Source organism: Stutzerimonas frequens (assembly GCF_024448335.1).
In the GTDB taxonomy this organism is placed as follows: Bacteria; Pseudomonadota; Gammaproteobacteria; order Pseudomonadales; family Pseudomonadaceae; genus Stutzerimonas; species Stutzerimonas frequens.
Window position 1 is genome coordinate 1 of sequence record NZ_JAMOHM010000011.1, and the last position, 56,047, is coordinate 56,047.

General features: G+C 64.6%; 56 protein-coding genes and 1 pseudogene (1 of these 57 cut by a window edge). 36 read left to right on the top strand and 21 right to left on the bottom strand.

The genetic code is table 11. The annotated features are described in order from the left end of the window. Both NAO55_RS15085 and NAO55_RS15090 read right to left on the bottom strand, forming a co-directional pair. Positions 1-1,031: AI-2E family transporter (locus tag NAO55_RS15085; RefSeq protein ID WP_256070238.1), on the bottom strand; the 1,031-nt coding region annotated here is incomplete at its 3' end. A 47-nt stretch (positions 1,032-1,078) separates the two neighbouring features. Beyond that, positions 1,079-2,131, bottom strand: coding sequence for a DUF2066 domain-containing protein (locus NAO55_RS15090; RefSeq protein ID WP_102840041.1), 1,053 nt, complete (start codon positions 2,129-2,131; stop codon positions 1,079-1,081). A 329-nt stretch (positions 2,132-2,460) separates the two neighbouring features. On the opposite strand from NAO55_RS15090, the gene purM reads away from it, so the two are divergent. Genes purM through dapC form a run of 5 tightly spaced genes read left to right on the top strand, consistent with a single transcriptional unit; the run spans position 2,461 to position 6,852 of the window. Further along, entirely contained in the window at positions 2,461-3,519 is a 1,059-nt protein-coding gene (gene purM / locus NAO55_RS15095; protein WP_102840040.1) for a phosphoribosylformylglycinamidine cyclo-ligase, read from the top strand. Continuing rightward, the gene (purN, locus tag NAO55_RS15100; protein WP_102840039.1) at positions 3,519-4,166 is read left to right on the top strand and encodes a phosphoribosylglycinamide formyltransferase; all 648 of its coding nucleotides are present in this window, start codon (positions 3,519-3,521) and stop codon (positions 4,164-4,166) included. The genes purM and purN overlap by 1 nt, the downstream gene beginning before the upstream one ends. 8 nt (positions 4,167-4,174) lie before the next feature. After that, the gene (locus NAO55_RS15105; protein ID WP_063539742.1) at positions 4,175-4,885 is read left to right on the top strand and encodes a DUF3108 domain-containing protein; all 711 of its coding nucleotides are present in this window, start codon (positions 4,175-4,177) and stop codon (positions 4,883-4,885) included. Positions 4,886-4,939: 54 nt separating this feature from the next. Then, positions 4,940-5,605 carry a COG3650 family protein gene (locus NAO55_RS15110; protein ID WP_102840038.1) on the top strand — a complete coding sequence of 222 codons (666 nt, stop codon included), beginning with the start codon at positions 4,940-4,942 and terminating at the stop codon, positions 5,603-5,605. Between the two features lie 50 nt (positions 5,606-5,655). Next, on the top strand, positions 5,656-6,852 hold the full coding sequence (dapC, locus tag NAO55_RS15115; RefSeq protein ID WP_102840037.1) for a succinyldiaminopimelate transaminase: 1,197 nt from the start codon (positions 5,656-5,658) through the stop codon (positions 6,850-6,852). A gap of 39 nt (positions 6,853-6,891) precedes the next feature. On the opposite strand, the gene NAO55_RS15120 is transcribed toward dapC, so the two are convergent. Together NAO55_RS15120 and NAO55_RS15125 are read right to left on the bottom strand one after the other, a co-directional pair. After that, complete coding sequence (locus NAO55_RS15120; protein ID WP_180981633.1) at positions 6,892-7,053, bottom strand: hypothetical protein; 162 nt, start codon at positions 7,051-7,053, stop codon at positions 6,892-6,894. Positions 7,054-7,067: 14 nt separating this feature from the next. Further along, positions 7,068-7,313 carry a hypothetical protein gene (locus NAO55_RS15125; protein ID WP_102840036.1) on the bottom strand — a complete coding sequence of 82 codons (246 nt, stop codon included), beginning with the start codon at positions 7,311-7,313 and terminating at the stop codon, positions 7,068-7,070. Positions 7,314-7,443: 130 nt separating this feature from the next. Here NAO55_RS15125 and NAO55_RS15130 point away from each other — a divergent pair, with 130 nt between their 5' ends. From NAO55_RS15130 to NAO55_RS15150, 5 genes are all read left to right on the top strand, one after another. Then, positions 7,444-7,773, top strand: a complete 330-nt coding sequence (locus tag NAO55_RS15130; protein WP_026006464.1) for a thioredoxin family protein — start codon at positions 7,444-7,446, stop codon at positions 7,771-7,773. A gap of 126 nt (positions 7,774-7,899) precedes the next feature. Further along, positions 7,900-8,271 carry an ArsC family reductase gene (locus NAO55_RS15135; RefSeq protein ID WP_017244052.1) on the top strand — a complete coding sequence of 124 codons (372 nt, stop codon included), beginning with the start codon at positions 7,900-7,902 and terminating at the stop codon, positions 8,269-8,271. A gap of 45 nt (positions 8,272-8,316) precedes the next feature. Then, the gene (gene dapD / locus NAO55_RS15140; protein ID WP_102840035.1) at positions 8,317-9,351 is read left to right on the top strand and encodes a 2,3,4,5-tetrahydropyridine-2,6-dicarboxylate N-succinyltransferase; all 1,035 of its coding nucleotides are present in this window, start codon (positions 8,317-8,319) and stop codon (positions 9,349-9,351) included. A 75-nt stretch (positions 9,352-9,426) separates the two neighbouring features. After that, a complete protein-coding gene (locus NAO55_RS15145) occupies positions 9,427-10,632 on the top strand; it encodes an aminotransferase class V-fold PLP-dependent enzyme (RefSeq protein ID WP_102840034.1) in 1,206 nt (401 codons plus the stop codon). Further along, entirely contained in the window at positions 10,629-11,036 is a 408-nt protein-coding gene (locus NAO55_RS15150) for a SufE family protein (RefSeq protein WP_102840033.1), read from the top strand. Before NAO55_RS15145 ends, NAO55_RS15150 begins: the two co-directional genes overlap by 4 nt. Positions 11,037-11,085: 49 nt before the next feature. On the opposite strand, the gene NAO55_RS15155 is transcribed toward NAO55_RS15150, so the two are convergent. The 3 genes from NAO55_RS15155 to NAO55_RS15165 all read right to left on the bottom strand — a co-directional run bounded on the left by NAO55_RS15155 (position 11,086) and on the right by NAO55_RS15165 (position 14,033). Continuing rightward, positions 11,086-12,207, bottom strand: a complete 1,122-nt coding sequence (locus NAO55_RS15155) for a beta-ketoacyl-ACP synthase III (RefSeq protein ID WP_102840032.1) — start codon at positions 12,205-12,207, stop codon at positions 11,086-11,088. 255 nt (positions 12,208-12,462) lie between these two features. Continuing rightward, positions 12,463-13,386 (bottom strand): c-type cytochrome, encoded by a 924-nt coding sequence (locus tag NAO55_RS15160; RefSeq protein ID WP_102840031.1) that lies wholly within the window; start codon positions 13,384-13,386, stop codon positions 12,463-12,465. Then, entirely contained in the window at positions 13,383-14,033 is a 651-nt protein-coding gene (locus NAO55_RS15165; RefSeq protein WP_102840030.1) for a c-type cytochrome, read from the bottom strand. Before NAO55_RS15165 ends, NAO55_RS15160 begins: the two co-directional genes overlap by 4 nt. A gap of 254 nt (positions 14,034-14,287) precedes the next feature. On the opposite strand from NAO55_RS15165, the gene NAO55_RS15170 reads away from it, so the two are divergent. Further along, on the top strand, positions 14,288-14,830 hold the full coding sequence (locus NAO55_RS15170) for a hypothetical protein (protein ID WP_102840029.1): 543 nt from the start codon (positions 14,288-14,290) through the stop codon (positions 14,828-14,830). A 7-nt stretch (positions 14,831-14,837) separates the two neighbouring features. On the opposite strand, the gene NAO55_RS15175 is transcribed toward NAO55_RS15170, so the two are convergent. Continuing rightward, positions 14,838-15,065 carry a DUF3820 family protein gene (locus NAO55_RS15175; protein WP_102840028.1) on the bottom strand — a complete coding sequence of 76 codons (228 nt, stop codon included), beginning with the start codon at positions 15,063-15,065 and terminating at the stop codon, positions 14,838-14,840. 167 nt (positions 15,066-15,232) lie between these two features. Between NAO55_RS15175 and NAO55_RS15180 the strand changes: the two genes are divergently transcribed. Further along, a complete protein-coding gene (locus tag NAO55_RS15180) occupies positions 15,233-15,763 on the top strand; it encodes an ankyrin repeat domain-containing protein (RefSeq protein WP_102840027.1) in 531 nt (176 codons plus the stop codon). A 71-nt stretch (positions 15,764-15,834) separates the two neighbouring features. Next, entirely contained in the window at positions 15,835-16,245 is a 411-nt protein-coding gene (locus tag NAO55_RS15185) for a YgaP family membrane protein (RefSeq protein ID WP_102840026.1), read from the top strand. 5 nt (positions 16,246-16,250) lie between these two features. On the opposite strand, the gene NAO55_RS15190 is transcribed toward NAO55_RS15185, so the two are convergent. Both NAO55_RS15190 and ybaK read right to left on the bottom strand, forming a co-directional pair. Beyond that, positions 16,251-17,327, bottom strand: a complete 1,077-nt coding sequence (locus tag NAO55_RS15190) for a diguanylate cyclase (protein WP_256070239.1) — start codon at positions 17,325-17,327, stop codon at positions 16,251-16,253. A gap of 127 nt (positions 17,328-17,454) precedes the next feature. Next, entirely contained in the window at positions 17,455-17,925 is a 471-nt protein-coding gene (gene ybaK, locus NAO55_RS15195; RefSeq protein WP_102840024.1) for a Cys-tRNA(Pro) deacylase, read from the bottom strand. Positions 17,926-17,996: 71 nt separating this feature from the next. Between ybaK and glpD the strand changes: the two genes are divergently transcribed. Continuing rightward, positions 17,997-19,541 carry a glycerol-3-phosphate dehydrogenase gene (gene glpD / locus NAO55_RS15200; RefSeq protein ID WP_102840023.1) on the top strand — a complete coding sequence of 515 codons (1,545 nt, stop codon included), beginning with the start codon at positions 17,997-17,999 and terminating at the stop codon, positions 19,539-19,541. A 25-nt stretch (positions 19,542-19,566) separates the two neighbouring features. Here the strand turns inward: glpD and metE are convergent, their stop codons facing one another. Beyond that, positions 19,567-21,882, bottom strand: coding sequence for a 5-methyltetrahydropteroyltriglutamate--homocysteine S-methyltransferase (gene metE / locus NAO55_RS15205; protein WP_102840022.1), 2,316 nt, complete (start codon positions 21,880-21,882; stop codon positions 19,567-19,569). A gap of 161 nt (positions 21,883-22,043) precedes the next feature. Here metE and NAO55_RS15210 point away from each other — a divergent pair, with 161 nt between their 5' ends. Then, complete coding sequence (locus NAO55_RS15210; RefSeq protein WP_095460492.1) at positions 22,044-22,634, top strand: exopolysaccharide biosynthesis protein; 591 nt, start codon at positions 22,044-22,046, stop codon at positions 22,632-22,634. 152 nt (positions 22,635-22,786) lie between these two features. Further along, complete coding sequence (gene metR, locus NAO55_RS15215) at positions 22,787-23,713, top strand: transcriptional regulator MetR (RefSeq protein WP_102840021.1); 927 nt, start codon at positions 22,787-22,789, stop codon at positions 23,711-23,713. Between the two features lie 10 nt (positions 23,714-23,723). Here metR and NAO55_RS15220 read toward each other — a convergent pair whose 3' ends face one another. The 3 genes from NAO55_RS15220 to NAO55_RS15230 all read right to left on the bottom strand — a co-directional run bounded on the left by NAO55_RS15220 (position 23,724) and on the right by NAO55_RS15230 (position 25,946). Continuing rightward, positions 23,724-24,695: an SDR family oxidoreductase gene (locus NAO55_RS15220; protein WP_102840020.1), complete on the bottom strand. Its 972-nt coding sequence runs from the start codon at positions 24,693-24,695 to the stop codon at positions 23,724-23,726. An 84-nt stretch (positions 24,696-24,779) separates the two neighbouring features. Further along, on the bottom strand, positions 24,780-25,235 hold the full coding sequence (locus NAO55_RS15225; protein ID WP_102840019.1) for a VOC family protein: 456 nt from the start codon (positions 25,233-25,235) through the stop codon (positions 24,780-24,782). A 75-nt stretch (positions 25,236-25,310) separates the two neighbouring features. After that, positions 25,311-25,946, bottom strand: coding sequence for a LysE family translocator (locus NAO55_RS15230; RefSeq protein WP_102840018.1), 636 nt, complete (start codon positions 25,944-25,946; stop codon positions 25,311-25,313). A gap of 229 nt (positions 25,947-26,175) precedes the next feature. Here NAO55_RS15230 and NAO55_RS15235 point away from each other — a divergent pair, with 229 nt between their 5' ends. From NAO55_RS15235 to NAO55_RS15315, 17 genes and pseudogenes are all read left to right on the top strand, one after another. Then, the gene (locus tag NAO55_RS15235; protein WP_102840017.1) at positions 26,176-26,826 is read left to right on the top strand and encodes a helix-turn-helix transcriptional regulator; all 651 of its coding nucleotides are present in this window, start codon (positions 26,176-26,178) and stop codon (positions 26,824-26,826) included. Then, on the top strand, positions 26,823-27,206 hold the full coding sequence (csgE, locus tag NAO55_RS15240; protein ID WP_102840016.1) for a curli production assembly/transport protein CsgE: 384 nt from the start codon (positions 26,823-26,825) through the stop codon (positions 27,204-27,206). The genes NAO55_RS15235 and csgE overlap by 4 nt, the downstream gene beginning before the upstream one ends. Further along, positions 27,203-27,619: a curli assembly protein CsgF gene (locus NAO55_RS15245; protein ID WP_102840015.1), complete on the top strand. Its 417-nt coding sequence runs from the start codon at positions 27,203-27,205 to the stop codon at positions 27,617-27,619. Before csgE ends, NAO55_RS15245 begins: the two co-directional genes overlap by 4 nt. Positions 27,620-27,640: 21 nt before the next feature. Then, positions 27,641-28,471: a CsgG/HfaB family protein gene (locus tag NAO55_RS15250; protein WP_102840014.1), complete on the top strand. Its 831-nt coding sequence runs from the start codon at positions 27,641-27,643 to the stop codon at positions 28,469-28,471. 262 nt (positions 28,472-28,733) lie between these two features. Then, on the top strand, positions 28,734-29,231 hold the full coding sequence (locus tag NAO55_RS15255) for a curli production assembly protein CsgB (protein WP_102840013.1): 498 nt from the start codon (positions 28,734-28,736) through the stop codon (positions 29,229-29,231). Between the two features lie 46 nt (positions 29,232-29,277). Then, entirely contained in the window at positions 29,278-30,564 is a 1,287-nt protein-coding gene (locus NAO55_RS15260) for a hypothetical protein (RefSeq protein WP_102840012.1), read from the top strand. Between the two features lie 359 nt (positions 30,565-30,923). Further along, the gene (locus tag NAO55_RS15265) at positions 30,924-31,706 is read left to right on the top strand and encodes an outer membrane protein OmpK (RefSeq protein WP_102840011.1); all 783 of its coding nucleotides are present in this window, start codon (positions 30,924-30,926) and stop codon (positions 31,704-31,706) included. Positions 31,707-31,947: 241 nt separating this feature from the next. Beyond that, positions 31,948-32,619, top strand: coding sequence for a TetR/AcrR family transcriptional regulator (locus NAO55_RS15270; RefSeq protein WP_019405935.1), 672 nt, complete (start codon positions 31,948-31,950; stop codon positions 32,617-32,619). 4 nt (positions 32,620-32,623) lie between these two features. Further along, positions 32,624-33,583: a LysR family transcriptional regulator gene (locus NAO55_RS15275; RefSeq protein ID WP_102840010.1), complete on the top strand. Its 960-nt coding sequence runs from the start codon at positions 32,624-32,626 to the stop codon at positions 33,581-33,583. A 57-nt stretch (positions 33,584-33,640) separates the two neighbouring features. Beyond that, the gene (gene rloA3, locus NAO55_RS15280) at positions 33,641-34,159 is read left to right on the top strand and encodes a retropepsin-like aspartic peptidase RloA3 (protein ID WP_102840009.1); all 519 of its coding nucleotides are present in this window, start codon (positions 33,641-33,643) and stop codon (positions 34,157-34,159) included. A gap of 206 nt (positions 34,160-34,365) precedes the next feature. Further along, positions 34,366-34,817, top strand: a pseudogene (locus NAO55_RS15285) (DUF305 domain-containing protein). 315 nt (positions 34,818-35,132) lie between these two features. Then, positions 35,133-36,293: an MFS transporter gene (locus NAO55_RS15290; protein WP_308410939.1), complete on the top strand. Its 1,161-nt coding sequence runs from the start codon at positions 35,133-35,135 to the stop codon at positions 36,291-36,293. 64 nt (positions 36,294-36,357) lie between these two features. After that, entirely contained in the window at positions 36,358-38,346 is a 1,989-nt protein-coding gene (locus NAO55_RS15295) for a TonB-dependent receptor domain-containing protein (protein WP_102840008.1), read from the top strand. A 54-nt stretch (positions 38,347-38,400) separates the two neighbouring features. Then, positions 38,401-39,435 carry a FecCD family ABC transporter permease gene (locus NAO55_RS15300; RefSeq protein WP_102840007.1) on the top strand — a complete coding sequence of 345 codons (1,035 nt, stop codon included), beginning with the start codon at positions 38,401-38,403 and terminating at the stop codon, positions 39,433-39,435. A gap of 2 nt (positions 39,436-39,437) precedes the next feature. Next, a complete protein-coding gene (locus NAO55_RS15305; RefSeq protein WP_102840006.1) occupies positions 39,438-40,484 on the top strand; it encodes a FecCD family ABC transporter permease in 1,047 nt (348 codons plus the stop codon). Next, positions 40,484-41,317, top strand: coding sequence for an ABC transporter ATP-binding protein (locus NAO55_RS15310; protein ID WP_102840005.1), 834 nt, complete (start codon positions 40,484-40,486; stop codon positions 41,315-41,317). Before NAO55_RS15305 ends, NAO55_RS15310 begins: the two co-directional genes overlap by 1 nt. After that, positions 41,314-42,258: an ABC transporter substrate-binding protein gene (locus NAO55_RS15315; protein ID WP_102840004.1), complete on the top strand. Its 945-nt coding sequence runs from the start codon at positions 41,314-41,316 to the stop codon at positions 42,256-42,258. Before NAO55_RS15310 ends, NAO55_RS15315 begins: the two co-directional genes overlap by 4 nt. 12 nt (positions 42,259-42,270) lie before the next feature. Here the strand turns inward: NAO55_RS15315 and NAO55_RS15320 are convergent, their stop codons facing one another. Continuing rightward, a complete protein-coding gene (locus NAO55_RS15320) occupies positions 42,271-43,206 on the bottom strand; it encodes a class I SAM-dependent methyltransferase (RefSeq protein WP_102840003.1) in 936 nt (311 codons plus the stop codon). A 207-nt stretch (positions 43,207-43,413) separates the two neighbouring features. Between NAO55_RS15320 and NAO55_RS15325 the strand changes: the two genes are divergently transcribed. Both NAO55_RS15325 and NAO55_RS15330 read left to right on the top strand, forming a co-directional pair. Continuing rightward, entirely contained in the window at positions 43,414-44,862 is a 1,449-nt protein-coding gene (locus NAO55_RS15325; protein WP_180981632.1) for an MBL fold metallo-hydrolase, read from the top strand. 117 nt (positions 44,863-44,979) lie between these two features. After that, positions 44,980-45,372: a VOC family protein gene (locus tag NAO55_RS15330; protein ID WP_020306905.1), complete on the top strand. Its 393-nt coding sequence runs from the start codon at positions 44,980-44,982 to the stop codon at positions 45,370-45,372. Positions 45,373-45,446: 74 nt separating this feature from the next. Here the strand turns inward: NAO55_RS15330 and NAO55_RS15335 are convergent, their stop codons facing one another. The 5 genes from NAO55_RS15335 to NAO55_RS15355 form a co-directional block, all read right to left on the bottom strand. Then, the gene (locus NAO55_RS15335) at positions 45,447-46,673 is read right to left on the bottom strand and encodes a c-type cytochrome (RefSeq protein ID WP_102840002.1); all 1,227 of its coding nucleotides are present in this window, start codon (positions 46,671-46,673) and stop codon (positions 45,447-45,449) included. Then, positions 46,670-48,433, bottom strand: a complete 1,764-nt coding sequence (locus NAO55_RS15340) for a GMC family oxidoreductase (RefSeq protein ID WP_102840397.1) — start codon at positions 48,431-48,433, stop codon at positions 46,670-46,672. Before NAO55_RS15340 ends, NAO55_RS15335 begins: the two co-directional genes overlap by 4 nt. A 5-nt stretch (positions 48,434-48,438) precedes the next feature. Beyond that, on the bottom strand, positions 48,439-49,179 hold the full coding sequence (locus tag NAO55_RS15345) for a gluconate 2-dehydrogenase subunit 3 family protein (RefSeq protein WP_102840001.1): 741 nt from the start codon (positions 49,177-49,179) through the stop codon (positions 48,439-48,441). A 506-nt stretch (positions 49,180-49,685) separates the two neighbouring features. Next, on the bottom strand, positions 49,686-51,356 hold the full coding sequence (gene ggt / locus NAO55_RS15350) for a gamma-glutamyltransferase (protein WP_102840000.1): 1,671 nt from the start codon (positions 51,354-51,356) through the stop codon (positions 49,686-49,688). Between the two features lie 116 nt (positions 51,357-51,472). After that, a complete protein-coding gene (locus NAO55_RS15355; RefSeq protein ID WP_102839999.1) occupies positions 51,473-52,483 on the bottom strand; it encodes a zinc-dependent alcohol dehydrogenase family protein in 1,011 nt (336 codons plus the stop codon). Between the two features lie 249 nt (positions 52,484-52,732). Between NAO55_RS15355 and NAO55_RS15360 the strand changes: the two genes are divergently transcribed. Then, complete coding sequence (locus tag NAO55_RS15360) at positions 52,733-54,250, top strand: phosphate ABC transporter substrate-binding protein (RefSeq protein WP_102839998.1); 1,518 nt, start codon at positions 52,733-52,735, stop codon at positions 54,248-54,250. Between the two features lie 6 nt (positions 54,251-54,256). Here the strand turns inward: NAO55_RS15360 and NAO55_RS15365 are convergent, their stop codons facing one another. Continuing rightward, positions 54,257-56,047: the 3' portion of a sigma-54-dependent Fis family transcriptional regulator gene (locus NAO55_RS15365; RefSeq protein WP_102839997.1), read on the bottom strand. Its footprint extends 141 nt past the window's final position; the window shows 1,791 of its 1,932 coding nt (coding positions 142-1,932); its start codon lies beyond the right edge, outside the window; the stop codon is at positions 54,257-54,259.

The following is a 56,047-nucleotide window of genomic DNA, read 5'->3' on the forward strand; positions in this document are numbered from 1 at the left end:
AGATCATGGGCGTGGCGCAGCAGAACCATGATCACCGCAGCCACCGGCAATGCCAGCAACACGCCGGTGAACCCGAACAGCTGGCCGCCAGCGAGCACGGCGAAGATCACCGCGACCGGATGCAGCCCGATGCGATCGCCTACCAGCAGCGGCGTCAGCAGCATGCCTTCGAGCATCTGCCCGACCGTGAACACGGCGGCCACGCCCAGCAGCGGATAGGGCGCCAGGCCGAACTGGAACAGCACGGCCACCACGGCCGCACCAATGCCGACCACGAATCCCATGTAGGGAACGATGCTGGCGAGCCCGGCCAACACGCCGATGAGCAGCCCCAGCTCCAGCCCCACCAGCATCAGGCCGGAAGCATAGATGACCGCCAGCGCCAGCATCACCAGCAGCTGGCCACGCAGGAAAGCACCGATGACTTCATGGCATTCGCTCATCAGGCCAACGATCATCCCTTCACGCCGGCGCGGCAGCAAACTGCGCAACTTGCGCATGATCAGATCCCAGTCACGCAGCAGGTAGAAGCTGACCACCGGGATGAGCAGCAGATTGCCCAGCCATGCCAGCAGCGCCAGACTTGAAGCGGTGGCCTGGCTTAGGATCACACCGAGCACATCGGTGGTGCTGCCCAGATGAGCGCTGAATGCGGCCTTGAGCTGATCCAGCCGCCAGAAGTTCTCTTCCAGCCCGAACTGCGCCTGCGCCCAAGGCAGCGCCTGGTGCTGCAGCCAGTCGAGCGCCAGCGGAGCCAGCTGATACAACCGCATCAGCTGCTTACCCAGCATCGGCACCAGCACCAGCAACATCAACAGCATCAACAGGCTGAAGAGGGTGAACACCGCGATCACGCCCCAGGTCCGCGACAGCCCCCAGCGCTCCAGTCGATCGACCAGCGGATCACCCAGATAGGCCAGCAGGATGCCGATCAGAAACGGCGTGAGAATAGGCGTCAGCAGGTACACCAGCCAAGCACACAGCAACAGTGCCGCCAGCCAGAGCCAGCGGTTCGAATCATTCACGGACATGCTCTTTGCCTTCCTTGCACATACTTGGCGCGCCGGACACGGCGGCATCACCAGCGGAAACGCAGCACCGGGCCACTGTCGGCCGGCATGGTCGGCGCACCGACCGGCTCACTGGTGTCCCCCCGCTCTTGATTCATCGGCTGCTGCGCATCCAGCGGCGACTGATCGCCACTGACCTCCTGCAAGCGCGCCAGCGACAACTGCGCACGCAATTGTTCCGGACTGGCCTTGACGCGGTAGACCAGACGATCGCTCTCGACTCGCAGAAGCGTGCCGGCGAACGGCTCGAGCAGGCGCTCGAGTTCGGCGAAACGCGCCACGTCGGCACCCATGACCTCCAACGTGATCTCCGATGCGGCACCGGGCTCGACCACATAGCGGGGCGCGAGATACTGACTGACCGCCAGCATCACCGCATCGGCAAGCATTGCCGGATTTTCGCCCTCGGCCTTGCCGGCGCGCTGCTGGCCATCGACCCATACCTTCCACTGGGCACTGTCCCCACTCGCATGCACGGCGAGCACCACATCGGCGTCGTAGCGCTCGGACGGCTCGCCAAGCAGCTCGGGACGCGCCTCGGCCAGACTCTCAGGGGTCGCCAGCAATTGTTCCGACAGATCAGCCAGCGGCAGACGCAGCGGCAGGCCTCGGTGCTGCGCGGCGCGGCGAAGGATATCGGCACTGTCCTGGCCGTCTCCGACCAGTTGCGTGCCGTCCACGCTTTCATTCAGCCACCACGCCAGTACCGTCGGGCGATTCACTCCCCACAGAGCGACACCGGCACGCCGCAGGCTGCGTTCGGTGGTAGCCGGATCGAAATCGACGACGATGTGATCGCCTTCGTAGCCATACTTGCTGATCAGCTGCTGGGGGTCGGCACGCAGCGCGGCAACCGCCTCGCCCTTGACCACCTCGGCATCGCCGGTCAGGCGCAGCACCAGCGTATCGAAAGCCCGCTGCAGCGCCGCGGCGCGCTCCTCGGTCTGTTGACCGGAAACGGATTCGCGCACTTCATATAGGGTTCGAAGCGGCTCGGCATGGCCAGGCAGAGCCACCCCGAACGCGATGCACAGGGCGAGTAAGCGGAAGATGAGGCGCATGGTCGTTCTCGCAGACCACCAGAAGGCTGGCGGCGTGAAGGGGATATGGAGCGCTACACCTTAAACAGCCCGCCCCGAGGCGGCAACCGCCTGCCTCACAGTTGGCATGCAGGAATCACGACGCCAGCGCCGGCGACCGCCGGCGGGATGGCCGCTAAGCAGCAAGCCTGATAAAATCGCGCGCTTTCCGCAGACCGGTCCGACGCTTGTTCGAGCCCTGCAATCGGACACCAGGCAAACGCGGCGCCGAACAGGGCAAGCGTATTGCTGAGGCCGAACGCAGCGACTGACCGATCGCCACCCGCACTCCTTCCACAGGCCCGGATTCTATGAGCAAGCAACCCTCCCTCAGCTACAAGGACGCAGGCGTCGATATCGATGCAGGCGAAGCGCTGGTCGAACGCATCAAGGGCGTGGCCAAACGCACCGCACGACCTGAGGTGATGGGTGGCCTGGGCGGCTTCGGCGCCCTGTGCGAAATCCCGGCGGGCTACAAGCAGCCGGTGCTGGTATCCGGCACCGACGGCGTCGGCACCAAGCTGCGTCTGGCGCTGAACCTGAACAAGCACGACAGCATCGGCCAGGATCTGGTCGCCATGTGCGTCAATGATCTGGTCGTCTGTGGCGCCGAGCCGCTGTTCTTCCTCGACTACTACGCCACCGGCAAGCTCAACGTCGACGTGGCCGCCACCGTGGTCACCGGCATCGGCGCAGGTTGCGAATTGGCCGGCTGCTCCCTGGTCGGTGGCGAAACCGCCGAGATGCCGGGCATGTACGAAGGCGAGGACTACGATCTGGCCGGCTTCTGCGTCGGCGTGGTGGAGAAGAGCGAGATCATCGACGGTACCAAGGTGCAGACCGGCGATGCACTGATTGCCCTGCCCTCTTCCGGCCCGCACTCCAACGGCTACTCGCTGATCCGCAAGATCATCGAGGTGGCCGGTGCCGACATCGAGAACATCCAGCTCGACGGCAGGCCGCTCACCGAGCTGCTGATGGCGCCGACCCGCATCTATGTCAAACCGCTGCTCAAGCTGATCAAGGACACCGGCGCGGTCAAGGCCATGGCCCACATCACCGGTGGCGGCCTGCTCGACAACATCCCTCGTGTGCTGCCCGAAGGCGCCCAGGCGGTGATCGACGTTGCCAGCTGGTCCCGCCCGGCGGTGTTCGACTGGCTGCAGGAGAAAGGCAACGTCGACGAACACGAGATGCACCGCGTGCTCAACTGCGGCGTCGGCATGGTCATCTGCGTCGCCCAGGATCAGGTCGAATCCGCCCTGGCCAACCTGCGAGCATCCGGTGAAGCGCCCTGGGTCATCGGCCGGATCGACGCTGCAGCGCAAGGTGCGGAGCGCGTAGTGCTGAACAACCTGAAACAGCACTGATGGCTGCAACCTGCAATGTGGTGGTGCTGATCTCCGGCTCCGGCAGCAACCTGCAGGCGCTGATCGATAGCCAGGCTGAGGGGAATCCGGCACGCATTTGCGCGGTGATCGCCAACCGCGCCGACGCCTTCGGCCTGATCCGCGCCCAGGGCGCGGGCATTCCCACCACCGTACTGGATCACAAGGCGTTCGACGGCCGCGAGGCCTTCGATGCCTCGCTGATGCAGGCCATCGATGCCTATATGCCCGATCTGGTAGTACTGGCTGGCTTCATGCGTATCCTGACGCCCGCTTTCGTGCGTCACTACCAGGGCCGGCTGCTGAACATCCACCCTTCCCTGCTGCCGAAGTACAAGGGGCTCGACACCCATCGACGCGCCCTCGAGGCGGGAGACGCGGAGCACGGCTGCAGCGTCCACTTCGTTACCGAGGAGCTAGACGGTGGGCCGGTGGCGATCCAGGCGAGCCTGCCTGTTCAGCCGGGCGAGAGCATCGACGGGCTGACCCAACGGGTGCATGTCGCCGAACACCAGATCTACCCGCTGGCCGTGCGCTGGTTCGCCGAGGGGCGCTTGCGCCTCGCCGAACAAGGCGCGATGCTGGACGGCGCCATCCTGCCGGCTTCCGGCTATCAGATCAGAATCTAGGAGACACCATGCGTCGCGCCTTGCTGCTCGCTCTTGCCGTACTGGCCCTTCCGGTCCAGGCCCTGGAGCTCAAGCCCTTCTCCGCCAGCTATACCGCCGACTGGAAACAAGTGCCGATGAGCGGCACCGCCCAGCGCAATCTGGAGCAACTTGACGACGGCAGCTGGCGCCTGGATTTCGAAGCCTCGATGCTGGTCGCCAGCTTCAACGAGCGCAGCACCTTTCGCACCGAGGGCGATACGTTTCTGCCGCAGAGCTATCGACTCAAGCGCAGCGGGCTGGGCAAGGGCAAGCGCGTGGAACACCGCTTCGACTGGGCCAACAAGCAGGTCGAGGGCAGTGACCGCGGTGACCCGGTGAAATTGCCGCTGCATCGCGGCCTGCTGGACAAGTCCACCTACCAGCTGGCATTGCAACATGAAGTGGCCGCCGGCAAGCAGAGCATGAGCTACCAGGTAGTCGACGGCGACGAGATCGAAACCTACGACTTCCGTGTACTCGGCGAGGAAAAGGTCAGCACCAAGGCCGGCCAGGTCGATGCGATCAAGGTCGAGCGCGTGCGTGACCCGACCCAGAGTAAGCGCGAAACCATCCTCTGGTTCGCCAAGGACTGGGACTACCTGCTGGTCCGCCTGCATCAGGTAGAGAAGGACGGCAAGGAATACCAGATCATGCTCGAAGAGGGCAGCGTTGGCGGCAAGACCGTCAAAGGCAACTGATCCATCGCGGCGGCCATCGATGCCGCCGCACCTCCCCTAGCTGCGAGTTCACCGATGGCCCTTTCACGTTCCCTGCTGATCGCGCTGCTGCTGTCGCTGGCTGGCTGCCAAACCTTCTTTGCTGACCGGACCCCTTCGCGAGTGGCCACCGAGCGCCTGCAGGGCGAGGTACGACTGGTAGACGGCCAGTTGCAGTTCCAGACCTGCCAGGGACAGCGGACACTGACGCTGCTGGAGCAGAACAGCGGACTGGCGGAAGATGCCCAGGCGCTGATGGCCGGCCAGCCGGGCCACCTGTTCGCCGACCTGCGCGGCACACTCCACCAGTCCAGGCCGGACGAAGTCGGGCAGTTTGCGCTGACCCGCGTCTACCGCCTGCAGCGCGAAGGCCACGGCTGCGGTGAGGAAAACTTCGAGCACCTGATCCTGCGTGCCAGTGGCCACGAGCCGGACTGGACCGTCAGCGTGACCGCTCGTGGCATGCTGCTCACCCGCCCCGGACAGTCACCGATTGCTCTGCCTTATCTGGAAGAGCAACTGCCCGGCGGCCAACTCAGCCTCACCAGCGAAGCCAACGCGCAGCGGCTGGATCTCTGGGTTGCCCCGCAGCGCTGTATCGATAGCGCCAGCGGAGCCGTCAGCCACCTCAGCGCCGAGCTTCGCCTGGACGGCCAGACCCTGCGCGGCTGCGCCTATTACGGCGGCGGTCGCGACGACTGAAATCACGAATGCGGGGCGTTCGCCGCGCTCATCCTGAAAGAACAGCACTCATGAACAACGCCCTGAATCTGCTGCACCCCTACCCCTTCGAGAAACTGCGTGCCCTGCTTGGCGGCGTCCAGCCGCCTGCGGACAAACATGCCATCGCGCTGTCGATCGGCGAGCCCAAGCACCGTTCACCGGATTTCGTAGCCCAGACGTTGGCGGACAACCTCGATCAGCTGGCGGTCTATCCGACCACCCTCGGCATCCCTGCGCTGCGCGAAGCCATCGCGCGCTGGTGCGAGGGGCGTTTCGGCCTGGCTGCCGAAGCGCTGGACCCGGCGCGCCACGTGCTGCCGGTGAACGGGACGCGCGAAGCACTGTTCGCCTTCACCCAGGCGGTGGTCGATCGCGATGCGGATGGACTGGTGGTCAGCCCCAACCCGTTCTACCAGATCTACGAAGGCGCGGCACTGCTGGCCGGGGCGACGCCACACTACCTGCCGTGCCTAGAGCAGAACGGCTTCAACCCCGATTTCGATGCCGTGCCGGCAGAAATCTGGCAGCGGTGCCAGATTCTCTTTCTCTGCTCGCCGGGCAATCCGACCGGTGCGCTGGTGCCGCTGGAAACCCTGAAGAAGCTGATCGCCCTGGCCGACGAGCATGACTTCGTCATTGCCGCCGACGAGTGCTACAGCGAGCTGTACTTCGACGAAGCCAACCCGCCGGCCGGCCTGCTCAGCGCATGCGCCGCGCTGGGCCGCAACGACTACAAGCGCTGCGTGGTCTTCCACAGCCTGTCCAAGCGCTCGAATCTGCCCGGACTGCGCTCGGGCTTCGTCGCCGGTGATGCCGAGATTCTCAAGGCGTTCCTGCTCTACCGCACCTATCACGGCTGCGCCATGCCGGTGCAGACCCAGCTCGCAAGCATCGCCGCCTGGAACGACGAAATACATGTGCGCGCCAATCGCGAGCTGTATCGGGCCAAGTTCGACGCCGTGCTGGACATCCTCGCGCCGGTGATGGACGTGCAACGTCCGGATGGCGGCTTCTACCTCTGGCCGCGCACACCGATCGACGATCAACAGTTCACTCGCGAGCTGTTCGCACGTGAGCACGTCACCGTGGTGCCCGGCTCCTACCTGTCCCGTGAAGTGAACGGCGCCTCCCCGGGCGCGAACCGGGTGCGCATGGCGCTGGTGGCGCCACTTGCCGAATGCATCGAGGCCGCCCAGCGCATCCGCCACTACATCGAAACGCTCTGACAGCGCACCGGGCGGTCCGGCCGCCCGGCTTCTCGATTTTCAAGCCACGCCAGGCGGGATCATATCCTTGCCGTAGTCGCGCAGTTTTTCCAGATTTTCCGGCTTCATGTGCTCGGGAATATCCGCCTTCGGATGCTCCTCATGCCGGTCAGAGTCCGCTGGCTCGCGCGCATGCTCGGTACGCTCGTTGTGATCATTCATACAACGCCTCCTGTTCAGATTGCGTGCTCTTCCCAGATCAGCTGACCCTCGTCGCTGACCTCTATAACCTTAGTCAAGGCGGCCTCGGCGATGGCGTCCGCTTCTGATGCTAGGTCGTAGCGACGACCGTCGGCGACCCTGAATACACGCACGTCTTCATCGCTGTCGCGCCGTTTGATGGCGATCACTGCCTCGAATGCATCCTCGGCAGGCACGGCCGAAGAAATCGCCTCGAACTTCTCGAAATGCTTGCGTGCCATTATTTGTCACCTCACCGTTGCGATTGTCATCAATGGACAACAGCACTCGCGTAAAAGGTCGAGAGCGCCGGCTGAACGACGCTGCTGCGGCAGGCTCGAACCTTTACGCGCAATCCGGAGGGCTGCCCACGTGGAAATGACCGAACACTACGCGAATATTGAACCGAGCCGCGCCGAGGTGGACGCGCTGGAAGGCCCCGTGCTGCTGGAGTTCGGCACCGCCTGGTGTGGCCACTGCCGCGCCGCCCAGCCGCTGATTGGCAAGGCGCTGACCGACCGCTCGGGCATCCGCCATCTGAAGATAGAAGACGGCCCGGGCCGGCCGCTCGGACGCTCATTCCGGGTCAAGTTGTGGCCTACGCTGATTCTGCTGGACAGAGGCCAGGAGCTGGGGCGCGTGGTGCGGCCTCAGGATGTGCAGGCGATCCAGCATGCCCTGGGCGCAACGGGACGAGACTGAGCTACGAACACTCAGGCGCCGCCCCGAGGACGATGCGGGCAACAAAGCCACGCTCCGCCTCCATCGGCAGACGAGGCGTGGCATAATCCGCCGTCCAGTTTTGCAGGAGTCTTGGAGAGTTGCCCTATGTCCGAAGCTGATCAGCGGTTGCGCCTATACGGAATCAAAGCCTGTGACACCATGAAAAAGGCCCGTACCTGGCTCGACGAACATGGGCAGGACTACGACTTCCACGACTACAAGAGCGCCGGCATCGACCGCGCCCATCTGGAAGCCTGGTGCAACGAACACGGCTGGCAGACCGTTCTCAACCGTGCCGGCACCACCTTCCGCAAGCTGGACGACGCTGCCAAGGCCGATCTTGACCAGGCCCGGGCCATCGAGCTGATGTTGGCCCAACCGTCGATGATCAAGCGCCCGGTACTCGACTTGGGCGATAGAACCCTGATCGGCTTCAAGCCCGATCTTTACGCTGCCGCACTGGCAGCGCCGAACTGACAGCAGCCCCGCCTCAAGGCGCGGCCATCGAAAAAGGATAATCCCATGTCTGCAACGCTCTTCAGCCTCGCCTTTGGCGTCGGCACCCAGAACCGCCAGGGTGACTGGCTGGAAGTCTTCTACGCCCAGCCCCTGCTGCAGCCGGCCGGCGAACTGGTCGCTGCCATCGCCCCGCTGCTCGGCTACGCCGGTGGCAATCAGGCGATCGCCATCACCACCACCCAGGCGGCGCAGCTGGCCGACGCGCTGAAGCCGCTGGACTCCGCCCAGCATGCCCTGCTGACCCGTCTGGCAGAAAGCCAGCGCCCGCTGGTGGTTACCCTGCTGGCCGAAGACGCAGCCCTGACCTCGACGCCCGAGGCCTACCTCAAGCTGCACCTGATCTCCCATCGTCTGGTCAAGCCGCACGGCCTGAACCTGACCGGCATCTTCCCGCTGCTACCCAACGTCGCCTGGACCAACCAGGGCGCCGTGGATCTCGCCGAACTGGCCGAGCGCCAACTGGAAGCGCGGTTGAAGGGCGAGCTGCTGGAAGTCTTCTCGGTGGACAAGTTCCCGAAGATGACCGACTACGTGGTGCCGGCCGGCGTGCGCATCGCCGATACCGCGCGCGTGCGCCTCGGCGCCTATGTGGGTGAAGGCACCACGGTGATGCACGAAGGCTTCATCAACTTCAATGCCGGTACCCAAGGCCCGGGCATGATCGAAGGCCGCGTCTCGGCCGGCGTGTTCGTCGGCAAGGGGTCGGACCTGGGCGGTGGTTGCTCGACCATGGGCACCCTGTCCGGCGGCGGCAACATCGTCATCTCGGTTGGCGAAGGCTGCCTGATCGGTGCCAACGCCGGCATCGGCATTCCGCTGGGCGATCGCAACACCGTGGAATCCGGTCTGTACATCACCGCAGGCACCAAGGTCAGCCTGCTCGACGAGAACGATCAGCCGGTGAAAGTGGTCAAGGCTCGCGATCTGGCCGGGCAGAGCGACCTGTTGTTCCGCCGCAACTCGCAGACCGGCACCGTGGAATGCAAGACCCACAAGTCGGCCATCGAGCTGAACGAGGCGCTGCACGCGCATAACTGACGCAGGAGCAGCGGCAAGCTGCGAGCCATGAGCGCCTGCCTTGCCGCATCCCCTGCTGCACGAGGCTTGCCGCTTATGGCCCTGTTCTCCCCCTGGCGCGCCGACTTCCCCGCTCTGGCGGTACTCGAAGCGCAAGGCCAGACCTACCTCGACAGCGCCGCCACGGCCCAGAAGCCGCAGGCGCTGATCGACGCCCTCAGCGGCTACTACACCTGCGGTGCGGCAAACGTGCACCGTGCCCAGCACCAGCCCGCCGAACGCGCCACCCGCGCCTACGAGGACGCCCGCATCAAGGTGGCCAGGTGGCTGCATGCCGCCTGCCCCACCGAGATCGTCTTCACCCGCGGCGCCACCGAAGCGCTCAACCTTCTCGCCTATGGCCTGGAACACCTGATCGAAGCCGGCGACGAGATCGTCATCAGCGCCCTCGAGCATCACGCCAACCTGCTGCCCTGGCAGCAGCTAGCCAAACGTCGAGCGGCCAAGCTGCAGGTACTGCCCATCGATGCCTCCGGGCGTATCGACCTCGCCGCGGCCACCGGCCTCATCGGGCCGCGCACGCGGCTGCTGGCGGTGAGTCAGTTGTCCAACGTGCTCGGCTGCTGGCAGCCGCTCGACCAGCTGCTGCACCTGGCCAAGGCGCAGGGTGCGCTGACCGTCGTCGACGGTGCACAAGGCGTGGTCCACGGGCGCCATGACATGACCACGCTGGGCTGCGACTTCTATGTGCTGTCCAGCCACAAGCTCTATGGCCCGGATGGCGTTGGCGCGCTCTATGGCCGCGGCGAATCCCTGCTGCAGCTGCGTCACTGGCAGTTCGGCGGCGAAATGGTGCGGATCGCCGACTACCAGAGTGCCGAGTTTCACGCCGCGCCACTGGGTTTCGAGGCCGGCACACCGCCGATTTCCGGCGTGATCGGGTTGGGCGCCGCGCTGGACTATCTCGCCGCCCTCGACGCCACCGCGGTCGGCCGCCATGAACAGGCGTTGCACGATCTGTTGCTCGCCGGCCTCGCCGAGCGCAGCGGCATTCGTCTGCTCGGCGCGCCGCAGGTCGCGCTGGCCAGCTTCGTTGTCGAGGGCGTGCACCATTCCGATCTCGGCCACCTGCTCACCGAACAGGGCATCGCCGTGCGCAGCGGCAACCACTGCGCCATGCCGCTCATGAAGCATCTCGGCCTGGATGGCGCCACGCGCGTCTCGCTCGGCCTGTACAACGACCACAACGATCTGCAGCGCTTCTTCGATGCGCTGGACCAGGCCCTGGAGCTGCTGCGATGAGTGAACTGCCCGACGCCGCCCGCGAGGCCTTGGCGACCTTCGCCGAGGCGCCTGGCTGGGAGCAGCGCGCACGCCTGCTGATGCAGTGGGGAGAACGGCTGGAGCCGGTGAACGATGGCGAACGCAGCGAGACCAACCGCGTCGCCGGCTGCGAGAGTCACGTCTGGCTGATAGGCCAATGCCAGGATGGCCGCTGGCATTTCCGCGCCGCCAGCGACGCCCGGCTCATTCGCGGCCTGCTGGCGGTACTGCTGGCGCGGGTCAATGGGCTGGATGCGAATGAACTGGCCCAGGTGGACATGGTCGACTGGTTCGCGAGCCTCGGCCTGTCACGGCAACTGTCGCCTTCGCGCAGCAACGGCATGAACGCCGTGCTGCAACGAATGCGTGAGCTGACCGGCTGATCGCCATAGCTGGGCTGCAGCCCAGCCTACGAACGGTCGTCTCCCGCGATCAGCGCTTGCGCAGGATCACGCTGCCGATCGAATAACCGGCGCCGAACGAGCTGAGCACGCCCAGGCTGCCGCTGGGCAGGTCGTCCTGATGCTTGTGGAAGGCGATCACCGAGCCGGCCGAACTGGTGTTGGCGTAGGTGTCGAGAATCACCGGCGCCTCGTCCTCGGTGGCATCGCGACCGAGCAGCTTGCGCACGATCAGGTGATTCATGTTCAGGTTGGCCTGGTGCAGCCAGAAGCGCTTGACCGATTCCACCGCGATGCCGTTTTCGCTCAGGTGCTCGCCGATCAGCTCCGCCACCATCGGACAGACTTCTTTGAATACCTTGCGGCCTTCCTGGATGAACAGCTTGTCCGGGTTGCTCATGTACTCTTCGGCAGTGCGGTTGAGGAAGCCGAAGTTGTTGCGGATGTTGTTGGAGAATTCGGTCACCAGCTTGGTGCTGAGTACCTCCCACTGATGTGCGGAGGTGGCCAGATCTTCACGCTCGATGACGACCGCGGTGCAGGCATCGCCGAAGATGAAGTGGCTGTCGCGGTCACGGAAGTTCATGTGCCCGGTGCAGATTTCCGGGTTGACCATGAGGATGGCGCGGGCCTGGCCGAGCTTGATGCTGTTGACCGCGTTCTGGATACCGAAGGTCGCAGACGAGCAGGCCACGTTCATGTCGAAGCCGAAGCCCTTGATGCCGAGTGCGGCCTGCACCTCGATGGCGATGGCCGGATAGGCGCGCTGCAGGTTGGAACAGGCGACGATCACGCCATCGATATCGGCCGCCGTCTTGCCGGCGCGGGCCAGCGCTTCTTCCGCTGCCTTGACCGACATCTCGCAGAGAATCGACCACTCGTCATTGCTGCGCTCGGGGATGCGCGGAACCATGCGCTCGGGGTCGAGGATACCGGCCTTGTCGGTGACGTAGCGGCTCTTGATGCCGGAGGCCTTTTCGATGAAGGCGGAGCTGGATTCGGCCAGCGGCTGAATCTCACCGGCCTCGATGGCCGCGGCACTCTCGCTGTTGAAGCGGTGCACGTAGGTGTTGAAGGACTCCACCAGTTCGTCGTTGGAGATACTGCTGGCAGGGGTATAAAGGCCGGTACCGCTGATGACGACGTTGTACACAGTCGTTCCTCTCGAATAGGGCTTGATCGTACTGACGGTGGGACGGTACGGCGGCTAGCCTTGGCCAACCACGATCATTCCAGCGCCTCTTTAATGGCGGCTATTGTGCATGAAAAGCTGAAAGAATCCGTAACATTGCGCAGATTACGAAGCCTGTAATTAAGCCATTCGGCGCATAATCCCGTGACCGTTCGGTCTGAATATGAAGAGGGCGCCATCTGGCGCCCTCTTCTGTTCACAGCGTAGCCTGCAACGCTATTTGACGCCCTGCCCGAGCAGCACTCCATCGACCTGCTGGCCATAGAGGTTGACGCCATCGTTGGCGTGATACTTCAGGCGCGTCTTCTCCACTGAGCCCTCGATCAGGCGTGGGTCCTGCGGGCGCTCGTGGCTGTTCATGTAGGCGGCGACATGCCAGGCATCCGCATCACTGAGCGAGCCACCCTTGCCGAGCGGCATGCTCTCCTTGATGAACGCCGCTGCGGTGTTGATCCGGTGCATGCCAGCGCCCCAGTTGAACGAGTCCTTGCCCCACAGCGGCGGGAACACGTACCCACCACCAGCCTCCTGCCCCTGACCATCATCGCCGTGACAGACCGCGCACTGCTCGGCATAGATTTGCTTGCCCTTGGCGATATCGAAACCGCCCTGCGGCTGCGGGACTTCCGGATAGGCCCGACCCGGCAGCTCCTGGCCGGTCGGCGCTCCGGTGGACAGCCAATAGGAATACGCCGTCAGCGCATTGATGACATGGCTGTCCGCGGCCGGCGGCGTGCCGTTCATGCTGAACTGGAAGCAGCCCTGCACCCGCTCGGCATAGCTGTTGACCTTGTCGTTCTTCTTCCGATAGGCCGGGTACATCGGGTAGGCGCCCCACAGCGGCGCGGAGTTGGCCTTGCGCCCCTGATCCAGGTGGCAGTTGGTGCAGTTCATGCCGTTGCCGACATACTCGGCCGCGTACTTCTGCGTATCGACGAAGATGGCCCGCCCCTGCTGCACCAATTCGCCATAGGCGTTGGCGGGCAGATCCTTCTCCTGAGGCGGCTGGAAGTAGCGCTCACCAGCGCCCTTTTCGGCTTTCTGCGTCAGCTGGGATTGATCATCCATCTTGATCTCGGCGGCCAGTGCGACGCCGCCGATGGACATCGCCAGCAGGGTAACTAGCAGCTGCGTGTTCATTGACCGGTCTCCTTCTGCCCGACGTTGGCGAAATATTCGGCAACGGCCTGGACCTCGTCGTCGCTCATCGCCCGCGCGATATGCCCCATCAGATCATTCGGATCGTTCTTACGTGTGCCCTGACGCCAGGCGTTGAGCTGCGCACCCAAATACTGGGCCGACTGCCCGGCCAGCGGCGGGAAGCTCGCGCCGACGCCCATGCCGCCGGGGCCATGGCAGGCCACGCATTCGGGAATGTTGCGCTCCCAGGCGCCGCGCAGAGCGAGGCGCGCACCAACGCCTTCGGCGGCCTCTGCACGTCCGATGGCAGCGAAATCAGGCGCCGGCATGGCCTCCAGAGTTGCCGCGACGGCATCCATTTCCTCATCGCTCAGCGCAGCGGCGATCGGCTGCATGATCGGATTGTTGCGCGCACCGGAGCGGAAATCGTCGAGCTGCTTGCGGCTGTATCCCGCATCGATCCCGGCCAGGCGCGGAAAGCCTGCGGCCGCCATCCCCATCGCATCGGCACCATGGCAGGTCGCACACGCCATGGCTGCAGGGTTGGCACCCCCTTGCGTATAAATTTTTTGCCCATCGGCAGCCTGTGCCTGCATTGAAAGCAACAATGCAGCCACACCGGCCAGGGGCCAGTGAATGGATTTCATGTAAGGGCCTCATCAGCTGTTGTAGTTATGCTGTCGCCACCTGGCGTCGTTCGGATCGACGCTCTGTTTCTATGGTCGGTCTGCGGCAGCTTGTCGCAGAGCGAACGCTATCACACCGCGGCGGCCGCCCTCCAGAAACAGAATAAGCTTAGAACTGCTTTGCATATGCCGATCCCGGCCGGGCCGAACCTCAACCAGCGCGCACAAACGGACAAGGTTGGCTATCCTTTGTCACCCTTCTCTCAGGACCACCCATGAAAGACCAACTCGCCGAGCTGATCACACTCATCAGCTCCGGTTGCATGACCGATGAAGAAATTGCCCGGATCGCTGACGAAGCTGCCCAGGCCTACGCCGACCCGCAGGCGTTCCTGCAGGCCAATCCGGACATCAACTATGACGACAGCTTCCCGATTCCACTGGGCGAATGGGTGGTAGTGGGCAGCCTGCCGGATACAGTGCTGTTCCAGGCGGACGACTATCAGCAACTGTTCGGCCAGATCGTCGCGTCCTTCGGCGAGAGCGTCAGTTTCGTGCTCAAGTCCAAGCAGCTCGCCAAGACCGAACCGCTGACCGCGCTGAACCGCATCCAGGTGCAGCTGAGCAGCCTCTACCCGGAGAAAGGCGGTTATACGCTGGTGGACTTCAGCGAGCCGCTGGACGATGAACTGCAAGCGGTACTGGTGTACACCTGCGACGTGCCGCGGCTGATGGAACTGGCGGTGGAGGTCGGCATCTATGCCGCGCCCGCGCTGGAAGCCCTGCGCGCCGAGGCCGAACAGCAAACCTCGCCCTGAGCCGTGGCTAACCGCGCCGCCCCTTGCCGCGGCGCAACGGCTCAAGCAGCGCGGCAAGGCCGTTGTGGTCGATTTCGTGCATCAGCGCCAGCAGCTGGCCGAGGCTGCCGGGCGGAAAGCCGACGCGGGCGAACCAGGCGAGGTAATGGCCCGGCAGGTCGGCAATCAGACGCCCCTTGTATTTGCCGTAAGGCATCGTCTGGGTCACCAATCGTTCAAGGTCTTCGGCTTTCATCGCATTCGGCAACGGCGGGCTGGAGCGCTCCATACTGCCACAGGCGCCGACGAAGGCTATGCCGACTTGCCATCGCCCGTGCCTATCCAAGGGATAGAAAGGCTTGCCTGGCTCTCGCTCGCAAGCGAGCCAACAATCGCCCCCATCACGGCGAGGAAAGAAACGCGATGCAAGCACCGACACAGATGAACGAACTGGACGACGCCACGCTGGCCTTTGCCGAGCAGGTGTTCGACAGCGCGCGCAACGGCGACAGCTCCCGCCTGGACCAACTCCTGGGCCAGGGTATGCCACCGAACCTGCGCAACTACGCAGGCGACAGCCTGCTGATGCTCGCCAGCTACCACGGCCACCTCGCTGCCACTCGCGTGCTGCTGGAACATGGCGCCGACCCGCAGCTGCGTAATCACCGCGGACACACGCCCTTGGCCGGCGCCGCTTTCAAGGGCGACCTGGCAATGGTCGAACTGCTGCTCGAACATGGCGCCGATGTCGAAAGCCGCTGCGAAGACGGCAAGACCGCGCTGATGATGGCCGCCATGTTCAACCGCACCGCGGTCGTCACGCACCTGCTCGCCCTGGGCGCCGATCCGCACGCTCGTGACGCCAGTGGCGCGACAGCGCTGACAGCGGCACGCCTGATGGGCGCTGTCGATACCGAGGCAATGCTGCGCTGCGACGAGGAGCAATCCGATTGAACGCCGCGCGCTGATCACCGCCCTAATGCGGAGAAGTCCTTCATGAACACGCCGCAGACAGGAGGTGAACCATGGCACTCCCCGCGACCGCCAAAAGGGTCACAGAGCATACCGCCGAGCACGTCAATCAACAGATCAGGGAGCACACCCAGCGCTCGGTGGAGTATCACCGGCAGCATCCGCAGCTTATTCCGCGCCGGCTACGCGAGCTCGATGCCGAATGGGACATCGAGCGCACGCTCGAAGCCAACGCGGCGACGCTCATCGTCACGGGCTCGGTGCTCGGCCTGACGCTCAGTCGCCGGTTTCTCGGCATTCCACTGGTAGTCGGCGGCTTCCTGCTGCAGCACGCCTTGCAGGGCTGGTGCCCGCCGTTACCGGTCTTCCGTCGCCTGGGCCTGCGCACGACGGAGGAAATCCAGGAGGAACGCTCGGCGCTGAAGGACATCGCCAGCCAAACCGCGACAAGCCGGCAGGTCTGACCGGATCAGCTCACAGCGACGTCCTCGGCGCGCAGGGGTTTGGCCAGTGCGATGCGGTTGCGGCCAAGACGTTTGGCTTCATACAACGCCTGGTCGGCAGCATGCAGCCAGGCGACTGCGTCCTCCATGCGCGGGTCGACCTCGGCGATGCCGATGCTCAGGCTCGCGCTCAGCTTCGGCGCCAGCGGACCATCCAGACCGGCAATTTCCTCGCGTAGCCGGTCGAGCGCCTCCCAGGCATCCTTCGCCCGAGCACCAGGCAGGACGACACAGAATTCATCGCCCCCGTAGCGACCGGGCATGTCCTGGGTACGTAGGCTGCGCCGGATGCGGTAGCCGACCTGACGCAACAGCTCATCGCCGATGACATGTCCGTGCCGGTCGTTGACCTGCTTGAAGTGGTCCAGGTCGATCAACGCCAGGCTGGCGATGCCACCGGTGGCCTTGCAGTGGGAGAACTCCAGCTGCAGCAGCTCGTTCCAGTAACCGCGATTGAACAGCCCGGTCAAGCTGTCGGTACGACTCATGCTGCGCAGTGCTCGCTTGTTCTCCCCTAACTGATAGGCCAAGCGGTATAGCACCATGCCGATGACCGCAGGGTGCAGGATCAGCATCGGCAGGCAAGCATACATCTGTATCTGGCTGGTATGCGGCGAGAAGCCGAATCCCAGCAGCAGCACCGAAAGTACCCCGCCCGCGGCCTGCGCCAGCAGGCCCTGCAGGAGGAACCGGGCGCCGCCGGTGGCGATGTTGTTCATCGCCAGCATCGCCAGCAGTACCGCGGATGGCAGCGTGTTGAACGCCATCGTGGCGATCCAGAACCCGCCCATCAATGAGTCGAAAAGGACGAAACGCCGTTCACTGAGCGCCGCCGAGCGGGCGCGCCCGGACAGTCCCAGCGCCGCCATGGGCCAGACGAAGCAGAACGCGAAGAGCAATGCCCAGGCCCAAATAGGCGTCTGCGCCTCACGCAGCACCGCAGCGACGCAAAGAAAGCCCATGGCCAGGCCAATGGCCCGGGGATAGAACGCCCTACGCGCGAAGGAAGCGCCCGCCCTCGGTAGCGGCACTGAAGAAGTCAAAACGGAACTCACTGGCGGCCCGGATAGGCGTTAAATATAGCCTGGTGCCATCACCGTGTGTGTTCAGCCCCCTGCGCAACAGTGCAGGTAACGCCAGCTCGAGGGCATGCCGGTCGAATCAGGCCAGTCAGCTGCGTCCGATGGCCGCGAACAACCCGCCTGTATGCGCGGCCAGGACCTCCGGCGCAAGCTCCACTTCCAGCCCGCGACGGCCGGCGCTGACATAGATGCTCGCCTGCGCCTGTGCGGAGCTGTCGATAAAGGTGCGCAGGCGCTTCTTCTGCCCCAGCGGGCTGATGCCGCCCACCAGATAGCCGGTGGCCCGCTGCGCGGCCATGGGGTCGGCCATTTCCACCTTCTTCGCCCCCGCAGCCTGGGCCAGTGCCTTCAGATCCAGCGTGCCGACCACCGGCACCACGGCCACCAGCAGCTCGTTCTTCTCGGTGCAGGCGAGCAGCGTCTTGAACACCTGCGCGGGCTCGAGTCCCAGTTTCTCGGCGGCCTCCAGACCATAGGAAGCGGACTTCGGGTCGTGCTCGTAACTGTGCACACGATGCTCGGCGCGGGATTTTTTCAACAGGTCGATGGCGGGTGTCATGGCTTTGTAGTGCTAATGATTGATGAATGGCGGTAACGTAACGGATCAACGTTCGGTAGTCACAAGCGCCCATGAATCATCCTCTTCTTGCACCGCTCGCGGAAGTCTACGACCTGGCCGTTGTGGGCGGCGGCATCAACGGCGCGGGAATTGCGGCAGAGGCCGCAGGTCGTGGCCTGACGGTCTTCCTCTGCGAGCAGGGCGACCTGGCCGAGCACACGTCGTCGGCCAGCAGCAAGCTGATACATGGCGGGTTGCGCTACCTCGAGCATTACGAACTGCGTCTGGTGCGCGAGGCACTGGCCGAGCGCGAGGTACTGCTGGCCAAGGCGCCACACATCATTCGGCCACTGCGTTTCGTGCTGCCCTACCGACCGCACCTGCGCCCGTCCTGGATGATCCGTACCGGCCTGTTCCTCTACGACCACCTCGGCAAGCGCGAGAAGCTAGGCGCTTCGCATAGCGTGCGCTTCGGCGCCGACAGCCCACTGAAGCACGAGATCAGCCACGGCTTCGAATACGCCGACTGCTGGGTCGACGATGCCCGCCTGGTGGTGCTCAACGCCATGGCTGCCCGTGAGCAGGGCGCGCATATCCACACCCGCACCCGTTGCGTCAGCGCGCGCAGCAGCAAGGGGCTGTGGCACCTGCACCTGGAACGCGACGACGGCAGCCGCTTTTCCATCCGGGCGCGCGCCCTGGTGAACGCCACCGGCCCCTGGGTGGCGTCCTTCTTCGATGAACAGCTTCGCCAACGCTCCCCGCACGGCATGCGCCTGATTCAGGGCAGCCACATCGTGGTGCCGAAGCTCTACGATGGGGACCATGCCTATATCCTGCAGAACGAGGATCGGCGCATCGTCTTCGTCATTCCCTATCTCGGGCAGTTCAGCCTGATCGGCACCACCGATCAGGAGTATCACGGTGACCCGACCCGGGTGCAGATCGCCGACGGCGAGATCGATTACCTGCTGGACATCGTCAATGCGCACTTCACGCACCAGCTGGCCCGTGAAGACATCCGCCACAGCTACTCCGGCGTCCGCCCGCTGTGCGATGACGAGTCAGATCAACCATCGGCCATCACGCGCGACTACACCCTGACACTGAACAACGGCGGCAGCGATGCGCCCCTGCTCTCGGTGTTCGGCGGCAAGCTCACCACCTACCGCAAGCTCGCCGAAGCAGCCCTGGCCCAGCTGGCACCACTGTTTCCGGAAATGAAAGGCGCCTGGACCCGCGGAGCAACGCTGCCCGGCGGCGAACATTTCGATGATCCATCCACCCTGGCCCATGCCCTCTGCGCCAGCTACCCATGGCTCCCCGGCCCGGTCGCCCGGCGCTGGACGAACACTTACGGCACGCGCAGCTGGCTGCTGCTCAAGGGCACCGAGCGCATTCAGGATCTCGGCGAATGCTTCGGCGCCGGGCTGTATGCCCGCGAGGTGGATTACCTGATCGTCGAGGAATGGGCGCTTACGGTTGACGACATTCTCTGGCGCCGAACCAAGCTCGGGCTGTTCCTGCAAGCCGCCGAAACGGCACGCCTGCGGCAGTACATGGACAGCCGGACCGCCGAACGCCTGACCACCTTCGAGCACGCCGCCCAGGGCTGACACGAGCCCCGGACAGCGCCATCGCTCAGGCGACCTTGGCGCTTCGCGCCGCGCGCAGCTGCCGGGCCGCTGCCACCATGTTCACCAGCGCCGCCTCGGTCTCCGGCCAGCCACGGGTCTTCAGCCCGCAGTCCGGGTTCACCCAGAGCCGTTCGGCCGGAATGCACTCGGCGGCCTTCTCCAGGAGCTGCACCATCTCGGCAGTATCCGGCACGCGCGGCGAGTGGATGTCGTAGACGCCCGGGCCGATGTCGTTCGGATAGTCGAAGGCGCGGAAAGCTTCGAGCAGCTCCATCTGCGAACGCGAGGTCTCGATGGTGATGACGTCGGCATCCATCGCCGCGATGGACTCGATCACGTCGTTGAATTCGCTGTAGCACATATGCGTGTGGATCTGCGTCTCGTCGCGCACCCCGCTGGCGCACAGGCGGAACGCCTCCACCGCCCAGTCCAGGTAGTGCCGCCACTGCTCGCGGCGCAGCGGCAGGCCTTCGCGGAACGCCGCCTCATCGATCTGGATGATGCGGATGCCGGCAGCCTCCAGGTCGCAGACCTCGTCGCGAATGGCCAGCGCCAACTGTCGCGCCTGCACCTCGCGCGGCACGTCCTCGCGGGCGAACGACCACATCAGCATGGTCACCGGACCGGTGAGCATGCCTTTCATGATCCTGTCCGTCTGCTGCTGGGCATACCGGATCCAGTCCACGGTCATCGGTCGCGGACGGCTCAGATCGCCATAGATGATCGCCGGTTTGACGCAGCGAGAGCCGTAGCTCTGCACCCAGCCAAAGCGGGTAAAGACGTAGCCTTCGAGCTGTTCGGCGAAGTACTCCACCATGTCGTTGCGCTCCGCCTCGCCATGCACCAGCACATCCAGGCCGATCTGCTCCTGCACCGCCACCGCATGGCGGATCTCGGCCTGCATCGCCTCGGTGTAGTCACCGAGCGACAACCTGCCCTGCTTGTATGCCTGCCGCGCCAGGCGGATCGCCGGCGTCTGCGGGAACGAACCGATGGTGGTGGTAGGAAATGCCGGCAGCTGCAGCCGCGCGCGCTGTAGCTCGATGCGCGTGGCGAACACCGACGTGCGCCGACTGTCCTTGGCCTCGATGGCGGCCAGGCGTGCCTGCACCGCCGGCTTGTGGATGCGCGGCGACTGCGCGCGGGCCGCCTGGACTGCGCGGCTGCGGGCGAGCGCAGCCTGCACCTCGGCGTCCTGCGGATCGTCGATGGCCCGGGCGAGCGTGGCGACTTCCGAGCACTTCTGCACCGCAAAGGCGAGCCAGCTCTTCACTTCCTCGTCCAGCCTGTCCTCGCGCTCGAGGTCGACGGGGCTGTGCAGCAGCGAACAGGACGGCGCCAGCCACAGGCGCTCGCCCAGGCGTTCGGCCGCATGCCGTGCCACTTCCAGCGCCTTGTCCAGATCACAGCGCCAGACGTTGCGCCCGTTGACCAGCCCCAGCGACAGCACCTTGTAGGCCGGCAGGCGATCGAGAATCACCGGATACTGCTCCGGCGCGCGCACCAGGTCGATGTGCAGGCCGTCCACCGGCAGGGTTGCAGCCAGACCGAGATTGTCTTCCAAGCCGCCGAAGTAGGTGGCGACCAGCTTCTTCAGCGGCGCCCGCTGCAACAGGTTGTAGGCGCGCTCGAACGCATTCTTCCAGTCCTGCGGCAGGTCCAGCGCCAGAATCGGCTCGTCGATCTGCACCCACTCGACTCCCTGCGCCGCCAGCCGGTCCAGCACCTCGCCGTAAACCGGCAGCAGCCGGTCCAGCAACTCCAGCTTGTCGAAGGCCTGGGTCTGATCCGCCTCGCCCTTGAGCTTGCCGAGCCAGAGATAGCTCAGCGGGCCGATCAGCACCGGCTTGATGGTGTGCCCCAGCGCCTTGGCCTCTTCGACCTCTTCGAAGAGCTGCGTCCAGGACAGCTGGAACTGCTGGTCGACGCTGAACTCCGGGACCAGATAGTGGTAGTTGGTATCGAACCACTTGGTCATTTCCTGAGCCTGGGCACCACCGCAGCAACTCCTGGCCACGCCGCGCGCCATGGCGAACAAGGTGTCCAGCGTCGCCTGGCCCTCGGCCGGACGGAATCGCTGCGGGATGACGCCGAACATCAGGGAATGACTCAGCACCTGGTCGTACCAGGCGAAGTCGCCCACCGGCAGCAACTCGATGCCGGCGTCGAGCTGGGCCTGCCAATGGCGCGCCCGCAGCTGGCGACCGACCTGACGCAGGCCCTGCTCGTCCAGCTCGCCTTTCCAGTACGCCTCGAGGGCCTTCTTCAATTCGCGATCCGCACCGATGCGTGGAAAGCCAAGGTTATGCGCTACAGCCATTACTCACTCCGAAATGTCGTTCTGCATGAATGCGAGGATTGTCCGCGGGCCAATCCAATGAAACAAACTCACGTAACTACATTTCAAAGCAAGAAATATTCATGTTGGAGCATTTGGCGCACCCGGGGCTCTAAACCAGAACCCAACCTGAAGGCGCCCTCATGAATTCCGAAACACCACCGCAGAACCTCGAACGTCTGCTCGAGCGTCTCGAGCAGGCCGGGGAGCCGGGTGAGCCGGTAAGCATCGAGTGCATGCTGCAGGCGACCGATGAGCGCAGCTTCGGTGCCCTGCTGCTGGTACCAGGCCTGCTGGTGTTCTCGCCCCTGTCGGGAATTCCCGGTTTGCCCAGCGTATTCGCGGTGATGGTTTCGCTGATCGCAATTCAGCTGCTGATCGGCCGGAAGCACTTCTGGCTACCCAAATGGCTGCTCAAGCGCAGCGCCTCGCGCAGCAAGTACGACAAGGCCATAGCCTTCCTGCATCGCATTGCCGGCTTCGTCGACCGCCTGCTCAAGCGGCGGCTGACCTTTCTCACCAACGGCCTGGCGAATCGGCTGAATGCCGTGCTGTGCCTGGCAATAGCGGCCACCATGCCGCCGCTGGAGCTAATCCCGTTCGGCAACTCCACTGCCGGCGCCGCCTTGAGCGTGCTGGGGCTGGGTATGATGGCGCGCGACGGCGCGATGATCGTTGCCGCGCTGCTGTTCTTCTTTGGTCTGGCCTACATGGTTTCGCGGCTCTGGTTCTGAATGGCCCGGCCGATTGCGTAGCGGCCACTCGACAGCATCCAGATGCTGGGACACACTTGCGGGAATGAGCGTTGCTCATCTTCTTATTCATTCAGGGACATCAGGCCTGTTGCTCGAGGCCGTGCTTACCCCGCTTCGCAAGGTAGTTCGGCATGCTGGAAATTCGCCACCTGAAGACGCTTCATGCACTGCGGGAAACCGACAGTCTTGTCGAAGCCGCCGAGCGGCTGCACCTGACCCAGTCGGCGCTCTCCCACCAGTTCAAGGAACTGGAAGAACGCCTCGGCCTGCAGCTGTTCGTGCGCAAGACCCGCCCGGTGCGCTTCACCAGCGCCGGGCTGCGCCTGCTGCAACTGGCCGACCTGATGCTGCCGCAACTGCGCAGTGCCGAGCGCGACCTCGCCCGCCTCGCCGGCGGCACGGCTGGCCGCCTGCACATGGCCATCGAATGTCACAGCTGCTTCCAGTGGCTGATGCCGACCATCGACCAGTTCCGTGACGCCTGGCCCGAAGTGGAGCTAGACCTGGCGTCCGGATTCTCCTTCGCGCCGCTGCCAGCCCTGGCTCGCGGCGATCTCGACCTGGTGGTGACCTCCGACCCGCTGGAGCTGCCGGGCATCACCTATGTGCCGCTGTTCACCTACGAGGCGCTGCTGGCCGTGGCCAACCAGCACCCGCTGGCCGCGCGGCCCTACGTGCGCCCCGAGGATCTGGCCAGCGAGACGCTGATCACCTACCCGGTCGAACGGGATCGCCTGGACATCTTCACCCGCTTCCTCGAGCCGGCCGATATCGAACCCGCGCAGGTGCGGACCTCGGAACTCACCGTGATGATGATGCAGCTGGTCGCATCGGGGCGCGGCGTGTGCTGTCTGCCGAACTGGGCACTTCACGAGTACAGCTCGCGTGGCTACGTGACCGCCAAGCGGCTCGGCGACAAGGGCCTGTTCGCCACGCTTTACGCCGGCATCCGCGCTGACATGCTCGATTCGCCATTCATGCGCGACTTCCTGCTGACGGCCAAGGACACCTCCTTCGCCACCCTCGAAGGTGTCAGCGCGGCGCCGAAAGCCCGCTGAACCGCCCTCCTCAACGTCGCCGCCCCAGGCACAGGCAGAGCCCGAGGACGCCGGCGGCGACGCCTCCGATCAGCAGCCAGCGCTTGCCGTCTTCCTCCGAACGCCAACCGCCGTCGATACGCCGCTGACCGAGGGCGGGATGGAACAGGTTGCCCGATGAGGTCGGCACCCGCCTCGCCCGCCCGAGCGCAAACCCCGTCAGCAGCCCGTTGATCCGATCGAAACCCGGCGTTAGGAAATGCGCCAACCGCAACAGCGTCGCGGTAGCCCCCACCGACGTGGTATGTCGCGGATGCCGCGCCAGGCTGACCATGGCGTTGGCCACATGGCGCGGATCGAGCAGCGGTGGCGGCGGCTGCAGCGAACGCCCGGCATAGTTGCCGCCGTCGCGGAAACCCGGCGTATCGACGACGCCTGGATAGACGTCGCAGATGTGAATGTTCGGCCACGCCGCGAGCTCGCCACGCAGCGCATGGGACAGGCCGCGCAAGCCGAACTTGCTGGCCGAATAAGCAGCCGCGAATGGCTGCGGCACCCAGCTACCCACCGACAATGTATTGATCAAGACGCCACGCTGTTGCTGCTTGAAGTACGGCAGCACCGCATGCGCGCCGCGCAGATAGCCGAGCAGGTCGGTTTGTACCACCTGCTCGTGGGCCTGCAGCGGCGTTTCGTCGAACGCGCCCACGGCGCCGATGCCGGCATTGTTGATCCAGACGTCGATCCGGCCCTGGCCGAATGCTGCGGCGGCGCTCGCCAGCGCCTCGACCTCGTCGCTGTGGGTCACGTCGGTGGGCACGGTCAGCACGTCGGAGCCCAACGCCCGGCACTCATCCGCCGTTTCCGTCAGGGCCTGCTCGTCGCGTGCGGCGAGCACCAGCCTAGCGCCCTGGCGGGCGAATGCCTGGGCCGCGGCGCGGCCGATACCGCTAGAGGCACCGGTCAATACCACCAGGGCGCCGTCGAGATTTCCGTGGGTCATGCTCGTGCTCCGCAATCTGCTGTCGTCCCCTTGCTGACAGCAACGACGAGCCGAACATTCCCGCCAATGGTCGGTACAGTCTGTTCAGGCCTGGGCGACGGTACCGGCGGCTTCATCCGCCCAGGGATCGTAGGTGCCGAAGCTCCACAGATGCCCTTCCGGGTCGTGGCAGGTAAAGCCACGGCCGCCGTAATCCTCATCCTTGAGCTCGATGGCGATCTGCGCCCCGGCAGCCTTGGCCTGCGCATAGAGCGCGTCGGCGCTGTTGACGATCACATAGATGCCCTGGGTAGACGCTCCGCCGATCTCATCGGGTTGGCGCAGCTGCCGTCCGTATTCGGAATCAACCACCGGAGCGACCATCACCATGCCATTGCCAAAGGCAAGCTGCGCGTGGGTGATGCCGATCAGCTCGTCCTTGTACAGGCGTCGGCATTCGAAACCGAAGGCGCGACACAGCCAATCGATGGCGGCGGCCACGTCGCGATAGCGCAGACAGGGGATCAGGGTGGCCGATGTGTTCTTGCTCTGTGGTGACATAAGCAGCTCCCGTCATGGGCTGCCGTTTGGCAACCCTCACCTTGTTGAGAGCGACACAGAGCCGATCAATTCCCGTCAGAGTCGCTCGGCCAGGCCCAAGCGGATGCCCAGGGCAATCAGGATCGAACCCAGCGTGCGGTCGATCCACTGGCTCATGACTGGGTTGTTGCGCAGCGCCGTGGTGGCGCGCGCAGCCAGAAACACCAGCGCGACCTCGACGATGATCGCCACCACGACCACCAGCACGCCGAGCACGAGCAACTGCAGCGGCACGGAACCGTGGTCCGGACGAACGAACTGTGGCAGGAACGCCATGAAGAAGATCGCCGCCTTCGGATTCAGCAGATCGACCAGTACGCCCTGCCGATACGCCTTCCAGGCAGATGCGCGCGGAGCGGCATTGAACGCCAGCGCGGTTCCGCCGCCTGCCGAACGCAGCGCCTGAAAACCGAGATAGAGCAGATAGGCGGCACCGACGTACTTCACCACGGTGAAAGCGAGCGCCGAGGTGGCGAGGATCGCCGAGATACCCAGCGCCGCGAATGCCACATGCACCAGCGCCCCGCTGCACACGCCGCATGCCGACACGACGCCGATGCGACGACCGCCACTCAGGGTTCGCGACAGCACATAGAGCAGGTCTGGCCCTGGCGACAGATTCAACGCCAGCGCCGCAGAAAAGAACACCAGCCAGAAGACGGGATCACCCATCGCAAACCTCCGTTCGATGTGCGCCGGGATGTCGAGCTGCGCACCGGATGACTGTAAGAGCTGTGTGCCTTTCCCGCCAGCGCATTGATCAGGATGCAGCTCGTCGGCAAACCGACACATTTTTTAATGTCTGACTTTTTTTTGTCGCAAAGCTGAACTACTTTGAGAAGCGCGCCACAAAGAAGGCGCTATCAGGGATCTCCTTCAACATTCAGCAAAGGACATGCGAATGAAAGACGATGCCGTGCCGGCCATTCAGGCCGCTCGCTCCTGCGTACTGCTTCTTTCCACCAGCGATCTGCTCGATGGTGCGCTGCGCCAGCACCTTCAGGATTGCCCCGGCTGCACCCTCCGCCATGTACGTGCGCCCGTGAACGATTCGTCCGATATCTCGCTGATGCTGCTCGATGTGGCCAGCTTCAACCGCGACGAATGCCTACGGCTGCTGCGCCAGTTCGACGACGTGCCGGTCGCGCTGATCAATGCCCAGCCCGATCAGGCTCGCCAGCTGATCGAAACCCACCCCTGGATTCGCGGCGTTTTCTATCGGGCGACGCCACGGAGCATCCTCGTGCGCGGCATCGAAACGATGCTGGCCGGCGGTGACTGGCTGCCCAGAGAGCTGATGGAAAAGCTGCTGTATCGCTACCGGCAACTCAGCAGTACCAGCCAGGCCATCGACGAACTGACCCTGCGCGAAAAGCAGATTCTCGCGCTGGCCGGCCAGGGGCTTTCCAACGCCGCAATCGGTGAAAGGCTGCACCTGAGCATCCACACCATCAAGAGCCACGTGCACAACGCCTTGCGCAAGCTTGGCGCCAGCAACCGCGCGCAGGGCGCCTCGCTGGTACTGGCACATGTCGGCGAGGCGGCGTCGTGAAACGCGCCGGCGCCTGGCTCCTTCTGCTGCTGGCGATGGCGGCTCGCGCCGACGAGGCCGAGCTGCAGGGATTCATCACCGACAACACGATTTCCCGATCCGGTCACGAGTTCTACGTGCGGTTCTGCGAGCGGCTGAACGACATCAGCCAGCTCGATTTCAACCTCGCGGTGAAGGAGCGCCCCTCGGCACGCTGGGGGGTTCTGGTATGGGTCGAGCACGAGAACCAGCCGCTGTATCGCCGGTTCCTGCAACCCAATGTCGCCGACATGAAGGAGACCGCCTACGAGGCAGCCGACTTCGTGGTGCAGGAGATCAATCGGCGAAAGATCGAAGCGCTGTTCGAAGACAACATAGACATGGCCAAGGACGAGTTATGAAACAGCACACCTACACATCGCTCGGCACGCTGTTCGGCAGCCTGCTGCTCTGCGCCGCCGCCAACGCCACGGAGCTGGTTTACACACCGATCAACCCATCCTTCGGCGGAAGCCCGCTCAACGGCGCCTGGCTGCTCGGCAATGCCCAGGCCCAGAACAGCAAGAAGGACCCTGATGCCCTCGACCGCTCCTCCCTGCTGGAGAACCAGTCCGCCCTGGATCGCTTCACCAGTCAACTGGAGTCGCGCCTGCTGGGCGATCTGCTCAGTGGCGTAAGCGACGGCAAGACCGGCACCGTCACTACCGACGACTTCATCGTGCGCGTCTACAACGGTGATGCCGGCATGCTGATCGTCGAGATTACCGACCGACTCACCGGAGAAATGTCCGAAATCATCGTCGGACAGAACTGACCCCAAGGAGAAACAAAGGCCATGAGAAGCCTATTCGTAGCCATAGGGATGATGGCTGTACTGCAGGGTTGCGCCGTACGCGAGCCCATGTCTGCCGATCAGCAACCCCCAACCCTTACCCCTCGTACTTCCACCTACCAGGATCTGCTAGCGCTACCGCGACCGAAAGGTCCACTGGTCGCAGCGGTGTACGGCTTCCGCGACCAGACTGGCCAGTACAAGCCAACGCCGGCCAGCTCGTTCTCCACCGCGGTGACCCAGGGTGCCGCCAGCATGCTGGTCGACGCCATGCAGGCCAGCGGCTGGTTCGTGGTGCTCGAACGCGAGGGCCTGCAGAACGTACTGACCGAGCGCAAGATCATCCGGGCCTCCCAGGCCAAGCCGGACGTGGCGCCGAACATCCAGTCCGAACTGCCCTCGCTGCTGGCCGCCAACATCATCATGGAGGGCGCGATCGTCGCCTATGAAACCAACGTGCGCAGCGGCGGCCAGGGCGCCCGCTACCTGGGTATCGGCCTGTCGCAGGAGTACCGCGTCGATCAGGTCACGGTGAACCTGCGTGCCATCGACGTACGCAGTGGCCGCGTGCTGTCGAACGTGATGACCACCAAGACGATCTTCTCCGTGGGCCGCAGCGCCAACGTCTACAAGTTCATCGAGTTCAAGGAGCTGCTGGAAGCCGAGGCGGGTTACACCACCAACGAGCCGGCGCAGCTGTGCGTGCTGTCCGCCATCGAGGCGGCTGTTGCTCACCTGATTGCCCAGGGTGTCGATCGACGCCTCTGGCAGACCGCCGAAGGCAGCGGCAGCGAGCATCCGGAACTGAGCAAATACCTGAGCAAACTGGACTGAGGCAGACCTACGGCGCAACGCCAACGGAACCTCCATCCACCATCAAGACGAGGACGATCCCCCCGCGACACGCCACACGGCGTTCGTCCGGGTGGTTCGTCCTTGCGCGCTTGCGAGCAAGGCAGACTGCAACCTGCAACTGAACGTCGTTCGCCACCCGTTATGCACCGAATCGCTGCATTTTCAATCATTGGATGGATGGGCAACGCCTCGATTCAGGGCAAATATGTTTCCCATCGGAGCCCAACCAGGACTGGATGCCATGACACGCTCGCAACGGATTGCGCATGACCTGCTGCTGCCTGCCCTTCTGCTGTTGCTGACCGCAAACAGCTTCGCCGACGCCCCTAATCCCGTCGACCTCGCCCCCAGCGAGCTCTATCGCGTGAACACCGATCTTGGCCCCAGCCCGGCTGCTATCAGCGCATCAGGTGCGCTGGCGGTTGTCCAGCAGACCGGCCAGGGCATGACCGGCCACATCGGGCAAACGGGCGCCGAACTGGAGGCCTACATCATCCAGAGCGGCTACGCCAACAGCGCCAGCATCGAGCAGATCGGGCTCGACAACGCCGCCCTGATCAGCCAGGACGGCTTCGGCAACGAGGCGCGCATCGACCAGTACGGCTCGGACAACCGGGCCAGCATCGCACAGCAAGGCACGAGCAATCGCGCCCTCATCGAGCAGACCGGCAGCGGGCACAGCAGCAACGTGAGCCAGAGCGGCCGGAATCTGACGGTAGTGGTTCGCCAGTACCGCTAATCCCAAGGAAATACCGCTGTACTTAAAACATCCATGGAGAGACAAAATGTTTAAGTTCAAACCCCTTGTTGCAGCCATTCTGACGGTCGCCACTGCCCAGGCCTTCGCCGCCGAAAACACTTCGGAGCAGAACCAGCTCGGCATCAACAACAATGCGGAAGTGCTGCAAAGCGGCGGAGCGGGCAATCTGGCCACGCAGAACCAGAGCGGCTTTGCCAACGATGCGCTGGCCGAGCAGAGCAGCGCGTACGACAGCACCATCAAGCAGACCCAGGCTGGCAACTACAACAATGCCGAAGCGCAGCAGAACGGCACGCTGATGAGCGGTGCGACACAGGATCAGCGCGGCTGGGGCAACGATGCCCTGGTCGAGCAGACCGACACCTACAAGACTGGCGCCACGCAGAATCAGAACGGCATCGGCAACTCCGCCGAAACCTTCCAGTCCGGCACCTACATGGTCAACGCCACCAGCAATCAGGACGGCAAGCATAACTACGCCCTGATCACCCAGACCGCCAGCATTGGTAGCCAGGCCGTGGTGGACCAGAACGGCGACCTGAACAACGCCAGCGTCACCCAGTTCCTCAGTAACCACGACCGCGCGAGCATCGATCAGAACGGCGTCGATAATGACGCTCATGTCACTCAGCTCGCCAGCAGCGGCTCCATCGCCGAGGTCGAGCAGTTCGGCTGGCGCAACGACGCGATGGTTTCGCAGACTGGCCTGCAGCACGAGGCCTATGTCATGTCCAATGGCAGCTACAACAAGGTCGACGTGGATCAGAGCGGTAACGCGCAGAACGCCTTCGTCACGCAGCATGGCGTCGGCAACGACTCCAGCATCGTGCAGACCAATGGCTGGCTGGGCGGCAACAACACCGCCACCACCGAGCAGAGCGGCATCGGCAACGAAGCCGACATCTACCAGGACGGCCGCAACCAGACCGCCAAGACCATCCAGGAAGGTGGCTACAACGTCGCCTCCGTGGAGCAGCAGGGCCGCGGCAACGACCTGCACTTCCACCAGGACGGCACCGGCAATGAGCTCAACGCCGTGCAAAATGGCCGCGACAACGAGATCGTCGGCGTCAGCTACGGCTGGGGCAACAGCGCCGATATCGAGCAGAACGGTCGCGACAACCTGGCTACCGTACGCCAGGAAGGCACGTTCAACGACGTGATGCTGAGCCAGAGCGGCGCCGATCACCTGATCAAGGTGACCCAGCACGGCTTCGGCAACGATGCCATCGCCAGCCAGGCCGGCTACGGCAACGCCGCCTACATCAATCAGAACGGCTGGAACAACACCGCGGTCGTTACCCAGCACTGAGCCCGTCCCCGCTCCACGACTGCCGGCCCTGTGCCGGCAGTCGTGCATCTACTCCCCCGCAACATCGCCGCTCGGCGCACCGTTTCGGTGGCATGGCTGGCCAGCGGCCAGCCACTTCGCCCCAAACTGAAGCAAGCTGACGCATCGGTCAGATCACAATCACCCATGCTGAGCTCGGCAGCCCGCTTCCGGCGGCTCGAAAAGCCCCTAAACCCTAAAATTAACCAGTTTAAAATCAGCAACTTAACCTAACACTGCAAGCATCTTTCCGGGTTGGCGCGACGCTTGCTAAAGGACCAAAGCCTGACCGCTTGGACAACTTACAAGCTCACTCAAATGCCAATACGGAGACACACTCAATGAAGCGCAGCCTGACTACCGCAGCCCTCGCGGCCGGGTTCATCCTCAGCAGCCAAGCCATGGCGGGCCCCATGCTCTGGCAGAACAACAGCCTCACCTACCTGTACGGCAAGGACTTCAAAGTAGATGCCGGCGAGATTCAGCAGACCATCACCTTCGAACATGCCAGCGGCTGGACCTGGGGGGACATGTTCCTGTTCGTCGACAACAAGTGGTACAACGGCATCTCCGGCAGCGACGGCCATACCTACTACGGCGAGTTCAGCCCACGCCTCTCGCTGGGCAAGATCAGCGGCGCCGACCTGTCCTTCGGGCCGGTCAAGGACGTGCTGATCTCGGCGACCTACGAGCGCGGCGAAGGCCGCAACCGCAACTACCTGCTCGGCCCGGCGGTGGATCTGGCGATCCCCGGCTTCGATCGCTTCGCCCTGAACACCTACTACCGCAAGCCCGACGGCATCACCGGCAAGCCGAGCGGCCAGTGGCAGATCACCCCGACCTGGGCCATGACCTTCCCGGTCGGCAAGTCGGACATCCTCTTCGATGGCTACATCGACTGGGTCGTCAACGACAAGAAGAACGGCAACACCGAGCTGAAGAAGAACTTCCACTTCAACCCGCAGGTCAAGTACGACCTCGGCAAGGCGCTGGACTACACGCCCGGCAAGCTCTACGTCGGTATCGAATACGACTACTGGTCGAACAAGTACGGCATCGAGGACACCGACGCCTTCAACACCGACAACAACGTCACCAACTTCATCGTCAAGGCGCATTTCTGATGCGCCCGCCGCCCGGACAACGGGCGGCACCTTGCCGTGTCAGTCTGCTTCGCTTCAACAAGCGCAACGGCTGCTCGCGCAACGAAACTCGTGCAGAATCTGCCCAGTCAGCTAACCACCGCCCTGCCTCGGTGGGCCTGAACCGCAGGGTGGGCTTCAGCCCACCGAACCGGTAACGGCCGCCTGCCGGGCTAACGCTCACACCGAAGGCCGACTGCCCGCGCGCTCACGGATAGGGAACATGGACAAGAACAACGCACCGCCGCCGCTCTACACCGCCCAAGGCAAGCCTGCCGGCCGCATTCGCCAGAAGAACGAGGAAACCATCCTCGCCGCGGCCGCCGAGGAATTCGCCCGCTACGGTTTCAAGGGCACCAGCATGAACGCCATCGCCAGCCGCGCCGGGCTGCCCAAGGCCAACGTGCACTATTACTTCAACAGCAAGCTGGGGCTGTACGTGGAGGTCATGCGGCACATCCTCGAACTCTGGGATACCGCCTTCGACGACCTCACCGTGGACGACGACCCGGCCACCGCCCTGGCCGAGTACATCCGCATCAAGATGGAATTCTCGCGGCGCCATCCGCAAGCCTCGAAGATCTTCGCCATGGAAGTCATCAGCGGCTGCGAATGCCTGTCCGAGCACTTCAACCAGGACTATCGCAACTGGTTCCGCGGCCGCGCCGCGGTATTCGACGCCTGGATCGCCGCCGGCAAGATGGACCCGGTCGACCCCATGCACCTGATCTTCCTGATCTGGGCCGGAACGCAGCACTACGCCGACTTCTCCGACCAGATCCGCCGCATCAACGGCAAGCGGATGACCCGCGCGGACTTCGCCCTTGCCAGCGACAATCTGATCGCCATCATCCTCAAGGGCTGCGGACTCAAGCCACCGGCAGCGGAGCGCTGAAGGCTTGGCCCGCAAGCTGCGCATCCACTCGCCGGCCATTCACTATTTCGACATGGTGCGCCGCTGCCAGTCGATCCGCGAGGCGTCGCGCCGGCTCAACGTCGCGTCGTCGGCCGTGAACCGGCAGATTCTCAAGCTCGAAGACGAGATCGGCGCGCCCCTTTTCGAACGCTTGCCGGGCGGGCTTCGGCTGACCGCCGCCGGCGAGATCTTCGCTCGCCATGTCATCGTCGTGCTGCAGGACGCCGAACGTGTGCGCTCCGAACTGGACGCGCTGCAGGGTCTGCGCACCGGTCATGTGGAAATCGCCACGGTATCCGGCGTCACCACCGACCTGCTTCCCGGCGTGCTGGAGCAGCTGCGTGAGCGCTATCCGCGTGTCACGGTCGGCGTGACCAGCCTCGGCTCGCAGGCCATTCCCGAAGCGGTGACCAGCGGCCAGGCGGATATCGGCCTGGCCTTCGCCCTGCCGCGTACCGCCGACCTGCAGCAGCTGGGCGTCGGACATTTCCGCCTGGGCGCCATCGTCGCGCCGGGGCATCCACTGGCCGATCGCCAGGACGTCAGCTTCGCCACCTGCGCCGAGTTTCCGCTGATCCTGGCCAAGAGCGACCTTTCCATCCATCACCTGCTGGCACCGCTGCTGACGCGCACCCGCCCGCGGCACAAGGCGCCGCTGGAAACCAGTTCGGTGGAGCTGGCCCTGCAAATGGCCAAGCGCGGCGCCGGGGTCGCCTTCCAGACGCGCATCGGCATCGAGGCCGAGCTGGCCAACGGCACGCTGGTGCATGTTCCGCTGAATGACGGCGGCTCGGTGTTCAGCGACCTCGGCGTCTACGTGCGCAGTTCGCGCTACCTACCAGTCGCGGTGGATGCCTTCGTCCGCGCCCTGAGCGAGGAAATCGCCGTCCGCGAAGCCGGGCAGGACAGCCCATCGTCCAGCACGACGCCGCAGCGGCGCTGAACGTTCCGCCGCGGATATCGCTCTATTGAGCGAACCCAATGCTCAGGAGCGTTATTGATGGCTTCACGTTTGCTCACCGTACCGACTGCCCTGCTTCTCTCGCTTGCGTCCTATTCCTGTCTTGCCGCCGGCGGCACCCCGCTCGGCTGGGTAGAGCGTGGCAAGGTGCTTCCCGAGGAAGTCACGGTGAAGTTCAAGCTCGACACCGGCGCGCTGACTTCGTCGATGCATGCCGAAGACATCGAGTATTTCCAGCGGGACGGTGAAGAATGGGTCCGCTTCGATCTGGACCTCGAGGACATCGAACGGGACAAGCTGGTCAAATCGCGCATCGAGCGCAAGCTGCATCGCGAACTGACCGTCCGCGGCGCCGGCGGCAAAGAGGATCGTCCGGTGGTGCTGATGAAGGTGTGCATCGGCGATCGCCTCCTCGAGGAGCAGTTCTCGCTCAGGGATCGCGATGAAATGAACTACCCCGTGCTGCTCGGCCGCCGCACCCTGGAGAAGCTCGGCCCGGTCGACTCGGCGCGCACGTTCACCATAGAGCCCAGCTGCGAAGAGCTGGCCACTCGCTGACCCGCGGCGCCTCGCAGGTCCGTAACGGCGAGTAGGTCCGGCTGCGCATTGCGCTGCGGTCAGCGCGGCGAGGCCATCGCAATCGGCCAGTGCGTGCCGCTGGCGTGGCCGAGAAACGTGAACGGCACCGACCGAGGGCCGTCGGGATGACCGAATGGGCTGGCAATTTGCCACCCCACCAGTCATAGCGAGAGGAGAGCACACCTATGCAGCCCTACGTCAAATTCGGCGCAATGATTGCCACCTCGACGCTGGTCATGTTCGGCCTGATGTACTGAACGTGTTCCAGACCGACCACATCCTGTTCAGCGAAACCCGCGCTTACATGGCACTGATCATGGGCGCGGCCATGGCGATCGTCATGCTGGCATTCATGCTGAAGATGTATCCGCGGCGTGGGGGGAACATCGCCATTTTCGCCGGCAGCGCGCTGGTGTTCGTAGTGTCCTTGTGGCTGGTGCGCAGCCAGGCGACGGTGGATCAGGTGTCGTGGATGAAGGCGATGATTCCGCACCATTCCATCGCCGTCCTCACCAGCGAGCGGGCGGATATCCAGGACCCGAGGGTGCGCGAGCTGGCGGAGAGCATCATCGAGGCGCAACGCCGTGAAATCGACGAGACGAAGGCGCTGATCAAGGACCTCGAGGCATGCGACTGAACCAGGGCAGGTCGTACAGCACGGATCGTTGGCGCCGCCTGCTCAGGCGGGGCAGCCGACCTCCGATATAAGTTCATCTCGGGAGCTTTCGCGCGGTCTTATGGTATCGAAGCCCCCGCGCGCCATCTCCGCTATTCCAGCCCATAGCGCGCCGCCATCCAATGCAATCTCTCGCACCGCAATCAAACAATAACGATTTGCATTTGAATTCGCGTTTATAGCTGCATAAGATGCACCGCCTCACCCAGCGGCATTATGTACATGGATGCAGATCGACAAACAAAAACGGCTGTTCAGCTGGCCACACTGATTAGCATGCTATCGATCGGCAGCCTGATGATGATCATGCCGCTCGGCCCGGATCTCGTCCGCGAACTGGACATGCCCGCCGACCGCATTGGGTATCTGGCTGGCGCCGCGACCTTGGCAGCGGCCCTCGGCTCGGCGCTCAGTGCTGCCTGGCTGGGCCGCTTCGAGCGCAAGCCGGTGCTGCTCACTCTGCTCGTCCTCCGCTTCGCCCTGCTCGGTACCTGCGCAGGTGCCTCCGATGCGCACCAGTTGACCTGGCTCTTCGTGCTCAGCGCATTCGTCGCCGGCCCCCTGGGCGCGGTGCTGATGGCGAGCCTGCTCGATCTGATCCCACCAGCCGAACGGGGCCGGCAGCTCGCCCGCCTAGCGATGGGTTTCTCCCTCGCCGCCATCGTCGTCACGCCTCTGGTGCTGGAACTCGCGCGCTGGCTGGGCTGGCGCGCGCCGATGCTGGGCATTGCCGCGGTTGGCCTGGCGCTCGCGTTTGGCTGCCACATCCTCTTCCCCAATCCGCAACCACACCCACACCCGCCAGGAGTGCTGCGCCCGCTGTTGCGCTCACCGCTGTGCCTGGGGGCACTGGCGCTTGTCGCATTGCAGATGTTCAGCCACTTCCTGCTGGTGCCGCACTTTTCCGCGTTCTTCCAGTTCAATCTCGGCTTCGCCCGCGAACACATCGGCGTGCTCTACCTGTGCGGTGGGCTGGCCAGCCTGGCCGCCGTGCGTCTGGGCGGCAGCTGGATCGATCGCGGCCACGCCCGCCGGCTGGTCCTGAGCAGCAGCGGCCTGCTGGCACTGATCACGCTGCTCGGCTTCGCCCTGCTGGTTCCACTGCCGCTGTTGCTGGTGTTCAGCCTGTTCATGGCACTCAGCACATTGCGCACCAGCAGCACCACGACGGTCGCCGCGAGCATTCCGGCGCCCCATCAACGCGCCGCGTTCATGGCGCTGCACGGGTCCGTCAGCAACGTTGCCGCCGGCCTCGGCAGCCTGGCCTCCGCCGCCTACCTGGGTACGACTGCCGATGGCGCGCTGATGGGTTTCGAACACCTCGCGGGGCTCCACGTGGTCATCGCGCTGACCGCAGGCGCAGCGCTGCTGTTACTGCTCGCTGCCCTGCGACGCCATGGACATCTGCCAACACCCACAACCACAAGCAGGGCCTGAACCTGCAGCCGTACGCCCGATGAGCCTTACATCCCGCATCGATCAAATCGCAATGGAGCCTGCAATGCCTTCTGTAAGAACTATCAGTCGTCCCCGTCACTTGCCGCTCACGCTGCTCGGCGCACTCGTTCCGATGCTCGCCATCGCCAGCGAGCCGGTCACGCTGCAGAACGAAGTCATCACCGCCACCCAGACCGCCCACAGCGAACTCAGCGCGCCGGCAAGCGTGTCGGTGGTCACCCGCGACGACCTTGACAAGCTGCCGGTGTACAACCTCGCCGATGCAGTGAAATACCTGCCGGGGGTGTACATCAGCCCGTCGTCGACCTACGGCCGCAAGGAAATCAGACTGCGCGGGATGGATTCGGACTACACCCTGCTGTTGGTCGACGGCCGCCGCATCAACTCGCGTGAAGCCCTGGTCTCCAACTATGCCAACGACTTCGATCTGTCCTCGATCCCGATGGCCGCCATCGAGCGCATCGAGGTGATCCGCGGGCCGATGTCCTCGCTCTACGGCGCCGATGCCATTGGTGGCGTGGTCAACGTGATCCTGCGTAAACCGACCGCCGACACCAGGGCCGGCATCGCCTACGGCTACGAGCACCCGACCGAGGGTGATTCCGGTGACAGCCACAAGACCAACGGCTACATCAGCGGCGCGCTGATCGAGGACAAGCTGCTCGGCAACCTGATCGTCGAGGGCACCGACCAGGCTGCCTGGGGTTCAGACCAGACTACGTCGCCCCTGATCGATGCCGCCGAAAAACGCCAGAACGCCAGCGCCTACGGCAGCCTGAGCTGGCTGCTAGACGAGCGCCAGAGCATCGACCTCGACCTGAGCTATCGTGAGGACGACCGCAAGGGCACCTGGAGCAACTCGGGCTTCGCCTTTCCGACCAACGTTCAGGAAATGGAACGCAGCGCCTTCGGCCTGACCCACAACGGCAGCTGGGACGGCTTCAACTCGCGGGTCCGCTACTACTACGAAGACGTCGACCTGATGGACGACTCCGAGGTCATGACCGACCTGCGCGGCGGCCGCTTCAGCAACGTCAACCAGACCAACCATACGGTCGACGGCCAGGTGACCGCGTTCCTCGGCAACCACCTGCTGACCCTGGGCAGCGAACTGCGCCGCACCGAACTCAGCCACAGCAACAACCTCGGTTCGGAGATCGAGATCGATCAGCAGGCGCTCTACCTGCAGGACGAGTTCTCCCTGGGACAGCTGGATATCACCCTCGGCGCCCGCTGGGATGATCACGAAAGCTACGGCAGCGAATTCAGCCCGCGCGCCTACGGCGTGTACAACATGAGCGACAGCTGGGTGATCAAGGGCGGCGTGGGCAAGTCGTTCAAGGCGCCGAGCATTGCCCAATCCGATCCCACCTACGTGGAAATCGCCTGCCGTGGCTACTGCGTGACGGTCGGCAACGAGAATCTCAAGCCGGAAACCGCCACCAGCTACGAGCTCGGCACCTTCTACCAGAACGACCGCCTGCAGGCCGGCATCATGTTCTTCCAGACCGACATCGAAGACATGATCAGCACCGAAACGACGCGGCTGATTCGGGTGAACGGCCAGATCGTCGCCGCCGACCCGGTGCTGACCACCTACAACCAGCCCCATGTGCGGATCAAGGGTTACGAGCTACTGGGCAACTACCTGCTGAGCGACCGCATCGGCCTGCGCGCGAACTACACCTACTCCGACGCCAAGGATCGCGACACCGACGAGCCGATCCGCAACTCGCCGCAGCATATCGCCAACCTGGGTGCCGACTGGCAGGCGCTGCCAAAGCTCGGCCTAAACCTGGATTACCAGTACACCGGCAGCCAGTACCTGTACGACGTGGCGCGCTCCGGGGCGTTCGAGACGGGTGCCTTCCACACCCTGAGCCTCGGTGCCCGCTACCAGGCCACCAAGCAGCTGACACTCAACGGCGGGCTCAACAACCTGACCAACGAGAAGCGCGACGAGGTGGCTCAGGCCGTCGACAACATCCTCATGGGTCGCACGCTGTTCGTCGGTTTCGCCTACGACATCTGACGCCCCGCCCGGCGGCGCGAGCCGCCGGGTTCACCTGGAGACGCGAAGTGAACCATGCCGACTGATCCAACGATGCCAGCGTTGCAGAAGGCCACGCTGATTGCCGGCGGCGGGCTTCTGCTCGTGCTGCTGACTCTGTCCCTGGCCACCGGTGCCGGCGTGTATGGTGCCGACGCCGTGTTCGGCTATCTGCTCGGCCAGCCCGACTATCTGGCCGACGACAAGCTGGCCATGGTCGTCGATACCCTGCGGCTGCCGCGCACCCTCGCCGCGCTGCTGGTGGGCGCCAGCCTCGCAATCGCCGCCTCGCTGCTGCAGAGCGCGACACGCAACCCGCTGGCCGAACCCGGCCTGCTCGGTGTCAATGCCGGCGCGGTGCTCGGGCTGGTGATCGGCCTGATCTATTTCGGCGTCGAGTCGACCCGGGGCTACCTGCTCTGGTCCGGCGCCGGCGCCCTGCTGGGCAATCTGCTGGTGCTGGGCGTCGGCCTGGTGCTGGGTCAGGCCAGCCCGCTGAAGCTGATTCTTGCTGGAGTGGCGCTCGGCGCGATCTTCGGCGGTCTGGCGAATTTCCTGCTGCTCTCCACGCGGGTGGCGCTGGAGCAGTTCCGCTTCTGGAACCTCGGCTCGCTATCGGCCTCCAGCCTCGATGCGGTCGGCACGGTCAGCCCGCTGGCCGTGCTCGGACTGGTGCTGGCGACGCTGCTCTGCCGTCAGCTTACCCTGATGCAGATGGGCGATAGCCAGGCCCGCGCGCTGGGCATCCATACCGGTTGGGTGCGCCTCGGCGTGCTGGCGGCATCCACTCTGCTCACCGCCTGCGCCATCTCGCTGGCCGGGCCGATCGGCTTTCTCGGTTTTCTCGCCGCCTATTGCGCGCGCCGCATCGAGCCGGTGGCACTGCTGCGGCAACTGCTGTTTTCCACGCTGTTCGGCATGCTCTTCCTGCTCGCCGCCGACGTGCTCTCGCGCTGGCTGCTACAGCCGTACGAACTGCCCGTCGGCACCCTGCTGGCCGCGCTCGGCGCGCCGGCGCTGATCGCCATCGTGTTGCGCGGCGGCTTTCGTTCCCTGTTAACGGTGAGGTAGCCATGACCTCCATCCCCACACCTTCCGGCGTCTGGACGCTGCGCCTCGGTGGCATCAGCCTGCTGCTGCATCGGCGCAGTTGGTTGATGTTCATCCTGCTCGTGCTGGTGCTGCTGGGTTTGACCGTACTGGCGACCAGCCTTGGCAGCGGCCATCTCGGCGTGCGCGACGTCATCGCCACCCTCACCGGAAACGGCAGCAGGCTGCAGGAAATCATGGTGTTCAAGATTCGCCTGCCGAGGGTCGCCGCCGCGATCATCGCCGGGCTGGCCATGGGCATGGCCGGATGCCTGATCCAGACCCTGGTACGCAACCGCCTGGCGACACCGGACATGATCGGTGTGAACGAGGGCGCCTCGCTGGCTGTGGTCGTCTTCGCCCTCTACCTGACCCTCGGCAACTGGCCATGGTGGGCGTCGCCACTCGGAGCCGCGCTGGCGGCCGCCGCATTGTTCGCCCTGTGCCGACGCCCCGGCGAGCAGGGCTACCTGTTCATCGTCATCGGCATTGCGCTGTCGGAACTGCTCGGCGCCCTCGGCGACTTCGCCATGTCGACGCAACCCCTCGCTCACTTGGGCAGCATCTACCTGTGGACCATGGGCCACTTCGCCGGTGTCAGCTATCACACGGTCAAGCCCGTCGCATTGCTGCTGTTGCTGCTCTGCCCGCTGATGGCGTTGGTCAATCGGCCGCTGGCGCTGCTGCGCTTCGGCGACGCCACGGCGCAGAACCTCGGGGTGAAGGTGCCGCTGGTCCAGCTCGGCGTGCTCGCCCTGGCAATCGTGGTGGCCGCGCTGGGTACGGCGATCGGCGGACCGGTGGTGTTCATCGCCATGGCCGCACCGATCCTCGCCTCCTGGCTGGCCCGCGACAACCTCGCCCCGCTGTGGCTGTCGGCACTGTGCGGCGCGGTATTGCTGCTCGGCAGCGACACCCTGGTGCGGGTGCTCGCCCAGCCCGAGGAAATCCCCACCGGCATCATGACGCGGCTGCTCGGCGGCATCCTTCTGCTCGGCCTGCTGCTCAAGGACAGACGAGGAGCTGACTGATGACTGCCCTGCGCGCCGAAAACCTGCACTTCGCCTATCAGGACAAGGTCGTGCTCGACGACGTCTCCTTCAGCCTGCCCAGAGGCAAGCTGATCGGTATCGTCGGCCCCAATGGCAGCGGCAAATCCACGCTGCTCAAACTGCTCGCCCGCCAGCTGCCGCTGCAACGCGGCACCGTGGAGATCCATGGCAAGCCGCTGCTGGGCTACTCGCTCAAGGCGCTGGCGCGGGAGCTGGCCTTTCTGCCGCAACGGCCGGTGCTGGCCGAAGGCATCCGCGTGGAACAGCTGGTGCAGTACGGCCGCCATCCGCACCAGGGCTGGTTCAACCAGTGGAGCGCGGAAGACGCCCGCCAGGTTGCACGCGCCCGCGCGGTGATGCAGCTCGATGCGATCTGGCAACGCAGCGCCGCCTCGCTCTCGGGTGGCCAGGCGCAACGGGCCTGGCTCGGCATGATCCTGGCGCAGAACACCGACCTGATCCTGCTCGACGAACCCACCAGCGCGCTGGACATCGGCCACCAGGCCGAGGTGATGGAAGCCGTGCACCAGATCGCCGCAGCCGGGCGCACGGTGCTGATCGTGATCCATGACCTCGGCGTGGCCGCCCGTTATTGCGATGAGTTGATCGCCCTGGCCGACGGCCGGGTGCAGGCCATCGGCCCGGCGCGGCAGGTGATGACCAAGGCTCTGGTCGACCGCCTTTACGACACCGACGTCGACATCCTCCCGGCCCCCGGCGACGGCGCGCCGGTAATCGTGCCGCGCCGCCGTACCCGTGCGCTCCAGCAACTCACTCTCCGAGAACACCCCGAAACGGAAGGTATGCAATGACCCTCAAGACCCCACGTCACCTGGCCGCCGCCCTGCTGGCCAGCCTGCTCGCCCTGCCCGCCCTGGCCGATACACGCCAGGGGAGCGATGCCATGGGCAATACCGTCACCGTGCCGGAAGCGCCGAAGCGGGTGATCACCCTCAGCGAGATCGATCTGGATACCGCGCTCGCCCTTGGCGTCACCCCGGTCGGCACCATCAACGGCCGCGGCCAGGCCGCACCGCCGCGCTACCTCGAGGGCAAGCTGCCGGCCGACGTCCCGGTGGTCGGTGATCTGGACAATCCGAATCTGGAAACCCTGCTCGAACTGGAGCCCGATCTGATCCTCACCGGCCCGGTAAAGCCGGAGCAGCTGACGATCCTCAACGAGATCGCACCGACCGTGATCACCTACAGTTGGGGTCGCCCCTGGCAGGAAACCATGCAGCGCACCGCACGGATCCTGAACAAGAACGCCGAAGCCAACGCCGTGCTGGACCGCTACCGCGCTCGCGTCGAACAGGCGCGAGAGCGGCTGAGCACGCATCAGGGCGAAACCCTCAGCATCGTGCGCTGGAATCCCAAGGGCCCCTCGTACATGTTCAAGGACGCCTTCGCCAGCACAGTCATCGAAGACGTCGGCCTCAACCGCCCCGCCCATCAGCAGGACCCCGGCCACACCCACTCGATGGCACTGAGCCTGGAGTCACTGGAACGGCTGGATGCCGACTGGCTGGTGATCGGCACCCTGGCTACCAGCGGCGAGGCGGTCGAGGCCATGCGTCAGGCCGAACAGACCCCGGCGTTCCGCCAGCTCTCGGCGCTGCAGAGCAAACGCTTCGGCGCTGTCGACGGCTCGCTGTGGACGTCCGTCGGCGGTCCGCTGGCGGCGCTGCAGGTGATCGAGGACGTCGAGCGCTTGCTCGGCAAGGCCGATGCAGAGCCGGTCACAAGGGACTGACTCGACCCAGCGTCAGGCCGAAAACAGCAGCGCCTTGAGCCCGCTCTCGGGACTGATATCCGGAAACTCCGGCGGGTTTTCCAGGCGTTCGGAAAAACGCAGCTGCGGCGCCTCGGCGGCCATGCCCTGGATCAGGAAGTCGGTGCCGGTATCCGGATCGTTGACGCAGGCCAGCACCTGGCCGCCCGGGTTGAGCAGCTCCGGTAGGCGACGCAGGATCTTCTGGTAGTCGCGGGTCAGCGCAAAGCTGCCCCTCTGGAAGGACGGCGGGTCGATGATGATCAGGTCGTAGGGCCCGAGCTTGCGTACCTTGCCCCAGGACTTGAACAGCTCGTGGCCGAGAAAGCTGACCCGGCCAAGATTATGGCAGTTCAGGCGATGGTTCTCGCGCCCGCGGGTCAGCGCGGCGCTGGCCATGTCCAGGTTGACCACATGCTCGGCGCCGCCGGCGATCGCCGCGACCGAGAAGCCGCAGGTGTAGGCGAACAGGTTGAGCACCCGCTTGCCCTGCGCATTTTCCTGCACCCAACGGCGGCCATAACGCATGTCGAGAAACAGGCCGTTGTTCTGCTTGCGCCCGAGATCGAGCTTGTAGCGCAGACCGTTCTCGCTGATCAGCCACTCGGCGGGCACATCGCCCAGCAACGCCTCGGTTGGTGCATCCGGCAGATAGCGATGCTGCAGCAGCAAGCGCTGTGCCTGGCTCTGCTTCCAGACCGGGGATTCGGCCAGCGCCAGCAGCATCCGCTTCAGTGCTTCCAGCTCCGCCGCGCCGGGGTCCCGGAACAGCGCCACCAGCAGCACGCCCTGCAACCAGTCGACGGTCACTTGTTCCAGCCCCGGATAGCAGCGGCCGCGTCCGTGAAACAGCCGACGCGTCTCATCGGGTGCGGCGGCCAGGGCGGCGAGCAGGTGTCGTTCGAGGACAGTGAGGGGAGCGTTGGTCATGGCGCGGGCATCATCTTGGCAGCGGGCCGCGCATTCTAAACGGCGTTGCCGCTTTGGCGCCTGTTCCCGTGGCGCTCGCGTCACCGGCAGCACGGCTCGTCAGGCGGCGGAAACTATGTGCGACAGCCAACTGCCCAACCTAGCGCCAGCGAACGCTGGCATCGCACTCTTCTGCCGAGCCCTATCGGTCCAAGTGAAGGACATCCGATGAAGCATCCAGCACTCATCCACCACGGCGCGCGCGAAGGCGTGACCGGCTCGTGCCATCAGTTGTGGATGGACGAAAACAGCAGCGTGCTGATCGACTGCGGTCAATTTCAGGGCGACGAAGAAGCGGGGCACGAGGACGAGCTGGCACTGGACTTCTCAATCGAGGGCGTCAAGGCGCTGATCGTGACCCACGTGCACATCGACCATGTCGGGCGTATCCCGAATCTGCTGGCAGCGGGCTTCGACGGGCCGATCCTGTGCAGCGGACCGTCCGCCCGGCTGCTGCCGATCGTGCTGGAGGATGCCTTCCGGCTGTCCATCAGCCGTGATCAGGAGCAGCTGGAGCGCTACCTCAAGGTCGTCGAGCAGCGCATCATCGCCCTGCCCTACGACCACTGGTTCACCCTCAACGAAACCGACGGCAGCGAGTGCAAGGTGCGCCTGCAGCCGGCCGGGCATGTGCTGGGCTCAGCCTACGTCGAGCTGGAGCTGAGCGAGGGCACCGACGTCGAACGCGTGGTGTTCAGCGGCGACCTGGGCGCGCCCCATTCACCGCTGCTGCCGGACCTGGTTCCACCCGAGCGCGCCGACCTGCTGATCCTGGAAAGCACCTATGGCGACCGTCGCCACGAAGACCGTGCGCATCGCCGCGAGCGCCTACAAGCCGTCATCGAACGAGCTCTGAGCGACCAGGGCACCGTACTCATTCCGTCATTCAGCATCGGCCGAACGCAGGAGCTGCTGTTCGAGCTGGAGGAAATACTCCACGAAAACAGCGAGTCGGCCGAGCCCGGCGAAACGCCCGCCGAAGCGTCGAAGTCCAGAGACGACGCCCCCGATATCGACTGGCCGCAGCTTCCGATCATCCTCGACTCGCCGCTCGCCAGTCGCTTCACCGCCACCTACAAGGAGCTGCAAGGCTACTGGGACGACGACGCTCGCAATCGTCTGGAGGAAGGCCGCAAGCCGCTGTCGTTCAAGCAGCTCATCACCGTCGACAGCCACGATGAACACATGCGCATCGTCGAACACCTCGCACAGACCGCACGCCCGGCCATCGTCATCGCCGGCAACGGCATGTGCTCGGGCGGACGCATCGTCAATTATCTCAAGGCCATGCTGGGCGACCCGCGACACAACGTGGTGTTCGTCGGCTACCAAGGCAAGGCCACGCCGGGACGGGACATACAGACCTACGGGCCGGACGGCGGCTTCGTCGATCTGGGCGCCGAGCGCGTCGACATCCGCGCCGGCATCGACAGTGTTGGCGGCTATTCCGCCCACGCCGACCAGGCAGACCTGGTGGGTTTCGTCACGCGCATGCAGGAATGGCCGAAGGAGATTCGCCTGATCCACGGCGAAGAACAGGCCAAGCAGCGTCTGGCCGAGGTGCTCCGCGCGCGCTACGAGAAGGCCGGCCGGCAAGGCCAGGTGGTCATCCCATGACGTGCACGGTTGCCATGCTCGCAGCTGATCTCGGGACATAACAGCAGGCACCGCGGCATGGCCGCTCGGAGCCGGTGCTACAGTGCATTTTCACGCCAAAACCAAAGCGAGGTGCCCATGCTCAACCATGTAATGGTCGGTTCGAATGATATTGAACGGTCGAAGCGCTTCTACGATGCCGTGCTCGGCGTGCTCGGCGCTGGCGAGCCGCTGCGCAATACGGCGCCGTCCGGGCACACCCGCCTGTTCTACCGGCACGACGGCAGCCTGTTCGGTGTCACCGAGCCCATCAACGGTGAAGAAGCGACTGTAGCCAACGGCGGCACGATCGGCTTCAAGTGCAGCTCGGCGGAGCAGGTCAAGGCGTTTCACGACGTAGGCGTCGCCCATGGAGGCACCACCTGTGAGGAGCCGCCGGGGCTGCGCGAGACCAGCCTCGGCGCGCTGCACCTCAGCTATGTAAGGGACCCTGACGGCAACAAGCTGTGCGCTATCTATCGCCCGCAGTAACCTTCCTCTGCTTCAACGCCGCCCCTGTGCGGCGTTGATCCTGCGCTCGCATCGGCGCACCTCCAGCGACACGCTCACTGGCTTTGCAGTGCCTCGCGCTGTTTGCGTACCTCATCGGCGCTGACTGCCGGGGCCGCATTGCCCCAGCTGTTGCGCACATAGGTAAGCAAGTCGGCGATGTTCTCATCCGAGAGATTCCATGCGAACGACGGCATGGCCGGCCCAGTGGGTGCCGCGTCCGTAGTGCCGGCGCGATTGCCGGCAAGTACCACGCGAATAATCGATACCGCATCGCGCGCATTGACAAGCGGGGCATTGGCCAGCTTGGGAAACAGCGTCGGAATGCCTTCGCCGTCCGGTGTATGGCAAGCCGAGCAGCGATCCTCATAGAGACTACGTCCGGCTGTCATGATCGGATCGTTAGCGCCCAGCGGCTCGGGCTTCTCGTGCTCATGGTCCAGGCTCTTGAGATAAACCGCGACGGCCTTCAGGTCCGCATCGCGCCAGTACTGGGTGGATTTCTCCACCGCCTCGGCCATCGGCCCCGAGGCTATGTCGTAGCGGTTGGCGCCGGTCTTGAGGTATTGCACGATGTCGTCCTCGGTCCACTCGGCCAGGCCGACATGCGCCGTGTTGGAGATATTCGGCGCCATCCAGCCCTGCAGCTCCCCGCCTTTGAGTGTGCCATCGCGCCTGTCTCCGCCGATGAGGTTCTTCGGCGTGTGGCAACTGCCGCAATGCCCTAGCCCCTGCACCAAGTACGCGCCGCGGTTCCATTGCTCACTCTTTTCCGCGTCAGGCTCGAACTCGCCCTCGGTGAAGTTGAGCCAGTTCCAGGCCTTCATGCTCAGGCGCACATTGAAGGGGAACGGCAGCTGGTTGGTTTCCACCTCGTTCTGCACCGGCTCCACAGCGCGCAGGTAGGCCCAGAGCGCCAGGTTGTCCTCGCGCGTGACCTTCGTATACGCGGCATAGGGCATGGCCGGATAGAGCTGCTTGCCGTTGCGCCCGTGGCCGCGGGCCATGGTGTTCTGGAAGTCTTCGAAGGTCCAGCGGCCGATACCGGTTACCGGATCTGGGGTGATGTTGGCGCCCAGCAGTTCGCCGAACGGCGTCTCGATGGCCACGCCTCCGGAAAAAAGCGGCTTGCCCGGCGACGTGTGACAGGCAGTGCAATCGCCGAGCGTGGCGATGTAGCGACCTTTTTCCACCAGTTCGTAGCCGTCCGGCGCGGTGACGGCATGGGCGCTGGCGCTCATCGCGGCGAGCAACGCAAGGCCGGTGTTCAGGAGAGGCTTCATACGCTGATCATCTCCCCAGGACGTTTGAGGTAGTAGGTCCGGATCGCGTGTGCTGCCTTGAATGCCAGTGCGCCAACGGTACCCGTTGGGTTGTAGCCGGGGTTCTGCGGGAAGGCCGATGCGCCGACCACGAACAGATTCGGTACATTCCAGACCTGCAGGTGCTTGTTTACCGAACTGGTAGAAGGATCAGCCCCCATGACGAAACCACCTACCACGTGCGAGGACTGATAGGACGTATTGGACCAAGGGCCTTTGCGCGGGCTGGCAAACATCATTTTCGGGTTCAGCGCCCTGGCAATCTCGGCCGTCTTGTCGGTCACGTACTGCGCCATGCGCAGGTCGTTATCGGTGAAGTCGAAGGTGATCCGCAGCAGCGGCCGGCCGTGTGGATCGGTGTAGTGCGGGTCCAGCGAAAGATAGTTGCCGCGGGTGCTGTAGTTGCTGGCTTCACAACCGATGGACATGCTGTTGGCGTAGTACTGCACCGTCGCCTTCTTCCACTCCGAGCCCCACTTGGGCGTGCCCGGCGGCACCGGGCGGGCGTTGATGGGCGCAGCACCAATGGGCGTCACCCGCGTACTGCCGCCGCCGACGAAGCCCAGCCCGGAATGATCGAAATTGTCGTTGTTGAAGTCATCGATACCCATGCCGATCGCACCGCCACCGATGAAGGGATTGAAATTCTTGTCATTGAAGAACAGCTCCACGCTGTTGGCTGTCTGGTACGCGTAGTTGCGTCCGGTGGTGCCGGTGTTGCTCAGCGGGTCGTATGGCTGCCCGATGCCTGAGAGCAGCATCAGGCGCACGTTCTCGAAGGTGAATGCGGCGACCACGACGATATCCGCCGGCTGCTCCCACCTGTCGCCGTTGGCATCCACGTAGACGATGCCGGTAGCGCGTTTGCCGTTACTGTCCTTCGTTACCTCGAGCACTTCGCAATGGGTCTTAGCGGTAAAGTTGGGCATGCGCGCCAGAGCCGGCAGCACATTGACGATGGCGCTGGCCTTGGAATAGTTGGCGCAGCCGTAGTTGGTGCAGAACCCACAGAAGGTACACGGCCCCATCGTCACGCCGTACTGGTTGGTATAGGCCTGCGAAGCCAACGCCGAAGGTACCGGGAACGGCGTGTAGCCCATGTTACGTGCAGCGTCGGCGAACAGTACGGGCGCGAATGTCTGCTTGGTCGGCGGATTGGGGTACTCCCTGGACCGCGCGCCCTCGAACGGGTTGCCACCGTCGACGACCTTGCCTGCGATGTTGCCGGCCTTGCCGGAAACCCCGGCTACACGTTCGAAGGCATCGTAGTGAGGCTCCATTTCTTCCCAGGTGGTGCCCCAGTCCTGCAGGGTGAGCCCTTCGATGGACGCTTCGCCGTAACGCTCGACTAGGTGGCTCCGGAGGCGAAACTCTTCTGGCTGAAAGCGAAAGGTGATACCGGCCCAATGATTACCAGCCCCACCGGTTCCGTTGCCGGGGTGAAAGGAGCCCCAGGTGCGCATCGGCAGTGCGGTTTCGCTTGGCTTGTTGCGCATCGTGCAGGTGTTCTGGCGGGTGCGCAGCATCAGCTCCTGGCGAATCACGTAGCGCAGCTCGTCGGTCACCGAGGCGATATTGAAGTCGCTGGCGGTATCACGCCAGGCGCCCCGCTCGAACCCCATGACCGTCAGGCCCTCATCGGCGAGTTCTTTGGCGATGATCGACCCAGCCCAGCCGAGCCCTACCACCACGACGTCGGTCGCAGGCAGTTTCCTGGTCATATTGCTCATCCTTTACGACTCCAGGAGGAGCTGCCAATGATCGACAGCGGTATCAGATCCAGCTTCTCGTTATGCCGGTCGATGTAGGAACGATAGTCGTAACGGGCACCGGGAAAGCCGAGCATCTTCCAGCTGACCATGTCGCGATTGCCGCCGTAGATCGGGTCGGCGAAGAACCCCTCCATGGCGTTCTGCAGAATCTGTTCGAAGAACACCTTCGACTCGATGCCTTCGAAGGCGATATCGCCGCTCTCCATTTTCCTGAGCACCTCGTCGCGCTGGTCGCCTTCCAGCTCGCTGAAGCGCTTGCCGAATGTCGCCTGGCAATGCCTGCCCAACTGTTCGAGACCGACCCGGTAGCGCTCGGCAGGCACCAGTTCCGAGGGCGGTTCGACACCGGGTACGAAGGGGCCATGCTGATAGAGCCGCTCATAGCGGCCGTAGTGGCCAGCCAGCTGACGGTCGATGAACACCGCGCATCCCGCCTCCTTACCACTGACCGAAAGGTCGTCGGCAGGGATCAGGCGCTCGACGATCGCCTCCACCTCGCGGGCCTCCTCAAGTGTGAAAAACTGCCAGCCCTTGGCCTCGTAGTGCAGCGGGCCGTTATGGTCGAAGGGCAGCCACTGCGGTACGCCATTAATGGTGACGGCTTTTGCGGTCGCGGCGACGCCGGCCGCCACCGTGGCGGCCGATGCGGTCAGCAGCTTGCGCCGGGTCAGCCCGTTGGGGGGATTTGTAGGCATTTCGACTCCTTATGAACCAATGGATCGGGGTCATGCGGTTCGGGAAGCTCAACACGCGAAAGCTGGTCATCGAATGGACTGCTCCCGAGCATCCGAAAGACGGTCCTGATCGATTGCCCTGCGGAGCATGCTGACCCGCCATGCCGAATTGGACTGCCCCGGGATGCGCACGTAGCTGCAAAAACTTCGCAACAAAATAAAGCGCCATGCCCACGGAACCCTTGTCCACAACTCGGACAGCCAGACGCCGAATGACGTTCAAAACGAATAGCTAGAGCGGTTGCAGGCACCGACTGGAAGGATCGGGGCAGCCGACTCGAGCTGAGCCTTTTTGGTATTTCCTAAGGGTGAGCGGGACAAGCGCTATGCCGAGTTGGCCGTCTGACACTGCATGACGGGATAGATAGGTGGTTGGAAATGCTGAACGTCGATGCGCCGCGGCCCCATGCGGCGCATCACGTGTCAAAACGCGGCTGCGATCCCTCCTCCGCGGCCTGCCTCGCCTGTCAGGGCCTGACGACCATCCCGACGCCGCGCCCACGCGGGTCAGACCCGGTCTGCAGACGTCTGCCGTCGACGCGAATCGCCTGGATGTCACCCATCAACCAGCCCTGATCCTCCAGCGTATAGCCCATGGCTTCCAGCGCTTGCGCCACCTCTCCGGTCAGCGGCGCATGGGCGTCGTAGTAGATCGTGTCCTTGGGCAACAGCTGGTGGTGCACCCGCTGCGCGGCCACGGCTTTTTCCAGCGGCAGGCCGAAGTCGTAAACGTTGTTCAGCACCTGGAAGATCGAGGTGAAGATGCGCGAGCCGCCGGGTGTACCCAGCACCAGGCTGACCTTGCCGTCGCGGGTGACGATGCTCGGGCTCATGGACGACAGCATGCGCTTGCCGGGTTCGATGGCGTTGGCGTCGCTGCCGACCACGCCGAAGGCATTGGCCACACCTGGCTTGGCACTGAAGTCGTCCATTTCGTCGTTGAGCAAGAAGCCGGCACCCTTGACCACCACGCCGCTGCCGTAGTCCAGGTTGAGGGTGTAGGTGTTGCTCACCGCGTTGCCGTCGGCATCGACGATGGAGAAGTGTGTGGTCTGATGGCTTTCCAGGCCCGGTCGTACCTTCTCCGTTGCGGAGATGGCCGTAGGGTTGATCTCGGCGGCGCGCTGCGCGAGGTATTCAGGCGAGGTCAGCCGCTTTACCGGTACATCGGAAAAGTCCGGATCGCCCAGGTAGTCCGCGCGATCGGCAAACACGCGCTTCTCGATCTCCGCCAGCAGATGGATGTAGCGCGCCGAGTTCAGCTCGACACCCTCGAAGTCGGCGGCACGGCGCTCCTTGATGCCGATCAGCTGGGCCAGGGCGATGCCGCCGGAACTGGGCAGAGGCGCGGTGTACAGGCTGTTGCCACGCCAGTCGATGCGCATCGGCTCACGCCATTTGACGCGATAGTCGACCAGGTCTTGCTGGGTGATCAGCCCGCCATCGCGCTCCATCTGCGCGACCAGCAATGCGGCGGTCTTGCCTTTGTAGAAGTCGTCCGGCCCCTGGTCGGCGATGCGTTCCAGCGTCTCGGCCAGCTCCGCCTGGCGAAAGGTCGCACCTGGACGCATGCTGCCGAAGTAGTCCTCGAAGTTGGTCGTACCGTTGAACAGGCCGATGGCGTCCTCGCGATACTGAAATTGCTGGTCGGCCACCGTGAAGCCTTCACGGGCATAACCGACTGCCGGGGTGATGAGTTCACTCCAGGGCAACTTGCCGAAGCGCTGGTGGGCTTCCCACATACCCAACACCGTGCCAGGCACGCCGGCTGCCCGGGCGCCCACCAGGCTGAGGTTCTCGATCACCTCGCCCTGATCATCCAGAAACATGGTCTTACTGGCGGCCTTCGGCGCGACTTCCCGGTAGTCCAGGAAATACGGCTTGCCGTCCATGTACAGGGTCATGAAACCGCCGCCGCCGATATTGCCCGCCTCGGGATAGGTGACGGCCAGGGTAAAGGCGGTCGCCACCGCCGCGTCCACCGCGTTGCCGCCATTCTTCAGGACCTGGGCGGCCACCTTGGCGCTGTATTCATCGGGAGCGGCAACCGCCCCGCCTTCCAGAAGCGCACCGTAGGCCACGGAGCTCGTCGCGACGATTGCCGCCAGAGTGAACTGGGTGATGTGTAGCAAGCGCATCGTAGTCATCCTTATTGTCGTGATCGCGCCGCCCCGACATCGCTCGGAGCGGGCACTTATCCAACATAGACGACCGTGATGCCGCCGTACCGCTTGGCCGCCGCACGGCAGCGGCGTCAGAACTCCAGGCAGATCTTGCCGAAGTGCTGGTTGCTTTCCTGGTAACGGAACGCCTCGACGATCTCGTCCAGCGCAAACCGCTTGTCGATCACCGGACGGATGCCATTGGCATCGATGGCACGGATCATTTCCTGCTGCTGTGTGCGGCTGCCCACCAGCACGCCCTGCAAGCGCAACTGACGCACCAGTGCCGGCACCAGCTGCAGCTCGCCGGCAATGCCGGTAAGAATGCCGATCACCGAGATATGCCCGCCGATGCGCGCCGCAACCATCGACTGCGCCAGCGTCGCCGGCCCGCCGACCTCGATCACATGGTCCACGCCGCGGCCATCGGTCAGCTCGCGCACCGTCTCGCCCCAGGCGGGTGTCGTTCGGTAGTTGATCAGGTGGTCGGCGCCCATCTCCCGCAGGCGCTCCAGCTTGGCGTCGCTGGACGAGGTGGCGATGACCGTGGCGCCGGCCATCTTGGCGAACTGCAGGGCGAAGATCGATACGCCGCCGGTGCCCTGGATCAGTACGCTGTCGCCGGGCTTGAGCTTGCCGTCGGCCATCAGCGCACGCCAGGCGGTGAGGCCGGCGGTGGTCAGGGTCGACGCCTCGGCATGGCTGTAGCCCTTGGGTGCATGGGTGAACGAGGTGGCGCGGGCGGTGACCATTTCGCGGGCATAGCCATCGACACCGTCGCCCGGCACCGTGGCGAAGCCTTCCACCAGCGGCTCGCCGGCCAGCCAGTCGGGGAAGAAGGTGCTGACCACCGCGTCGCCAACGGCGAATTCAGTCACGCCCGAACCCACCGCCACCACTTCACCGGCGCCATCGGCCATGGGAATTCTCGGCTCGCTGGGCCCCCACATGCCGCTCACCACCGCGAAGTCGTGGTAGTTAAGCGAGTTGGCGCGCAGGCGCACGGTGATCTCGCCGGCCTCGGGCCGGGCGGCCTCGCCGGTGCCGACGATGACCCGGTCATAGCCGCCCCCGGGCTGCACGAATATAGCTTTGTGGCTCATTGGAATTCTCCTCTGCTAACGGGATGACCTGTTTGGGAGCGGTCGGCAGCGGCATCCGTTCGCTCCGCGAAGCCTGCTGAGTCGCCGCACGCACGCCGCTCGAATGCGCGACAGCATAGCCAATCCGCCATCGACATGGCGGCCGCGAACTTACCTCCATCGCCATCGTCGAAAGCGCGTTCGCCAATAGTCCACGGCTCGCCTGCCGGCGGCCGCACGCAACTACCCAGTGCATCCGGAACAACCCTCATGCCCCATCGCCCTCATCGACCGACGACCCTGCACACCACTACCGCTGCCGCCCTTCTGCTCGCCCTGGCCACGCCCGGCCTGGCAGCGGAAACAGAGGCGCAGCTGGCCGCACGCGACGCCGAGAACAAGCGGGTGACCGCCGAGCTCATGGCCAAGCCCAACGAGCTGACCCAGCCGCTGCAGAGCAAGTACAACCACATCATCACCTACGGGCAGTCGCTGGCCTCCGCTGCCGAGGGCTGGCCGGCGCTCTCGGTGGCACCGCGCTACGACAACCTGATGCTCGGCCAGTCGCCACGCTCGGCGGCGTTCAGCGGCGCGGCGTTCAAGCCGGTGGGCGAAGCGGCCTTCACGCCGTTGCGCGCCGTGGTGCAGCAGAAGAGCAACGCGGCCGTGGTGCTCGATGCGGACAAGGTCAGCAAGCTCGCGCCGCAGGCGCAGGAAGAAGGCGAATCGGTGGAAGTCGGCGCGCTGAACATGGCACGTCGGCTCTACCTGCATCACCTCGGCCGCGACACCGATCCGGAGCACCTGTTCGTCGCCAGCAACGCCTCGACCTCGGGTCGCTCCATTGCCCAGCTCTCGAAAAGCGGCGGCACCAACGAATACCTGCGCGTGACCCAGGCCGTCGATCAGGCCAAGGCGCTGGCCGACGCGCAACAGGCCAGCTACAGCATCAGCGCGTTCTTCTGGCTGCAGGGCGAGTACGACTATTCCCACACCAACGGCGGCAAGAACGACAAGGACTACTACAAGACCAAGCTGCGCCAGCTGCGCGACGACCTCTACGCCGACACCGCCAAGGCCATCGCCGGGCAGGAAAAGATGCCAGCCTTCTTCAGCTACCAGACCGACGCCAAATCCTCGGTCAAGGACGGTTCGCTCGCGGTGGGCATGGCGCAATGGGAACTGGCTCAGGAAGAGCCCGGCTGGTACCTGGTCGGGCCGGTCTACCCCTACACCGACAAGGGCGTGCACCTCTCGGCGAACGGCTATCGCTGGTTCGGCCAGATGCTCGGCAAGGTCTACCACCGCGTTGTCATCGAGCGTAAGGGTTGGACCCCGCTCGCGCCGCGTCAGGCCACGCTCGACGGGCGCGACGTGCTGATCGATTACCACGTGCCGCACCCGCCGCTGACGTTCGACCAGCCGTACCTCGGCCATCAGGCCCGCGATGTGAAGAACAAGGGGTTCGTGCTGCGTGACGACAGGGGCGAAGTGCCCATCGAAGCCGTCGACATCGTCGCCCACACCGTCGTGCGCCTGCGCGCCGGTCGCGACTTCAGCGGTCAGCCACGCATCAGCTATGCGGGCCATGAGGTCGGCGGCGCCGGCCAGCTGCGCGACAGCGACCCGATGCGCGCCGACGCCACCTACGAATACCTCAAGGACCTCATGCCTGCCGAAGCCAACATCAAGGCACTGGTGCACCAGCCCTACCCGCTGCACAACTGGAGCATCGCGTTCGATATCGAGGTGGCGGGCCAACCGGGCACCGAGCGCGAGGAAGGCTGACGCACGTCAGATCGGCGCCTCGATCCCCAACAGGCGCATGCGCCGATACATCGTCGGCCGCGATACGCCGAGTTCGCGCGCCGCGGCACTGATGTTCCAGCGATGGCGACGCAGCGTCTCGCGCAGGGCCGCGGCCGACTCGGGTTCCGGCTCCGCCTCGGCTTGCCGACCGCGGGCAAGAATGCGCGGCAGGCATTCATCCGGCAGATCCTGCACGGTGATCTCGTCCCCCTCGCAGGTCGCCAGCGCGTACTGCAGCACGTTACGCAGCTCGCGAATGTTGCCCGGCCAGGGATAGGCCAGCAGCGCGCTGATCGCATCACCACGCAGGTGCGGGTGGCCCGGTCGCCCCTCGGCCAACTCGGCAAAGACGCGGTCGATCAGAAACGCCTTGTCCGCCCGCTCACGTAACGGCGGCAACTTCAGCGATGCGCCATTGAGCCGGTAGAACAGGTCCTCGCGAAACGCCCCGCTCTCCACCATCTGCCGCAGGTCGCGGTGGCTGGCCGCAATCACGCGGATGTCCACCTTCACCGGCCGCTCGGCGCCCAGCGGCGTCACTTCCTGCTCGGCCAGCACGCGCAGCAGGCGGGTCTGCAGGTGCAGCGGCATGTCACCGATCTCGTCGAGGAACAAGGTGCCGCCGTCGGCCTGCTGGATCAGGCCGCGCATGCCCTTGCTGCGCGCGCCGGTGAAGGTACCTGGGGCGTAGCCGAACAGCTCGCTCTCGATCAGCGATTCGGGCATCGCGCCGCAGTTGATCGCCACGAACGGCTTGCTGCGTCGGCTGCCGCTTTCATGCAGCGCCTTGGCCAGGCGTTCCTTGCCGGTACCGGTCTCGCCATTGAGCAACACGTTCAGCGGCTCGCTGCACAGCCGGTGCGCGCGGGCGAGCATCTTGCGCATGGCCGGGTCATCGTCCGCCAGCGCATCCAGTGGCGAATGCCCAGCCGGCGAGCTGCGCTCCGCCGCTACCGGCACACGACGGCGCGGCTCCATCAGCGCCGCGAAGAACAGCTGATGGCGATGGGTGCGAAACGCGCGTACCTGATCGTGGCTGGCGTAGGGAATGCTCAGCACGTCCGCCAGTTCGCAGTCGAACAGCTGATCGACATGCACCTGGTTCGAGCTGCCGAACGGGCCGGACAGTACCAACCCATGTTCAGCCAACAGCCCGCGCGCAGCCGTGTTGCCAGCCAGCAGCTCGCCCTGATCGCCCAGCGCCAGCAGGTAGCGACGGTTGATCAGCACGAACTCCCGCGAGCCGTCGAAACAGAGGATCGGCCGGTCGCGATACAGGCGCAGGAAGTAGGCGTCCTCGATCATCCGCGCGTACTGCTTGACCAGCTGCAGGGCGAAGGTCTGCGAATCCTTGGACGGCGGCGAATGCAGAGCCGAGATGTCCAGCACCGCCAGCAGTTGCCCCTGGGGGTTGAACATCGGCACCGCCGTGCAGGTGAGGTTGGTGTGCCAGACGCTGAAGTGATCGTGCTGGTGGCAGGTCAGCGCCTGCTGCTCCTTGATGCAGGTGCCGACCGCGCAGGTGCCGGCGTGGTCCTCGCCCCAGTCCGAGCCCAGATACAGGCCGGTCTTGCGATGCGCTTTCTCGTCCGCCGGATCGCCGAGAAACTGCACGGCGATGCCGCGGTTGTCGGTCAGCAGAATCACGTAGCCCAGCTCGGCCACCTGCCGGTAGAGCTGTTCCACGCCCGCACGGGCCACGTTGATCAGCTCGTCTGCCTGGTCCTGGTGCTCGCGCAGAACCTGCCGCGGCACGAAGCGCGCCTCGGACGGACG

Coding starts and splice junctions, on each gene's coding strand:
- NAO55_RS15325 (WP_180981632.1), top strand. CDS start 43,414: ATGAAGCATCCAGCACTCATCCACCACGGCGCGCGCGAAGGCGTGACC.
- dapC (WP_102840037.1), top strand. CDS start 5,656: ATGAACAACGCCCTGAATCTGCTGCACCCCTACCCCTTCGAGAAACTG.
- NAO55_RS15315 (WP_102840004.1), top strand. CDS start 41,314: ATGACCCTCAAGACCCCACGTCACCTGGCCGCCGCCCTGCTGGCCAGC.
- ybaK (WP_102840024.1), bottom strand. CDS start 17,925: ATGACACCCGCCATCGACCTGTTGAAAAAATCCCGCGCCGAGCATCGT.
- rloA3 (WP_102840009.1), top strand. CDS start 33,641: ATGGCTTCACGTTTGCTCACCGTACCGACTGCCCTGCTTCTCTCGCTT.
- NAO55_RS15180 (WP_102840027.1), top strand. CDS start 15,233: ATGCAAGCACCGACACAGATGAACGAACTGGACGACGCCACGCTGGCC.
- glpD (WP_102840023.1), top strand. CDS start 17,997: ATGAATCATCCTCTTCTTGCACCGCTCGCGGAAGTCTACGACCTGGCC.
- NAO55_RS15320 (WP_102840003.1), bottom strand. CDS start 43,206: ATGACCAACGCTCCCCTCACTGTCCTCGAACGACACCTGCTCGCCGCC.
- NAO55_RS15345 (WP_102840001.1), bottom strand. CDS start 49,179: ATGCCTACAAATCCCCCCAACGGGCTGACCCGGCGCAAGCTGCTGACC.
- metR (WP_102840021.1), top strand. CDS start 22,787: ATGCTGGAAATTCGCCACCTGAAGACGCTTCATGCACTGCGGGAAACC.
- NAO55_RS15265 (WP_102840011.1), top strand. CDS start 30,924: ATGAAGCGCAGCCTGACTACCGCAGCCCTCGCGGCCGGGTTCATCCTC.
- NAO55_RS15245 (WP_102840015.1), top strand. CDS start 27,203: ATGAAACAGCACACCTACACATCGCTCGGCACGCTGTTCGGCAGCCTG.
- purN (WP_102840039.1), top strand. CDS start 3,519: ATGGCTGCAACCTGCAATGTGGTGGTGCTGATCTCCGGCTCCGGCAGC.
- ggt (WP_102840000.1), bottom strand. CDS start 51,356: ATGCGCTTGCTACACATCACCCAGTTCACTCTGGCGGCAATCGTCGCG.
- NAO55_RS15175 (WP_102840028.1), bottom strand. CDS start 15,065: ATGAAAGCCGAAGACCTTGAACGATTGGTGACCCAGACGATGCCTTAC.
- NAO55_RS15135 (WP_017244052.1), top strand. CDS start 7,900: ATGTCCGAAGCTGATCAGCGGTTGCGCCTATACGGAATCAAAGCCTGT.
- NAO55_RS15225 (WP_102840019.1), bottom strand. CDS start 25,235: ATGTCACCACAGAGCAAGAACACATCGGCCACCCTGATCCCCTGTCTG.
- NAO55_RS15270 (WP_019405935.1), top strand. CDS start 31,948: ATGGACAAGAACAACGCACCGCCGCCGCTCTACACCGCCCAAGGCAAG.
- dapD (WP_102840035.1), top strand. CDS start 8,317: ATGTCTGCAACGCTCTTCAGCCTCGCCTTTGGCGTCGGCACCCAGAAC.
- NAO55_RS15145 (WP_102840034.1), top strand. CDS start 9,427: ATGGCCCTGTTCTCCCCCTGGCGCGCCGACTTCCCCGCTCTGGCGGTA.
- NAO55_RS15160 (WP_102840031.1), bottom strand. CDS start 13,386: ATGAACACGCAGCTGCTAGTTACCCTGCTGGCGATGTCCATCGGCGGC.
- NAO55_RS15310 (WP_102840005.1), top strand. CDS start 40,484: ATGACTGCCCTGCGCGCCGAAAACCTGCACTTCGCCTATCAGGACAAG.
- NAO55_RS15125 (WP_102840036.1), bottom strand. CDS start 7,313: ATGGCACGCAAGCATTTCGAGAAGTTCGAGGCGATTTCTTCGGCCGTG.
- NAO55_RS15090 (WP_102840041.1), bottom strand. CDS start 2,131: ATGCGCCTCATCTTCCGCTTACTCGCCCTGTGCATCGCGTTCGGGGTG.
- NAO55_RS15105 (WP_063539742.1), top strand. CDS start 4,175: ATGCGTCGCGCCTTGCTGCTCGCTCTTGCCGTACTGGCCCTTCCGGTC.
- NAO55_RS15110 (WP_102840038.1), top strand. CDS start 4,940: ATGGCCCTTTCACGTTCCCTGCTGATCGCGCTGCTGCTGTCGCTGGCT.
- purM (WP_102840040.1), top strand. CDS start 2,461: ATGAGCAAGCAACCCTCCCTCAGCTACAAGGACGCAGGCGTCGATATC.
- NAO55_RS15220 (WP_102840020.1), bottom strand. CDS start 24,695: ATGACCCACGGAAATCTCGACGGCGCCCTGGTGGTATTGACCGGTGCC.
- NAO55_RS15170 (WP_102840029.1), top strand. CDS start 14,288: ATGAAAGACCAACTCGCCGAGCTGATCACACTCATCAGCTCCGGTTGC.
- NAO55_RS15255 (WP_102840013.1), top strand. CDS start 28,734: ATGACACGCTCGCAACGGATTGCGCATGACCTGCTGCTGCCTGCCCTT.
- NAO55_RS15340 (WP_102840397.1), bottom strand. CDS start 48,433: ATGACCAGGAAACTGCCTGCGACCGACGTCGTGGTGGTAGGGCTCGGC.
- NAO55_RS15230 (WP_102840018.1), bottom strand. CDS start 25,946: ATGGGTGATCCCGTCTTCTGGCTGGTGTTCTTTTCTGCGGCGCTGGCG.
- NAO55_RS15250 (WP_102840014.1), top strand. CDS start 27,641: ATGAGAAGCCTATTCGTAGCCATAGGGATGATGGCTGTACTGCAGGGT.
- NAO55_RS15260 (WP_102840012.1), top strand. CDS start 29,278: ATGTTTAAGTTCAAACCCCTTGTTGCAGCCATTCTGACGGTCGCCACT.
- NAO55_RS15210 (WP_095460492.1), top strand. CDS start 22,044: ATGAATTCCGAAACACCACCGCAGAACCTCGAACGTCTGCTCGAGCGT.
- NAO55_RS15305 (WP_102840006.1), top strand. CDS start 39,438: ATGACCTCCATCCCCACACCTTCCGGCGTCTGGACGCTGCGCCTCGGT.
- NAO55_RS15165 (WP_102840030.1), bottom strand. CDS start 14,033: ATGAAATCCATTCACTGGCCCCTGGCCGGTGTGGCTGCATTGTTGCTT.
- NAO55_RS15335 (WP_102840002.1), bottom strand. CDS start 46,673: ATGAAGCCTCTCCTGAACACCGGCCTTGCGTTGCTCGCCGCGATGAGC.
- NAO55_RS15235 (WP_102840017.1), top strand. CDS start 26,176: ATGAAAGACGATGCCGTGCCGGCCATTCAGGCCGCTCGCTCCTGCGTA.
- NAO55_RS15290 (WP_308410939.1), top strand. CDS start 35,133: ATGCTATCGATCGGCAGCCTGATGATGATCATGCCGCTCGGCCCGGAT.
- NAO55_RS15120 (WP_180981633.1), bottom strand. CDS start 7,053: ATGAATGATCACAACGAGCGTACCGAGCATGCGCGCGAGCCAGCGGAC.
- NAO55_RS15355 (WP_102839999.1), bottom strand. CDS start 52,483: ATGAGCCACAAAGCTATATTCGTGCAGCCCGGGGGCGGCTATGACCGG.
- NAO55_RS15150 (WP_102840033.1), top strand. CDS start 10,629: ATGAGTGAACTGCCCGACGCCGCCCGCGAGGCCTTGGCGACCTTCGCC.
- NAO55_RS15185 (WP_102840026.1), top strand. CDS start 15,835: ATGGCACTCCCCGCGACCGCCAAAAGGGTCACAGAGCATACCGCCGAG.
- NAO55_RS15295 (WP_102840008.1), top strand. CDS start 36,358: ATGCCTTCTGTAAGAACTATCAGTCGTCCCCGTCACTTGCCGCTCACG.
- NAO55_RS15330 (WP_020306905.1), top strand. CDS start 44,980: ATGCTCAACCATGTAATGGTCGGTTCGAATGATATTGAACGGTCGAAG.
- metE (WP_102840022.1), bottom strand. CDS start 21,882: ATGGCTGTAGCGCATAACCTTGGCTTTCCACGCATCGGTGCGGATCGC.
- NAO55_RS15300 (WP_102840007.1), top strand. CDS start 38,401: ATGCCGACTGATCCAACGATGCCAGCGTTGCAGAAGGCCACGCTGATT.
- NAO55_RS15360 (WP_102839998.1), top strand. CDS start 52,733: ATGCCCCATCGCCCTCATCGACCGACGACCCTGCACACCACTACCGCT.